We start from the raw sequence: 56,564 nt of genomic DNA, 5'->3' as shown, positions 1-56,564 counted from the left end.
ACTGCGCAACCACGGCCTGCTCACGGTCGGCGACTCGGTCGACGCGGCCGCCTGGTGGTTCATGTCCATGGAACGCTCCTGCCAGGTCCAGCTCACCGCGGAGGCCGCCGGGCGCCCCGTCCTCATCGAGCACCGGCAGGCCGTCGCCACCCGCGAACAACTCGGCGGCGACCTCGTGGCCTGGATCAACTACCAGCCCCTGTGGCAGGACATCAGCCGCAGCGAACCCGACCTGCTGAGCTGAGCGTCCCGCACGGGCGTGCGACGGGGTCAGCAGGATGGGCGGTCCTTTCCGCCCAGCGCGGACCGGCGGACCCGAGGTGCCCGAGGTAGGGCACAATTCGCGGTGTCCACAGGGGAGTTGCTCGGCCATAGCGCGCACTGTGCGTGACGGCCGTATTCCGGGTTCTCGGGTAGCGGGGAAGGCGGCGTCGGTCGTGGCGGTGCAGGAGGCGAGGCAGGGCACGGCGGACGGCGCGGGGGCCCACGGAGGTGGCTGTGCGTGCGGGGACTGCCCGCACGGGGCGCGCGAGGGGCACCGGCGCGCCCTCGCCGCCTTCCGGCAGGGCCGGGACGAGTTCGCCGCCGGGCGCGGGCTGCCCCCGGCCGTGGCCCACTCCGCCTCGGCGTCCCGGCAGTGGATCTCCGCCGAACTCGCCCAGCGCGCCGATGCGGTCGCCGAACGAGGCCGCGCCGAGGGCGACGCCTGGCTCGCCGGCCTGCGGGCCCGCACCGCCTTCCTGGCCTGGGGCGCCGTGGTGATCCTGCTGCTCGCCCAGGCCCTCACCGCGATCGGCGCGGGCTGGAGCAGCGCCCGCACCGCCGGACTGCTCGCCGCGGTCGCCGTCGCGGCCGCGCTGACCCTCGCCGGCTTCCTCCACCGGGCGCGCGGCGGGGCGCTCGCCCCGATGATCGGCGAGGACAACCGGATGTCCACCTCCCGCACGGTCGCCGCCTGCTGGGTGCTGTTCGTCGCCTACGCCGTCCTGCTGCTCGCGGGCCGCCTCGCCGCCGCCTCGAACCCCGCCGAACGCGACTCCCTCCTCGCCGGTCTCGACCTCGCGCGCGGCGCCGGTGTGGTGACCGTCCTCGCCGTGGTGTGCGGCATCGCCGTCCTGGTGCGCCGCGTGGTCGGCCTGCGCGTGGTCGGCCAGCGGCTCCAGAAGGTCCCGGCGCACCGCCCGCGCGCCGCCGACCTGCTCACCGACGACGCGGGCCGGGGTGCCTTCGCCGACATCCAGTACGTCGCCATCAGCGCCGTCGCCCTGGTCTTCGCCGCCGTCCGCCTCGGCCGCCGCCCGGACCAGCTCCCCGACCTGCCCTGGGGCCTGGCGGTGCTGGTGCTGATCTCGGCGGCCACCTACCTGGCGGGCAAGTACGCCGAGGGCGGCCGTCCGGTGGTGCTCTCCGTGGTCCGCGCCCGCGAGCCCGGCGACCTGGACGGGCCGATCCGCACCGGCGACGACATCGAGATCCGCGGCACCGGGTTCGTCCCGCCCGGCGCCCAGGGCGCCGACCGCCTCGCCCGCATGGTCGTCCGCATCGGCGCGGTCGACGTCCACGTGCCCCTCGTCCCTGTCGCCGGGGGCTTCAGCAACCCCACCGACAGCGTCCTCACCGTCCCGGTCCCGGTCGAGGTGGAGCCCGGCGCGGTGGAGGTGCAGGTGGTGACCGCGGCGGGGCTGGCCACCAACCGGTACCCCATCGAGGTGACGGACTGACCACCCGTACGCCGCACCGATATCCGGAAAATCGTCCGGAGAGGATTGAACCGGCCCTCTCCGTCATACGTATCGTCGGGGGAGAGGTCCGGGACGGCGGGCGAGAGGCGGCTGGCAGTGATGACTCACGGTATGCGGACGGACACGCGCGCCTCCCATTTCGACGGGGACCATGACTGGCGGGCCACCGCCACCCGTTACGCCCTCCTCCCGCTCCGTATCTTCCTCGGCGTCACCTTCGTCTACGCCGGTCTGGACAAGCTCACCGACAGCGCTTTCATGAAGGCCGCCGGCCCCGGTTCGCTCGGCGACACCATGCGCGGGGTCCGGGACTCCTCCGCCATCCCGGCCCTTGTCGACCTGGCCCTCAAGAGCCCGGTCGGCTTCGGCCACGCCATCGCCTTCGGCGAGCTGGCCGTGGGCATCGGCATCCTGATCGGCCTCCTCGGCCGGCTGGCCGCCCTCGGCGGTGCGCTGATCTCGCTGAGCCTCTGGCTGACCGTGAGCTGGGCCTCCAGCCCGTACTACTACGGCAACGACCTCGCCTACCTGATGGCGTGGCTGCCACTCGTCCTGGCGGGGACCCCCTACCTCTCCGTCGACGCCTCCCTGCGCGACCGCCGCCGACGCCGGTCCTACCGCTGACGGCCTTCGTCCGGAGCATGCCGGGCCCCGCTCTGCGGGACGGACCGGGCCGGGCGTTCGGCCGGCCCGTCCTCCGCGCCGTTCCTCGCGCGTACGGCGCGAGTGAGGGCGGTGGTCACGCCCGCCAGGAACAGGCCGCCGACGGCCAGGGGGATCGCCGTGAACCACGGGATCTCCCACAGCCCCCGCACGTCCCCCAGGTAGAGGGCGCCCGCGACGGTCAGGCAGACCCCGCCGACCAGCCGGCCGGGCTGGAACTCATGACGCAGCACGGCTGACCTCCACCTGCCCGATGCCCACATGCAGATCTATCCGCAGCACACCGGCCTCCTCGGTCCCCTTGGCCGGCGCCAGATTCGACGTCTCGTGCCGATCCGGCCGCACGTCCACGTCCTTGCTGTCGTCGCCGGGCAACCGGATGTCGCCCACCCCCACGTCGATGCTCAGCACCGCCGCCGCGTCCGCCGGGACGATCACACGCAGTCGGCCCGCTCCCAGTTCCGCCCTGGTGGTGACGGTCTGGTCCTTGGCCGGACGCACCTCCGCCAGGTCGAGGGTGGCGGAGCCGGACCCCAGTTCGTAGACCGGCCGGACGTCGGCGGTGGCCGCCGGCCGCCATGCCGTCTGCCGCCAGTGCGAGGTGACATCGCCGGGCAGCAGGGCGCTTCCGGCCAGCAGCAGCGCCGTCACCAGGGCCAGGAAGGCGGACCCGCCTCCCGTGCGCCCCAGGAAGGCGCTGACGGCTATGCCCAGTCCGAACACCACCAGCGCGCAGGCCAGACCGGTCTGCAGGCTGGTGGCCAGCGGGCGGGTCTCCCAGTCCCTGCTGCCGCCCAGACAGCCCGCCAGCAGGGCGAGCAGGAACACCCACCCGCTGATCCAGCGCGGTCCCCGGGGCCTGGTGCGCCTGTCGGCCGGTGTGCGCCCGGCGAGCGAGTGGGGCCAGGGGAGCTGCATGACGAACTCGATGGGCGGGGAGGGCGAGACGTGCTGCTCGTAGGCGTCACTCGGGCCCCAGAAGTAGCCGGTGCCGCCGACATGGGTGCCGTCCTTGACGATCGGATCCCGCCACCACGAGGGTCCGCTGTAGTAGACCGGCGGTGCCTGGGTCTCCGGCGGCGCGTCGGCCGCCGCCTGAGCGGCTATGGGGTGGCCCCTGGGCGACTTCGGCTCGTCGCTCGGGGACGGGGCCGGGTCGGTGGTGGAGCGGTGCCGCGACCAGTAACCGGCACCGGCCAGCAGCAGGGAGAGCACCACGGCGAAGGTCAGCACCCCGCCGTTGCGCAGGGTGGTCAGGATGACTCCGCAGCCGACCAGGGCGAACAGGACGGCGGCCAGGGCCTGTCCGTCTACCCGGCCGGTCAGCAGCCTGCGTACCTCGTTCTCCTCCTCGTCGTCGGACGGGACGAGGAGCCAGGCGAAGCCGTAGAAGACCAGACCGATGCCGCCGGTCGCGGCCAGCACGGCCAGGGTGATGCGGAAGACCACCGGGTCCATGTCCGTGTGCCGGCCGAGGCCCGCGCACACGCCCGCGATCATCTTGTGCCGGCGGTCGCGGCGCAAGCGGGCGGGCATCCCGGCGGTGCCGGGGCGGTGCCCCGCCGGGACGCCCGCTCCTCCCGCGTTCCCCGGGCCCCGGGACGCCGAGTCCGGCGCCACCGGGTCCCCAGGCCCCGGTCCGTTCGCTGCCGAGTCCTTCCCTCCCGTGTCCCTCACCGCTCCACCCCCCTCTCTGCGCGCCCCGCTCTCCGCAGGCGTCTCCCGTGTCCCCGTGGCGTCCGCCCGGTCCGGCCCCGACCGCTCCGCCGCGGCGGGCTCGGCATCCGTCGGCCCGGTGCCCGAGGCCGGGCACGGGCCGGTGCCGGGTCCCGGACCCGTCGCGGCAAGCTCGTGATCCGTCATGTGTCCATGGTGACGGGCCGGGAGCCGTGTGGGCAGTCGGGTCGACCCTGGTCGAACCCTGAAATCGCCCCCGACACGAGCGGGGGAGATGTTCGACGCCGGGCAGCGGACCCGGCCCGCCCCGCCCGACCCGGGGGAACCCCGGTGAAGATCAGGGGAGTCTCGGGGGAGGACCCTGATGCCCCGGTCCCGGCCCTCGTGTGACCATCGTTGCCATGCCGGAAGCCGCAGCACCCCCACTCGAGGACCCGCGGCCGCCGCGCAAGCTCTACCGCAGCGGTGACGGCCGCTGGCTGGGCGGAGTGGCGCGGGGGCTCGCCGGGCATCTCGGGCTGCCCGTGGTGTGGGTGCGGCTGGCCTTCGTCGGCCTGCTCATGGCGAACGGACTCGGCGCGCTGCTGTACGCCGCGTTCTGGTTCTTCGTCCCGCTCGGTGTCGGCGGGGTGGGCGGTCACAGGCCGGCCTCGCTGGTGGGCACCGAGACCTCGCCGGAGGGACGCCGCAGACTCGTCGCCCGCAAGCCGGACAAGGGGCAGATGCTCGCGCTGCTCCTCATGGTCATCGTGTCCATCGTCTTCCTGGGCAGCGTCAACCTCACCAACACGGCCAAGGCCTATCTCGTGCCGGTGGTGCTGGTCGCGGCCGGTGTCGCCCTGGTCTGGCGGCAGGCTGACAACGCCCGCCGGGCCCGCTGGGTCGAGGTCGGCGGCCGTCGGCGCACGCTCACCCTGCTCCGGGCGGCCGTGGGCGTGCTGCTGGTCACCGCCGGGGTCTCCGCGATCTTCGTGATGCAGGTGTCCGCCGCCCACCTGGGCGGGGTGCTGGAGGCGGCGCTCGCCGTGCTCGTCGGCATCACCCTGCTCGCCGGCCCCTATCTCGTGCGCGTGACGCAGGACCTGTCCGAGGAACGCCTGATGCGCATCCGCGCCCAGGAGCGGGCCGAGGTCGCCGCGCACGTCCACGACTCGGTACTGCACACCCTCACCCTGATACAGCGCAACGCGGACAACGCCGGGGAGGTGCGCCGTCTGGCCCGTGCGCAGGAGCGGGACCTGCGCACCTGGCTGTACAAGCCGGAGGGCACCGGCAAGGACGAGGCCGACGAGCCGGACACGGTCGCGGAGGCGGTGCGCCGCAACGCGGCCGAGGTGGAGGACAAGCACGGGGTCCCCATAGAGGTCGTGGTGGTGGGCGACTGCGCGCTGGACGACCGGACGGCCGCGCAGATGCAGGCCGCGCGCGAAGCGATGGTGAACGCCGCCAAGTACGGTGGCGAGGGCGGTGCCGTGCAGGTCTACGCGGAGGTCGAGGACCGTACGGTCTTCGTGTCCGTCCGCGACCGGGGTCCGGGCTTCGACCTCGACTCCATACCCGCCGACCGCATGGGGGTCAGGGAGTCGATCATCGGGCGCATGGAGCGCAACGGCGGCACGGCACGGCTGCGGCCGGTGCCGGACGGCGGCACGGAAGTCGAGCTGGAGATGGAGAGGGCGGAGAAGACGGCATGAGCGACGCGACCGAGGAGAACGGCACGGCGGGGGCGGCGGAGGCGGCCGATCCCGGACGCGGCACGGCAGGAGCGGCGGCGGACACCGGGGGCGGGATCGGGCGCCATGTACGCGTGGTGCTGGTGGACGACCACCGCATGTTCCGTACCGGCGTGCAGGCGGAGATCGGGCAGACCGCCCGGACCGGGGTCGAGGTGGTCGGTGAGGCGCCCGACGTCGACCAGGCGGTCGCGGTCATCACCAGGACCAGGCCCGAGGTGGTCCTGCTCGACGTCCATCTGCCCGGCGGGGGCGGGGTCGAGGTGCTCCGGCGCAGCGCTGCCCTGATGGCGGACCCCGAGCAGCCGGTGCGCTTCCTCGCCCTCTCCGTGTCCGACGCGGCGGAGGACGTGATCGGGGTGATCCGGGGCGGGGCGCGGGGTTATGTCACCAAGACCATCACCGGGTCCGACCTGATCGACTCGATCTTCCGGGTGCAGGAGGGCGACGCGGTCTTCTCGCCGCGGCTGGCCGGGTTCGTGCTGGACGCCTTCGCCTCCACCGACGCCCCACCGGTCGACGAGGACCTCGACCGTCTCACCCAGCGCGAGCGTGAGGTGCTGCGGCTGATCGCGCGCGGCTACGCCTACAAGGAGATCGGCAAGCAGCTCTTCATCTCGGTGAAGACGGTCGAGTCCCATGTCTCCGCGGTGCTGCGCAAACTCCAGCTCTCCAACCGGCACGAGCTGACCCGCTGGGCCACGGCCCGCCGGCTGGTCTGACGCGGCACCGGGCCCGGACCCCGGCCCGGTATCGCGCCGCGCCGCGCCCAGGGCGTCCCTAGGCCACCCGGGTGGCTCCCGCGAACGGCATCTGGTCGATCGATGCCACCCGGACCGGTGCCGACGGATTGGGCGCGTGGATCATGCGGCCGCCGCCCACGTAGATGCCCACGTGGCTGACACCGGAGTAGAAGAACACCAGGTCCCCGGGCCGGAGCTGGGAGCGGGAGACGCGACGGCCCGCGTTGATCTGGGCGTAGGTGGTGCGGGGGAGGGAGATGCCCGCCGAGCGGTAGGCGGCCTGGATCAGCCCCGAGCAGTCGAAGGCGTCGGGGCCGGTCGCGCCCCACACGTAGGGGCTGCCGAGCTTGCGGTAGGCGTATGCGACGGCGGCCGAGGCGCGTGAGGCGGACACGGGCACCCGAGCGGTCGTTCGGCCGCTGGACGCGGCGCCGGAGGCGGCCGGTGCGGGGGCCGAGCGGCCGCCTCCGGCGCGTACGGTGACCGCCGGGCCGCCGGTGGTGGCCTTCTGCCGCTCCGGCGGGGTGAGCCGGGCGAGCAACTGCCGGGCCTGCTTGAGCTTCGTGGTGACGACGTCCTTCTGCCGCTGGAGCTCCGCCTGCCTGGACCGCACGGACCGCGCCTCGACACGGGCCGCGCCGCGCAGCCGCTCGAGCTCCCGGAGCTGGGCGCGCACCCGGGACACCTGCTGGGCCCGGCGGTGGCCGGCGCGTTCGGCGAAGGCGGCGTCGTCCAGATAGCGGTCGGGGCTGCTGGAGAGGGCGAGCTGCCAGCTCGGGGCGATCGCGCCGTCGCGGTACTGCGCGGCCGCGAAGGCGCCCAGGGCGCCGCGGGCCGTGTTGAGGCGCTCCTGCCTGCGGGCGGTCTCGTCGCGCAGGGTGTTGAGCCGGTGCTGGGCGGCGCTCGCCTTCTCACGGGCGCCGTCGTACTTCTCGGTGGCGGTCTCCGCCTCTTGGTACAGCCGGTCCACCTGGGTCCTGACCTGGGCGGTGGTGAGTTGCGGCTCGGCGTGTCCCGTTCCGTCGAAGGCCGTCGCGGTGGCCGCTCCCGCCAGCGCGAGAGTGGCGGCCGTGCGGGCCGTGTTGCCGCCGAGTGAGCGCGCTCGGAGCTTTCGGTGCGCTGCCACCTGGACCGTCACGTCCTTCCATGCGACTCGTGCGGCCGAGAACCTCGGACCCCCGGTGGGGGAGCCGGTGTCCGCCGGCCGTCCGCACAGGGGAGACGGCGGCCGACGGACGGTCCTCGGCGGTGATGTCCGGCTGCCGCCCCTGGGCCGGGCGGCTGCAGGGAGCCGGTCACCTGGTGGAGGACGCTAGGCCGGTTGGTGACAGGTTGGTAACGCGTGTGCGGAACTGTCGTCGACGAGCCGGAAAACGACCGGCTCCGACCGGCCTGCCGGGGTGGCGGAGGGGTCCATCCGAAGCCGGATGATCAAAGAGCGGCAGACGGGGCCCGAGGGTGGCGGGAGGTGCTATGTCCGGTGAGCCCGCGGGCGGGTGAGACCGGCCGGAGCCGAGCGCCGGACGCGGGCCCCGGTACCGTGCCGACAGGATGTCGGGAACTAGGCTCGGTGCCCATGACCGTACTCATTCATGTCTTCGTCGCCCTGCACATCATCGGCATCGCCGCGCTGCTCGGCGGCTTCCTCACCCAGATGAAGGCGATGGGCCGGGGTACGGCCCGCTTCGTGCCCGCCATGCTGCACGGCGCGATCACCATGCTGGTCACCGGCGTGGTGCTGGTGGGTCTCAACGAGGCGGACGGCCACCACGTCGACAGCATCAAGATCGGCGTCAAGCTGGCGCTGCTGATCGTGATCCTCGGTCTGGTCTATGTGAAGCGTGACGAGGAGACGGTCGACAAGCGGATGTTCGGGCTGGTCGGTGCCCTGACCACGGCGAACATCTTCATCGCCGTGCTGTGGACGTGACGTCCGGCGTTCCCGTCTCCCCAGGGCGGCGGTGCCCGGCGCGTGCCGCCAGCACCGCGCCCGCGGCGGCCGCCAGCCACACCGCGACCGCCACCCAGACCAGCACCTTCCCCGGTCCGTCCAGCCAGGACACGTCCAGGGCGGCCGAGACGGCGAGCGCCGCCGCCGCCGTCATCCCCATCGAGAAGACCGTGGCCCAGCGCAGCAGCCCGTAGCGCGGCCGGGGGTGTGCCAGCTCGGCCAGGACCAGTACCGCGTAGCAGGCGAGGTCCAGGATCAGCAGGATCGCGGTGACCTGGTGCAGGACACCGCTGTCGTCCTTGTTCCACAGGTACAGCCGCGCGCTGTCGGCGGAGACCAGCCGGGCCCCGGCCAGTGCCGAGATGGACAGTGCGCCACCGGCGATCCAGTGGTCGCCCGGCCCGTGGAGGACCTCGCGGGAGTCGAAGCGGGGCAGGGTGAGGGCGTAGAGCAGCAGGCCCAGCCAGAAAAGCACCAGCGCGGCGTGCGCGAGCCAGGCCGTCGCCCCGGCCCCGGCCAGGGTGGCCGCCAGCACGGCGAGCGCCTGGGTGGCCACGCAGCACAGGAACACCGTCCCCGGCATGCGCCGCCCCCGGTTCCGCAGTACGGAGACCAGCAGCACCGGCCAGAGCAGCGCGGCCAGCGCCAGCAGAGCCGCAGCCAGGGGCTGGACGCCGAGCAGTGAGATCCGGGTGCCGAGCACGGCGGTGGCCGCCACCGCCGTGAGCGCGGCCGGGTCGCGGGTCTCCTCCGCCCAGCGGTCCCGCTGCCCCGCGAGCCGCACGGCGAAGGCCGCGGCGAGGATCAGCCAGGCGAGGCAGGCCAGGACCAGGAAGATCCGGGACAGCGCCTCGACGTCCGCCAGACGCAGGCCGATGGAGATCACGGCGGTCGCCATGACGGCGGTGCCCGCCGCCGGGGGGCGATCCGCCACCCACGTTCGCAAGCCTGAAATGTCCGGCATGTCAACGATGCTAGGGAGCGCCGCGCCCCCGGCAGGGAGGGCACGCGCGCGTGGGGCTCGAAAAGGGCACCGGCCGGCAGGAACCGGCACCCGCCCGGAACGGGAGATCGTCGCGCCGGGAATCCGGCGGTTTCCGCGGACCGGGACCGGTTGTCGGTGCGGCGCCCTAGACTCGTAGGGCGATGAGCAGCCTCTTTGACGACAACTTCCTGGCCAGCCTCCAGCCCCCGAGGGGGCCCGAGGAGGAGTCCGCGCCGCCCGAGGACGAGCACGCTCCGGAGCCGGTCCCCGACGACCTGTTCGGGGGGAAGTTCGACCTGCCCCCGGACCGGGACACCCACTACCGCGACGGCGCCCCGCGCCCGCCGGTGGACGCGGCGGCCCTGCTGGAGGGGCTGAACGAGAACCAGCGCGCGGCCGTCGTCCACGCCGGCTCCCCGCTGCTCATCGTCGCGGGTGCCGGTTCCGGCAAGACGCGGGTGCTCACCCACCGCATCGCCCACCTCCTCGCCGAGCGCCATGTGCACCCCGGCCAGATCCTCGCGATCACCTTCACCAACAAGGCCGCGGGCGAGATGAAGGAGCGCGTCGAGCAGCTCGTCGGCCCGCGTGCGGGCGCGATGTGGGTCATGACCTTCCACAGCGCCTGCGTCCGCATCCTGCGCCGCGAGTCGAAGAGGCTGGGCTTCACCTCGTCGTTCTCGATCTACGACGCGGCCGACAGCAAGCGCCTGATGGCCCTGGTCTGCCGCGATCTCGACCTCGACCCCAAGCGCTACCCGCCCAAGTCCTTCAGCGCCAAGATCAGCAACCTGAAGAACGAGCTGATCGACGAGGAGGACTTCGCCGCCCAGGCCACCGACGGCTTCGAGAAGACCCTCGCCCAGGCGTACGCGCTCTACCAGTCGCGGCTGCGCGAGGCCAACGCGCTCGACTTCGACGACCTGATCATGACCACGGTCAACCTGCTGCGCGCCTTCCCGGACGTGGCCGAGCACTACCACCGCCGCTTCCGGCACGTCATGGTCGACGAGTACCAGGACACCAACCACGCGCAGTACGCGCTGGTCCGCGAGCTGGTCGGTACCGGGGCCCGTGCCGCGGACGACGCCGACGTCCCGCCCGGCGAGTACGACGTCCCGCCGGCCGAGCTGTGCGTCGTGGGTGACGCGGACCAGTCGATCTACGCCTTCCGGGGCGCGACCATCCGCAACATCCTCCAGTTCGAGGAGGACTACCCGGACGCGACGACGATCCTGCTGGAGCAGAACTACCGCTCCACGCAGACCATCCTGTCCGCCGCCAACGCGGTCATCGAGCGCAACGAGTCCCGCCGCCCCAAGAACCTGTGGACCAACGCAGGCCAGGGCGCGGGCATCACCGGCTACGTCGCGGACACCGAGCACGACGAGGCCCAGTTCGTCGCCGACGAGATAGACCGCCTCACCGACGCGGGCGACGCCAAGGCCGGGGACGTCGCGGTGTTCTACCGCACCAACGCCCAGTCCCGTGTGTTCGAGGAGATCTTCATCCGGGTCGGCCTGCCGTACAAGGTCGTCGGCGGGGTGCGCTTCTACGAGCGCAAGGAGGTCCGGGACGTCCTGGCCTACCTGCGCGTCCTCGCCAACCCCGAGGACTCGGTGCCGATGCGCCGCATCCTCAACGTCCCCAAGCGGGGCATCGGGGAGCGCGCGGAGGCGATGATCGACGCCCTGGCCCAGCGCGAGAAGATCAGCTTCCCGCAGGCGCTGAAGCGGGTGGAGGAGGCGTACGGCATGGCCGCGCGCTCCACCAACGCGGTCCGGCGGTTCAACGCGCTCATGGACGACCTGCGCACCATCGTCGAGTCCGGCGCCGGACCGGCCACCGTGCTGGAGGCGGTCCTGGAGCGCACCGGCTATCTCGCCGAGCTGCAGGCGTCCACCGACCCGCAGGACGAGACCCGCATCGAGAACCTCCAGGAACTCGCGGCCGTGGCGCTGGAGTTCGAGCAGGAGCACGAGGGCGACGAGCAGGGCACGCTGGCCGAGTTCCTGGAGCGGGTCGCGCTCGTCGCGGACTCCGACCAGATCCCGGACGAGGAGGACGGTGACGGCGTCATCACGCTGATGACCCTGCACACCGCGAAGGGCCTGGAGTTCCCGGTCGTCTTCCTCACCGGCATGGAGGACGGTGTCTTCCCGCACATGCGCGCTCTCAACCAGACCAAGGAGCTGGAGGAGGAGCGGCGTCTGGCCTACGTCGGCATCACGCGCGCGCGGGAGCGGCTCTACCTGACCCGCGCCTCGCTGCGCAGCGCCTGGGGACAGCCGTCGTACAACCCGCCCTCCCGGTTCCTGGAGGAGATCCCGGCCACGCACCTGCAGTGGAAGCGGACCGGTGCCTCGGCCGCGCCCTCTTTCGGCAAGGCCGCCTCCTCGGTCGCGTCCGCGCTCTCCTCGTCCCGGTCCCGTTCGTCGGCGGCCGGCGCCTCCGGGTTCGCCACCCGCAGGGCCGGTGAGAAGCCGGTGGTGTCGCTGGCGATCGGCGACCGCGTCACCCACGACCAGTTCGGCCTCGGCACCGTGGTCGCGGTGGCCGGCAAGGGCGACAAGGCGCAGGCCACGATCGACTTCGGTGGCGGCAACGCCAAGCGGCTCCTGCTGCGCTACGCGCCGGTGGAGAAGCTCTAGTGCGGTGACCGGAAAGGTTCACCGGCTCGGCGGTGCGCAGGCCCTGACATGGCGCGAGCCCCGCCGCAAGGACGGGGCTCGCGCCATGTCAGGGCGGCGGGATCAGGTCGGGTCCAGGCCGTGGCTGCGCAGCCACGGCAGGGGGTCGATGGCGGCACCGCCCGCCGGGCGTACCTCGAAGTGGAGGTGCGGACCGGTCGAGTTGCCGGAGTTGCCGGAATAGGCGATCGGTTCGCCGGCCTTGACCGAGGTTCCGGAGGGTACGCGGTAACTGGAGAGGTGGCAGTACCAGGTCTCCGTGCCGTCCTTGGCCGTGAGGACCAGCATGTTGCCGTAGGCGCTGTTCCACTTGGTGGTGACGACACCGTCGGTCGCGGCCATCACGGTGGTGCCGTACGACACGGGGAAGTCGATGCCGGTGTGGACGGACATCCAGTTGACGCCCGCCTGCCCGAACTGGGCACTGAGCCCCCTCTGGAGCACCGGGAGCATGAACTTGGGGCGGAGTCTCTCCTTGAGGGCGGCCTCGGCGGCGGCCTTCTTCTTCTCCAGCGCCTGCTCCGCCTTGAGGTCGATGCGCTCCTGCGTCCGGCTCACCCGGTCGGTGAAGTCGTCGGCCCCGGCGGACAGGGTCCGCAACTGGGTGTCGAGCTTGCTGTTGGCGACGGAGGGCTCGACCGTGTGGGTGTCGGCGGCGGAGGCCGCGGCCTCCTGCGTCCCACCGGTCAGGTCACCGACCGAGGCGGCGGCGATACCGGCCACCCCCATCACACAGGCCGAGGGCACGGCGACGGTCAGCAGCGCGGAGCGCTTGGCGGGCGTACGGCGCCGGGAGCGGGCCGCGGCGCGTGAACCCGCGCGCGGGACCGGGGCGACCTCCTCCTGTTCGTCCAGGAGTGCGGGGGCGGCGGGGAGTTCACCGGTGCCGGGCAACTCGTCGTCGGCGTCCGGGTGTTCGCCGTGCGGGTGGTCCGGGTACTCGGCGTAGGCCGCGTCGTCCCCGTACGGGTCGTGGACCACCTGGTCGAAGGTGGCCGTCGCCTGCTGGTCGAACGGCTCCCCGGCCCGCTGGTGCTCGGGCATGCCGCCGGTGTTCCACCGGCTGGCGTCGAAGGCGCCGGTGTCGGAGGTCTGCGTGCCCCAGTCCCACTGCTGGGCGGGGTCCGGAGCGTGTTGCTGCCCGTACTGCGACCAGGCGCCGGTGTCCTCGGGGGTGCTCTGCGCGGGGACGGTCCAGGCGGTGGTGTCGTAGGCGCCCGTGTCGTACCCGGTGTGCTGCTGGGCCGCGTAGGGGTCGTGCGCGGGGTGGCCGCCGTCGCCGGTCTGCCAGTGCGTCGTGTCGTACGCGCCCGTGTCGTGCTGAGCGTTCTGGAATCCGCCGAGGTGCGGATCGGTGGCCCAGGCCGCCTCGGCCACCGGAAAACCGGTGGTGTCGTAACCGCCGTACGTGGTGAGGTCGTCGTACGGGACTTCCGGTGCGGCGTACGGCGCGTGGTGCGCGGGGGAGGCGTCGGAAGCCGGAGCCGGGGTCATGGTCCCCGACGGGTGACGGTCGTTCACCAACTTCTCTTTCGCCTCGACAACAGGGGCTGCCAGAGCAGTGCGGCGACTGTACCCGGCGGTATGCGGGCGCGACAATCTTCCGCTGGTTTCGTGTGGACGGGAAACGGGCATTCGGCCGTGTTTCGGGGTTTGCTGAACGCGAGTTTGGCTCTGTGTTCGAAAAGCGTTCGACAAGCTGTGACGCTACGTCATCCCTGAGCGAGCTGTGGCAGAGCTGTCAGCCACTTCGTGTACCAACTGTGGAAGTCGCGGTCCAATGGAGTGAAGCCGCCCCAGTCCGGGTCCAGCAGCCAGATCTCCCCGGCGTGCGGTCCGCCGAGGACGAGTCGGACGTACGTCCCGCAGCCCTCCTCGGCCAGCGTGAGAGTGCCCCGTGTCAGCGTGCCGGCGGCTGCGCCGAGGCGGCCGGGCGCGGGGCCGGTCAGCGGGAACGGGGAGGCCAGACGGCCGGGGAGCCGGTCCCGCGCCCACTCGTCGTCGACCGCCGAGTCGTCGTCGGCCTCGGGGCGCGGGGTGGCGAGCGGCAGCAGTCCGTGGGCCGGGCCGGCCGGGCCGTCGCCCACCTCGGCGACGAAGGAGCGGTACGCCGGGGGGAGCTCGATGCCGTGGGTGGTCTCGAAGGCGCGGATATCGTGCTCCGGCAGCGGCGGCCGCAGGGTGTAACGGTGGGTGTCCGCCCCGAAACGCTCCATGGCCCCCTCGCGCGCCGCGGCGTCCCCGAGGCACGCCCTCACGGCGGCCCGGTCCCAGCTCCTCATGGAACGAATCCAACCAGGTCGGGCGACCTGTTGTGGGGCGGGTCGCTCAGGCGACGGTGAGGCCGCCGCCCTCCTGGCAGCGCATGGCGGACTCGGAGTCGAGGGCTTCGCGGATGCCGGCGGCGACCGTGGGATGGACCGGAAGGGCGAGGTGGCCGATGCCGGTGACGCGGATGTTGTGGGACTCCAGGTCGGGGTGGTCCACACAGGCCGCCTCCAGGGGGGCCATGACGGAGTCCAGGTCGCTCCAGAAGCTCACGAAGCGGGTTCGGCAGCCCGGTGCCGGACGGGCCAGCTCCTCGATCACGGGCGAGTCGGGCCGCATCTGCCGGACGATCGGGTGCGCGTTGGCCAGCGGTATCGCCCGGGTCCCGGAGTGCGGGGTGCCCAGGGTGACCACGGTGCGCACCCGGATGTCACCGCCGAGGCACTGCGCGTAGTACCGGGCGATCAGCCCGCCCAGGCTGTGGCCCACGATGTCCACATGGGCGCTGCCGGTGCGCTCGCAGATCTCCTCCACATGCCGCCCCAGCAGCTCGGCCGCGGTGCGGATGTCGCAGGTCAGAGGGGAGTAGTTCAGCGACTCCACCCGCTGCCTGCCGTGCTGGGCGAGGCTGCGGCGGAGCAGGACGAACACCGAGCGGTTGTCGATGAAGCCGTGTACCAGCACGACCGGCGGCCCGGTCGGCACAGGGAGCCTCGCCGTGCCCGCCGGCACGGGAAGGGCGGCCCGGCGCCGCTCCTGGGTGAGACCGGTCGGATACAGCAGCACGTGACCGGCCAGGATCGCGGCCTCCAGCGCGGTGGCCTTCACCAGTGTCACGGACACGGAGGCCAGTCTGCCGGGCCAGAGACGCCGGCAGATCGGGAGGAAGAGTGGCAGTACCCCGGTGACCTTCATTGGCCGACCTCCTGTCGGCACGCGGGGGGCGGCTCTGTCCCCAGCGTGCCCTCATGTCCCACCATGTGATTTCCCCCTCGCCGGGTGCCGTGAAACAGTCCGCTGCGGGATGCTGGGGATAACGTTCGTTCACTTTCGACAGGTGGCGGAACGTGCCAGGTGTGCGGTACTTGTCGGTGCGGGACGGAAGCGGCCGCTTCCGCGGTCCCTCGAAGGTGGTCCCTTGATGGAGGCAGTGATGGGTGTGGCAGCCGGACCGATCCGCGTGGTGGTGGCCAAGCCGGGGCTCGACGGCCACGATCGCGGGGCCAAGGTCATCGCCCGCGCGCTGCGGGACGCGGGCATGGAGGTCATCTACACCGGCCTGCACCAGACGCCCGAGCAGATCGTCGCCACGGCGATCCAGGAGGACGCCGACGCGATCGGCCTGTCCATCCTCTCGGGCGCCCACAACACGCTCTTCGCGGCGGTCATCGACCTCCTGAAGGAGCGCGACGCCGCCGACATCCTGGTCTTCGGCGGCGGCATCATCCCCGAGGAGGACATCCCGCCGCTGCGGGAGACGGGCGTCGCCCAGATCTTCACGCCGGGTGCGACCACCACGACCATCGTGGAGTGGGTGCGGGAGAACGTGCGCCAGCCCGCCTCCTCCTCCTGAGCCCTCTCAGGCCCCGCCGTCCGGCGCCAGCTCGCGCACCATCGCCGCGCGCAGCCGCAGGGTGGTCGCCAGCCGCTGGAACGCCTCCGCCCAGTAGCCCCCGGCGCCGGGGGAGGCTTCCTCCCGCTCGTCCGGCACGGCAAGCAGGCTGTCCAGCCGGGCCGTCTCGGCGGGGTCGAGGCAGCGCTCGGCCAGGCCCATCACCCCGCTGAAACTCCACGGGTAACTGCCCGCCTCCCGCGCGATGTCGAGGGCGTCCACGACCGCGCGGCCCAGCGGTTCCGTCCACGGCAGCGCGCACACCCCGAGCAACTGGAACGCCTCGGAGAGGCCGTGCCCGGCTATGAACCCGGCCACCCACATGGCCCGTTCGTCAGCCTCCAGCGCGGCCAGCAGCTTGGCCCGGTCCGCCAGGGAGACCGCGCCGGGGCCGCCCGCCTCCGGCGCGGACGGCGAGCCCAGCAGTGCCCGCGCCCACCGCGCGTCCCGCTGCCGTACGGCCGCCCGGCACCAGGCGGCGTGCAGTTCACCCTGCCAGTCGTCCGTCACGGGCAGCGCGACGATCTGCTCCGGGGTACGGCCGCCGAGCCGGTCCGGCCAGGTGTCCAGCGGTGCCGACTCGACCAGCTGACCCAGCCACCAGGACCGTTCACCCCGGCCGGCCGGCGGCCGGACGGTCACGCCGTCGCGCTCCATCTCCGGGTCGCAGGCGGCCGGGGCCTCCACCACGATCGCGGCCGTGCTGCCGGTGTGGTCCAGGGCGACGCAGGTCGCGGCCCGCCGCGCCATCCGCGCGGCGAGCGCCGAGCCGGGCAGGGTGGACAGCAGCCCGGCCGCCGTCGCCCGGACGTTCCGGCTGCGGTCGCCGAGCGCCCGCTCCAGGAAGGGCTCGTCGTCGGCCGAGAGATGTGCGCGCAGCGAGTCCAGGAACATCAGCCGGTCCTCGGCCCGCTCCTGCGCCCAGGTCTCGGAGAGCAACTCCCGTGCGGCGGCGGGGGTGCGGGTACGAAGCTCGGTCAGCAGCGCGACCCGTTCCGCGAAGAGCCCCTCCTGCCAGAGCCGTCGTACGCCGTCCTCGTCCCCGGTGTCGGGCAGCGCCGAGGTGCCTCCGGCGGCCGAGCGCTGGGCGAACCGCCAGTCCGGGTTCAGCCGGGCCAGCCACAGGGCCCGCGCGCCCGCGAACTCCAGCGCCGCCGGGCGGAGGTCGGTACGGGCGCGGGCCGCGTCCAGCAGCGCGGGCACGGTCTGCGGGGGTGCCGCGTAGCCGCGCGCGTTGGCCTCCGCGAGCCACTGGGGGAGGAGTTCGGTGAGATCGGGGGTGCTGCCCCGGCGGCCGCCGCCTCCGCCGGGGCGGTCGGCCAGGAGAAGGGCGAGGCGCTGGGCCGCCGCGGACGGCAGGGCGGGGCGGGGGTCTGCGGGGGCGGGCTCCGGGCGGACGCCCGCCGGTCCGGGGCTGAGACCGGCCCGGCGCCGTACGGCCGCGACGGCGGCGGCGTCCAGCAGGGCGGCCGGAGCCTCGCGGCCGGCGGTGGCGACCGGGAGGGTGCGGCGGTCGGTGCCCAGCAGGGCGGTGGTGAGGAGGTCGTCCCAGGCGGGCGCCGTGGTCATGGGGTTCCCTTCCGGGCGGGTCGTGGACGTGGGCGGAGTGTTCAGCACAGGCTCACCGGCGCGGCCGTCCCTTCGGCCCACGCCGTCAGGGGCGTGAAGCCCCGGTGGCCGCACTCGCCGAAGACCGTGAGCGGAGCCCCGCCGGCCAGCGCGACCAGCCGCCACAGGCCCGGACGGGCCAGGAACGTCGGGGTCAGCGGCAGGGCGGTGTCCGAGCACGCGTCGGCCAGGTGCCAGGAGCCGGAGGTGTCCTCCGGCACGGGTACGACCGCGTCCAGGGTGACCGGGACGGAGTCCAGCCAGGGGTCTTCACGGAGGGCCTCGCCGTAGGAGGTGAGAGCCCTCGTGGTCGTGGTGCCGGATGGGCGGGAGGCCGCGGGCGCCGCCGGGGCGTACCGCTCGCCCAGGGTGGCCCGGATCCGGCCCGCGCCGGGGTGGTCGGACAGGTCCGCGTCCAGGGACAGGCCGACCGGCAGGGAGAGTTCGGGGGCCCGGCCCGCCGCACCGAAGGAGAGGAGCAGCCGGATGAGGCCCGAGTCCGCGCCGTGCAGCCAGATGCGGCGGGTCGTCAGCTTGGCGTCGGCCGTGTCGTACTGCGCGAGCACCTGCCAGTGGTCGCGCACCGGTGGCCCGTCCGCCGGGGCGGGCAGGCCGAGGCGGGTGCGCACGGTGGCCGCGAGGGCGTCCGGGAGCCGGTCGCGGTGCAGCCACCCCTGGTCGAGCAGATGGAGCAGTGCGCACTCCTCCAGCAGCCGGGCCGGCCAGCCGGTACCCGAAGCGGGTATCGCCCCCAGTTCCCGTACACGCGAGGCGAGTCCGGGTGCCTGGGCGTCGACCATCCGGGCGGCCGTCTCCTCCCACAGCCCGTATCCCGCGCGCTCGGCCGAGGCCAGTCCGTCGCGGAGCAGGTCGGCCAGGCGGCGCTCCAGCTCGGTCGCACCCGCGGTGACCCGCTGGTCCCGGCGCTCCGCGCGCTTGCGCGCGGCCTCCGGGTCGGCCGTCGCACCAGCCGCCGCCTGCGTCTTCCTGGCCTCGGTCCGTCCGCGCCGCCCCGTGAGCCACTGCGCGGCCCAGTCCGGCACCGCGTCCGACTCCGGCACCGCGCCCTCGTCCCCGGCCCAGAGCAGCAGCAGCCCCAGCGCGTGCTTGCACGGGAACTTACGGCTGGGGCAACTGCACTTGTACGCGGGCCCGGCGGGGTCCGACAGGTCCACCACCGTCTGGTACGGCTTGCTGCCGCTGCCCTTGCACAGTCCCCACACCGCCCCCTCCCGGCCGCTGCCCGCACCGGACCACGGCCCCGCCACACCCAGTTTGCTTCCCGCTTTGCGCGACGACGCGTCAGGCGCCAGTTCCAGCACCTGCTCCGCGGTCCGGCGCACCCCCTGCTGAGTCATGCCAACGACGTTAGAACGCCCCACTGACAATCGGTCATGTGTGCGCGTTCACCCAGGTCAGAGCGATTGTCAGTGGGGTGCTGCATGGTGGGTGCCAGTTGACCCGCGGCCGAGCTGGAGGGGGCCTCAGCCATGACTGTGTCCATGGAACCCACGAACGTCGAACCGAACCCGAGCCAGGCGCCGAAGGCGTTGCGACCGCACGCCGAAGACGCCTTCGCCGCCGAACTCGCCGCGCTCGCCGCGCAGGACGACCGGCCGCGCCCGGAGCGCTGGAAGCTGTCGCCGTGGGCGGTCGCGACGTATCTGCTCGGCGGCACGCTGGCGGACGGCACCGTGATCACACCCAAGTACGTGGGCCCGCGCCGGATCGTCGAGGTCGCCGTCACCACGCTGGCCACCGACCGCGCCCTGCTCCTGCTGGGTGTGCCCGGCACGGCCAAGACCTGGGTGTCGGAGCATCTCGCGGCCGCCGTCAGCGGCGACTCCACCCTGCTGGTGCAGGGCACCGCCGGTACCCCGGAGGAGGCCATCCGGTACGGCTGGAACTACGCCCGCCTGCTCGCCCACGGCCCCAGCCGGGACGCCCTGGTGCCCAGCCCCGTCATGCGGGCCATGTCCGAGGGCATGACGGCGCGGGTCGAGGAGCTGACCCGGATACCGGCCGACGTGCAGGACACGCTGATCACGATCCTGTCCGAGAAGACCCTGCCGATCCCGGAGCTGGGTGAGGAGGTGCAGGCCGTGCGCGGCTTCAACCTCATCGCCACGGCGAACGACCGCGACCGGGGCGTCAACGACCTCTCCAGCGCGCTGCGCCGCCGCTTCAACACCGTGGTGCTGCCGCTGCCGGAGAGCGCCGACGCCGAGGTCGACATCGTCAGCCGCCGCGTCGACCAGATGGGCCGCTCGCTCGACCTGCCCCGGGCACCCGAGGGGCTGGACGAGATCCGCCGGGTCGTCACCGTCTTCCGCGAACTGCGCGACGGCGTGACGAGTGACGGCCGCACCAAGCTCAAGTCGCCGAGCGGCACCCTGTCCACGGCGGAGGCCATCTCCGTCGTCACCAACGGCCTCGCCCTGGCCGCCCACTTCGGCGACGGCGTACTGCGCGCCGGGGACGTGGCCGCGGGCATCCTCGGTGCCGTGGTGCGCGACCCGGCCGCCGACCGGGTCGTCTGGCAGGAGTACCTGGAGACGGTCGTGCGCGAGCGCGACGGGTGGACGGACTTCTACCGGGCCTGCCGGGAGGTGAGCGCGTGAGCGGGGCCGCGACCCCGGCCGGGGCGTTCGAGGCGGGCCCGCTGCTGCTGGGCGTCCGACACCACGGGCCGGGCTCCGCGCGGGCGGTGCGGGCCGCGCTGGACGCCGCCGCGCCCGCCGTCGTCCTCATCGAGGGCCCGCCCGAGGCCGACCCGCTGGTCCCGCTGGCCGCCGACCCCGGTCTGCGTCCGCCGGTCGCGCTGCTCGCCCACGCCGTGGACGAGCCCGGCCGCTCGGCGTTCTGGCCGATGGCGGAGTTCAGCCCGGAGTGGGTGGCGATCCGATGGGCCGTCGAGCGCGGTGTCCCGGCCCGCTTCATCGACCTGCCCGCGACCCACTCGCTGGCCTGGGAGGAGGACACGGGCGATCTCGGAGAGGAGGCCGAGCACGCCCGAGTGGACCCGCTCGCCGCCCTGGCCGGGGCCGCCGGGTACGACGACCCCGAGCGCTGGTGGGAGGACGCCGTCGAGCACCGGGGTCCGGGCCGGAGCGAGCCGTTCGCGCCGTTCGCCGCGCTGGAGGACGCCATGGGCGCCCTGCGGGAGCGGTTCGGCGACGGGGGCCGGCCGCGCGACCTCGTCCGTGAGGCGTACATGCGGCTCCAGATCCGTGCCGCCCGCAAGGAGTTCGGTGACGAGGTGGCCGTGGTCTGCGGCGCCTGGCACGTGCCCGCCCTCCGGGCGAAGGCCACGGTCACCGCCGACCGGGCGCTCCTCAAGGGCCTGCCCAAGCTCAGGGCCGACCTGACCTGGGTGCCCTGGACGCACCGCCGGCTGGCCCGGTCCAGCGGTTACGGCGCCGGCATCGACTCGCCGGGCTGGTACGCGCACCTGTTCGGCGCGCCGGACCGGCCGGTGGAGCGGTGGCTCACCAAGGTCGCCGGGCTGCTGCGCGAGGAGGACCGGATCGTGTCCTCCGCCCACGTCATCGAGGCGGTCCGGCTGGCCGAAACCCTCGCGGTGATGCGTGGCCGCCCCCTGGCGGGCCTCACCGAGACCACGGACGCCGTGCGCGCGGTGCTGTGCGAGGGCTCGGACGTGCCCCTGTCCCTGGTGTACGACCGGCTCGTGGTCGGGGACGTGCTGGGCGAGGTCCCGGAGTCCGCGCCCGCCGTGCCGTTGCAGCGGGACCTCGCCCGTGAGCAGCGCCGGCTGCGGCTCAGGCCGGAGGCGCTGGAGCGCGAGCTGGAGCTGGACCTGCGCAGGGACACCGACGCCGCGCGCGGCAGGCTCCTGCACCGGCTGCGGCTGCTCGGCGTCGGCTGGGGCGAGCCCGCCCGCTCGCGCGGGAGCACGGGCACCTTCCGGGAGACCTGGCGGCTGCGCTGGGAGCCGGAGCTGTCGGTGCGGATCGCCGAGGCAGGGGTGTGGGGCACCACCGTGCTGGGCGCGGCCACCGCCAAGGCCGAGGCGGACGCGGTCGGCGCGCGGGCACTGGCCGACGTGACCGCGCTGGCCGAGCAGTGCCTGCTGGCCGGGCTGCCGGACGCGCTGCCCGTGGTGATGCGGGTGCTCGCCGACCGTGCCGCTCTGGACGCCGACGTGAGCCACCTGGCCCAGGCGCTCCCCGCCCTGGTCCGCTCGCTGCGTTACGGCGACGTGCGCGGCACCGACACCGGTGCGCTGGCCGATGTCGCCGCAGCCCTCGCCGAGCGTGTCTTCATCGGACTCCCGCCCGCCTGCACCACCCTGGACGACGACGCCGCCCAGGAGATGCGGGGCCACGTCGACGCCGTGCACGGCGCGGTGGGGCTGCTCGCCGAGACGCTCACCGGACACGACGACCTCCGGCCCCGCTGGCGGGCGGTACTGGGCACGCTGTCCCGGCGGGACACCGTGCCCGGGCTGCTCCGGGGCCGGGCGGTGCGGCTGCTGCTGGACGACGGGGAGCTGGAGGCCGAGGACGTGGCGCGGCTGATGGGTCTGGCCCTGTCACCGGGGACTCCGCCCGGTGACGCGGCCGCGTGGGTCGAGGGGTTCGTCGGCGGAGGCGGGGGAGGGCTGCTGCTGGTGCACGACGAGCGGCTCCTCGGCCTGGTCGACGCCTGGCTGACCTCCGTACCCGCCGACGCGTTCACCGACGTGCTGCCGCTGCTGCGCCGCACCTTCTCGGCGTACGAGCCCGGTGTGCGCAGGACGCTCGGCGAGCTGGTCCGGCGTGGGCCGGGCGGCGCTGCCGGGGCCGCGGGCCACCCGGCGACCTCGTCCGGCTTCGCGCCGGAACCCGATGCCGGACGCGCGGACGCCGTGCTGCCGGTGCTGCACCTGCTGCTGGGCCTCACGCCCGAGCAGCGGCGATCGAAGGACGACGACCTCGCGGGGGTGGGGGCATGACCGGAACGACGACCACGCGTGACGGCGACGCCGAGCGGCTGCGCCGGTGGCGGCTTGTGCTCGGGGGGGAGCAGGCGGACGGCACCGGGGTGGCGCTGTCCGGCCGGGACGCGGCCATGGACGGCACCCTCACCGCGCTGTACGGCCGCGGCGACAAGGCGGGCAGGAACCCGGCCGGGCGGGAGCGCTCGGCGGGACTGGGCGGTTCGGCGCCCTCCGTGGCGCGCTGGCTCGGGGACATCCGTACCTACTTCCCCTCCTCCGTCGTCCAGGTCATGCAGCGCGACGCCATCGATCGGCTCGGGCTGGCCGCGCTGCTGCTGGAGCCGGAGATGCTGGAGGCGGTCGAGGCGGACGTCCACCTGGTCGGCACCCTGCTCTCGCTGAACAAGGCGATGCCGGAGACCACCAAGGAGACGGCGCGGGCGGTGGTGCGCAAGGTGGTCGAGGACCTGGAGAAGCGGCTGGCGACCCGCACCCGCGCCACCCTGACCGGCGCCCTGGACCGCAGCGCGCGCGTCAGCCGGCCCCGCCACCACGACATCGACTGGAACCGCACGATCGCGGCCAACCTCAAGCACTACCTGCCGGAGTACCGGACGATCGTGCCGGAGCGGCTCATCGGGTACGGGCGGGCCGCGCAGTCGGTGAAGAAGGAGGTGATCCTCTGCATCGACCAGTCCGGCTCGATGGCCGCGTCCGTGGTCTACGCGTCGGTGTTCGGGGCGGTGCTCGCCTCGATGCGGTCGATCAGCACGCGCATGGTCGTCTTCGACACCTCCGTCGTCGACCTCACCGACCAGCTCGACGATCCGGTGGACGTCCTCTTCGGCACCCAGCTCGGCGGCGGCACCGACATCAACCGGGCGCTCGCCTACTGCCAGTCGAAGATCACCCGGCCCGCCGAGACGGTGGTCGTGCTGATCAGCGACCTGTACGAAGGCGGCATCCGGGACGAGATGCTGAAGCGGGTCGCGGCGATGAAGGCGTCCGGCGTGCAGTTCGTGACCCTGCTCGCCCTCTCCGACGAAGGGGCGCCCGCCTACGACCGGGAGCACGCCGCCGCGCTGGCCGCGCTCGGCGCCCCGGCGTTCGCCTGCACCCCGGACCTCTTCCCGGAGGTGATGGCCGCCGCGATCGAGAAGCGCCCGCTGCCCATACCGGACACCGCATGACAAGCTGGATGAGGTGAACGGTCGAACAAGTGCACCCCATGAGGCACGGCGTGTCAGGGAAAACGGCATCATGTGACAGGTATCACCGCTCAGGTGTGACCCGCGATTTAGAGGCCCCCGGCAAGCAGGGATAACCTGCGAGACGGACATGCCGCGCGCTCGGACACCGTGTGCGCACCCCTTGTGACAAGCGGACGTCACGTTGCCCTTCGCGGCACGCCCACGCATCCAACGACCGCGAGATCACTGATAGGGACGGAAGCGCGTGGACCTGTTCGAGTACCAGGCGAGGGACCTCTTCGCCAAGCACGATGTACCGGTGCTGGCCGGTGAAGTCATCGACACGCCTGAGGCGGCGCGCGAGATCACCGAGCGTCTGGGCGGCAAGTCCGTCGTCAAGGCGCAGGTGAAGGTCGGTGGTCGTGGCAAGGCCGGCGGCGTCAAGCTCGCCGCCACCCCGGACGAGGCCGTCGCCCGCGCGACGGACATCCTCGGCATGGACATCAAGGGCCACACGGTCCACAAGGTGATGATCGCCGAGACCGCTCCGGAGATCGTGGAGGAGTACTACGTCTCCTTCCTCCTCGACCGTGCCAACCGCACCTTCCTCTCCATCGCCTCCGTCGAGGGCGGCATGGAGATCGAGGAGGTGGCGGCCACCCGCCCCGAGGCCGTCGCCAAGACGCCGATCGACGCCATCGACGGCGTGGACGAGGCCAAGGCCCGCGAGATCGTCGAGGCCGCCAAGTTCCCGGCCGAGGTCGCGGACAAGGTCGTCAACGTCCTCATCAAGCTGTGGGACACCTTCATCAAGTCGGACGCCCTCCTCGTCGAGGTCAACCCGCTGGCGAAGGTCGCCTCCGGCGACGTCCTCGCGCTGGACGGCAAGGTGTCGCTCGACGAGAACGCCGAGTTCCGTCACCCCGAGTACGAAGAGCTGCACGACAAGGAAGCGGCCAACCCGCTCGAGGCCGCCGCCAAGGCGAAGGGCCTCAACTACGTCAAGCTCGACGGCCAGGTCGGCATCATCGGCAACGGCGCGGGTCTCGTCATGAGCACCCTGGACGTCGTCGCGTACGCCGGTGAGAAGCACGGCGGCGTGAAGCCCGCCAACTTCCTGGACATCGGCGGCGGCGCCTCCGCCCAGGTCATGGCGAACGGCCTGGAGATCATCCTGGGCGACCCGGACGTCAAGTCCGTGTTCGTCAACGTCTTCGGCGGCATCACCGCCTGCGACGAGGTCGCCAACGGCATCGTCCAGGCGCTGAAGCTCCTCGAGGAGCGCGGCGAGAAGGTCGAGAAGCCGCTCGTCGTCCGCCTCGACGGCAACAACGCCGAGCTGGGCCGCAAGATCCTCACCGACGCCGACCACCCGCTGGTCCAGCGCGTCGACACCATGGACGGCGCGGCCGACAAGGCCGCCGAGCTGGCCCACGCCGCAAAGTAAGCACTCAGGACGAGGACACCAACACACCATGGCTATCTGGCTCAACAAGGACAGCAAGGTCATCGTCCAGGGCATGACCGGCGCCACCGGCATGAAGCACACCAAGCTCATGCTGGGTGACGGCACCGAGGTCGTGGGCGGCGTCAACCCGCGCAAGGCGGGTCAGACCGTGGACTTCGACGGCACCGAGGTACCCGTCTTCGGGACCGTCAAGGAGGCCATCGAGAAGACCGGCGCCAACGTCTCCGTCATCTTCGTGCCGGAGAAGTTCACCAAGGACGCCGTCGTCGAGGCGATCGACGCCGAGATCCCGCTGGCCGTCGTGATCACCGAGGGCATCGCCGTGCACGACACGGCCGCCTTCTGGGCGTACGCCGGCAAGAAGGGCAACAAGACCCGGATCATCGGCCCGAACTGCCCCGGCATCATCACGCCGGGCCAGTCCAACGTCGGCATCATCCCGGGCGACATCACCAAGCCGGGCCGCATCGGCCTGGTCTCGAAGTCCGGCACGCTGACGTACCAGATGATGTACGAGCTGCGTGACCTGGGCTTCTCGACCGCTGTCGGCATCGGTGGCGACCCGATCATCGGCACCACGCACATCGACGCCCTGGCCGCGTTCCAGGACGACCCCGACACCGACCTGATCGTGATGATCGGTGAGATCGGTGGCGACGCCGAGGAGCGCGCGGCCGCGTTCATCAAGGACAACGTGACCAAGCCGGTCGTCGGCTACGTCGCGGGCTTCACCGCGCCCGAGGGCAAGACGATGGGCCACGCCGGCGCGATCGTCTCCGGTTCCTCCGGCACCGCCCAGGCGAAGAAGGAGGCCCTCGAGGCCGCGGGCGTCAAGGTCGGCAAGACCCCGACCGAGACGGCCAAGCTGGCGCGGGAGATCCTGAGCGCCTGACGCCCGGCCCCTTCGGGCAGCACACCGGCGGGCCCGTCCCCTTCTCGGGGGCGGGCCCGCCGCTGTCCGCCGGGCGCCCGGCTCAGCCGGGTGAGGGTGTCAGCCGTTGCGGGCCGTTGCCGGACTCCCCGCGCAGCTTGGCGCGCAGGGTCAGTTCGGTGTGCGAGAGCGGGCCGAGGGCGGGGGCCGCGGGAACACCCCGTACGGCCTGGGCGGGGGCGATGGGTGCCTCGTAGTGGGTGGGTGCCGTGCGCAGGGTGAGGCCGGTCGCGCCGATGATGGCGACGGTGAAGGCGATGGCGGCGCGGGTCCAGAAGACGTTCCGGCGCTCGCCCGTGGTGCGGACGGTGGTCGGGGCGCCGGCGCGCAGCCGTTCCGTGGAGGCGAGCTCCGTCAGCCGCCGGTGCAGGGCCGTCGGGTCGGCCAGCTCCGGTACCTGGGCGGCGACGGCCTCACGGGCGCGGGTCAGCCGGCCCGCCGCGGCCGGGGTGCTCGCCTCGGTCTCGGCCGCCGTCTCGGGCAGGTCGAGGCCCACGCCGTCGTACAGCACGAGGGTGCGGCGGTAGGAGGGCGGGAGCCTGAGCAGCGCGTTCAGCAGGGCGCGGGCGTCCGGATCGGCGGGCGGGGGCTCGGGGGTGCGGTAGCGGGGGCGGAAGCCGTGCCAGGGGGAGAGGGCGTACTCGTACGCCGTCGCCCGGACCCAGCCGCCCGGGTCGCGGTCGCGGGCCACCTCGGGCCAGCGCTGCCAGGCCGCCTGGAAAGCCCGCTCCACCGCCTCGCGGGCCAACTCCCGCCGCCCGGTCAGCAGATAGGTCTGACGGACCAGGGCGGGGGCGCAGAACGCGTAGAGCGCGTCGAACGCCTGATCAGGGGTCAGGGAGAGTGTGGTGCTCTGCGTCACGGCTCACCCCTCTGTGTGAAAAGGCACATAAACATATATTGGGCGACACTTCGGAGGTTCGCCTGTTACACCGGTAAAGCGCGTGTCGTTGGGAGCATGGCGGGCGTGATGCCGCTGACACTCCGTCGCATGTCGTCGTCCCTGCGGTCCCGGATGCGCGACCGTTCACCCGGCCTCGGGCCCGCGCTGGCGGGCGGTGCGCTCGCGGCCGGTCTCGGGCTCGGCGCCTGCGCGGCGCTGGTGATGGTGCTGTGGGTCAGTTCGCCGTATCCGGACAGCGGGCCGGGTGGCGCGCTGCATGTGGCGGCCGGACTGTGGCTGCTGGCGCACGGGGTCGAACTGGTCCGCGCCGAGACGCTGTCCGGGGCGCCCCAGCCGGTCGGGCTGACCCCGCTGCTGCTGCTCGCGCTGCCGGTGTGGCTGGTGTACCGGGCGGCGCGGGACGCCACGGACGCGTCCGACGAGCCCGACGGCCCGCCGCCGGTGCCCGCGCGTACGGCGTGGACGGGGGTCGTGCTCGGCTACCTCGGCGTGGGCGCGGCGGCCGCGCTGTACGCGGCCGGGGGTGAACCCCGTCCGGAGTGGCCCTGGGTGACGGCCTGTCTGCCGCTGCTGGTCGGCGGCGCCGCGGGGGTCGGCGTCTGGGAGGGCTGCGGGCGCCCGCACCCGCCGGTGTCCTCCCGGCTGCCGCACTGGGTACGGGTGGACGCGCTCGGTGCGGCGGCCCGCGCGGCCGGAGCGGCCACGGCCGTGCTCACCGGGGGCGGGGCACTGCTGCTCGGCGCGTCCCTGGTCTGGCACGGGGACACCGCCCGGCTGGCGTTCCCCCAGCTCACCGAGGGGTGGACCGGACGGCTCACGGTGCTGCTGCTCGCCGTCACGCTGGTCCCCAACGCGGCGCTCTGGTCGGCTTCCTACGCGCTCGGCCCCGGATTCGCGCTCGGCACCGGGCACATGGTCCATCCGCTGGCCTCGGACCCGGCCCCGCTGCTGCCCCCGTTCCCGCTGCTCGCGGCCGTGCCCGACGCGGGCCCCGGCACCCCGCTGAACTGGGCCGTCGCCCTGGTGCCCCTGGCCGCCGGGATGACGGCCGGCTGGTTCGTGGCGGCGGCCGCGGTGCGCCGGGGGCGCCCCTGGCTGCACTGGTCGGCGGGGCGGAGCGTCGGCGTCCTGGCCCTGGCCGCCCTGCTCTGCGCGCTCACCCTCGCCCTCCTCGCGGAACTCTCCGGCGGCCCGCTGGGCACCTCGACCCTCTCCCGCTTCGGTCCCCTGGGCTTGCTGACCGGTCCGGCGGCCGGCCTGTGGCTCCTCCTGCCGGGCACCCCGGTGACCCTCACGGCGAGGGCCTGGCGCCTGCGCGGACTGCGCCGCAGCGGCGTTCTGCCGGCCCGCCGCGGCAGGAGGCGCACCTGGCCGACGGCAGCCAAGGCGCTCCGTACCGCGGAGGCGTCGCCGCCGCTCCCCGGCCCCGTCCCGGAGCCGAAGCAGGAGGAGCTCTACGACTTCCTGGAATCGGACGCCCCGGAACCGGCCCCCGCACCCCGGACCACGGACCGGACCGGACCCGAGGACCGCAGTGAACCCGCGGACCGGACAGACCCGGAGGGCCGGACCGGCCCCGAGGCTCCGGCAGCGCCCGGAACCCCGGCGTCACCCGAGTGTGAGGAGGCCCCGGGCCCGGTGGCGGCACCCCGCACCCCCGAGCCGGCCGAAGCCCTGCCCCGGGTACCGGAAGCCGAACCGGACCCGGCCGAGCCGAACCCCTCGGCCTGACGTGCCGTCGCTCAGGGGCCCACGGAGGAGCAGAGGCGGGGCCGCCGCGCCGGACCTCCACCGGGCCCGTCGCCCCGGCGCCCTGTGCGGGCCGCCGGGCCCCCGGGCCCGGTGGAGGTCCTTCCACGCCGGCCACCGGCGAAGACGCCGCGTGTGCGATCCGCGCCCCGGGGACCGTCGAGGGCGGGGCCGACTCCCAGGACCCCGCTCCCGAGCGGATTCCTAGGAGTCGGCCGACCCCAGCACCCCCCGCAGATGCTCGGGCAGGAGCTGATCGCACGACTGCTTCGACTCCTGGGTGAGCGCGTCGTTCACGCACGTGTAGTAGTCGCGGTACACGAGCTGGACGGTGAGGACCGCAGCGACCAGGACGAGGGCGAGACCGGCGGTGATCATGCCGGTGACGGCCGCGGTGACCTGGGGGCGGACGCCGGTCGGCCGGGGTTCGTCCGGAGAAGGGGTGCGGGGCTCGGCGCGCAGGGAGCTGCCGCCCCAGTAGAGGGCGAGGGCGCCGAGCAGGAGAGCGACGTAGGGCCAGCCGAGGAGGACGAAGAAGACCGCCCACATGCCGGACAGCAGGGCGTAGCGGGCGCGGCGCTGCACGGGGTCCGTCGGGTCCCACCGCTGCTTGCCCGTGCCACCGCCCTGGCCCTCCGGACCCGCGCCGGGACGCTCGCCGAAGCCGCCGGGGGCGCGGCCGGGCTGGCGGTCGCTCCACTGGCTGCCCCAGCGCGATTCTCCGGAACCGCCGTGGCCCTCGGGGTGGCGCGGGCGCCACGGCTGGTCGGGGCGGTCCTCGGGCGGGGGCGCGTACGGGTTGTCGTCCTTGCGGTCACCGCCCCGGCCGTCGTCGCCGCCGCTGGAGGGTGCCTGGGGCGGCGGGGCCGGCCGCTCCCGCAGCAGGACAACGCCACGCTCGCCCTCCTGGCCGGTCGGCGGCGGGAACGTGAGGAGTCGCGGGCTGCGATCGGGCATCAAAGGAGCGTCTTCCCCTAGGTGATTCGGAGTCCGGCATGAGCTGTCGTCCCGTGAACGCGCCGCACCACGGCCGCGTTCCCGAGCCGGCTCGTCCAGAACGCTACCTTCCGGCCACGCCCCCGTCCCGTGGGGGCCGTCCCGAGTGCCGGTATCGTTGCTGGCGGCCGGCCGCTTCGTAGACTTCCCCGTATGGCGGGACGTGAAGCATTCGTAGAAGCCTACAAACGCCGGCCGGACACACCGCCGTCCCGAGAAAGGGCTCATCGTGGCCGCCACCCCCGCCGGTCCAGCGGCCCGGCGACTCGTCGTGCTGGTCTCCGGTTCCGGCACCAACCTCCAGGCCCTGCTGGACGAGATCGAACGCGTCGGAGCCGAGACGTACGGCGCGCGGATCGTCGCCGTGGGGGCCGACCGCGACGGCATCGAGGGGCTGGCCCGCGCCGAGCGTGCCGGGCTGCCGACCTTCGTGTGCCGGGTGAAGGACCACCCGAGCCGGGAGGAGTGGGACGCGGCGCTCGCCGAGGCGGTCGCCGTCCATGAGCCCGACCTCGTGGTCTCCGCCGGCTTCATGAAGATCGTGGGCAAGGAGTTCCTGGCCCGGTTCGGCGGCCGGTTCGTCAACACCCACCCGGCGCTGCTGCCGAGCTTTCCGGGGGCCCACGGCGTACGCGACGCGCTCGCGTACGGCGCCAAGGTCACCGGCTGCACCGTCCACTTCGTCGACGACGGCGTCGACACCGGGCCGATCATCGCGCAGGGCGTGGTGGAGATCCGGGACGAGGACGACGAGAGCGCGCTGCACGAGCGCATCAAGGACGTCGAGCGAAGGCTGCTCGTCGAGGTCGTGGGGCGGCTCGCCCGCAACGGCCATCGCATAGAGGGACGAAAGGTAGTTATCCCGTGACCGCCACCGCCGAGAGCACCAAGCGGCCCATTCGCCGGGCGCTCGTCAGCGTCTACGACAAGACCGGCCTGGAAGACCTCGCGCGCGGCCTGCACGAGGCCGGGGTGGAGCTGGTCTCCACCGGGTCCACCGCGGCCCGTATCGCCGCCGCCGGCGTCCCCGTGACCAAGGTCGAGGAGCTGACCGGCTTCCCCGAGTGCCTGGACGGCCGGGTCAAGACCCTGCACCCCAAGGTACACGCCGGAATCCTCGCCGACCTGCGCCTGGACAGCCACCGCGAGCAGCTCGCCGAGCTGGGCGTCACGCCGTTCGACCTCGTCGTGGTCAACCTGTACCCGTTCCGGGAGACCGTCGCCTCCGGCGCCTCGCCCGACGAGTGCGTGGAGCAGATCGACATCGGCGGCCCCTCCATGGTCCGCGCGGCCGCCAAGAACCATCCCTCGGTCGCCGTCGTCACGAGCCCCGAGCGGTACGCCGACGTGGCAGCCGCGGCCCAGGAGGGCGGCTTCGACCTCGCCGCCCGCAAGCGGCTGGCCGCCGAGGCGTTCCGGCACACCGCCGCCTACGACGTGGCCGTGGCCGACTGGTTCGCCGGCGAGTACGCCCCGGTCGACGACTCCCCGTTCCCCGACTTCCTCGGCGGTACCTGGGACCGCGCACACACCCTGCGCTACGGCGAGAACCCGCACCAGCCGGCCGCGCTGTACGTGGAGCCGGGCGCCGAGGGGCTCGCGCAGGCCGAGCAGTTGCACGGCAAGGAGATGTCGTACAACAACTACACCGACACCGACGCCGCCCGCCGTGCCGCGTACGACCACGACGAGCCGTGCGTGGCGATCATCAAGCACGCGAACCCGTGCGGCATCGCCGTCGGCGCCGACGTGGCCGAGGCACACCGCAAGGCGCACGCCTGCGACCCGCTGTCGGCGTTCGGCGGGGTCATCGCGGTGAACCGGCCGGTCAGCAAGGAGATGGCCGAGCAGGTCGCGGAGATCTTCACCGAGGTCATCGTGGCGCCCGGCTACGAGGAGGGCGCGCTGGAGGCGCTCGCCCGGAAGAAGAACATCCGGGTGCTCAGGGCGCCGCAGGGTCCCGCCGCCACCGTCGAGATCAAGCCGGTCGACGGCGGGGTGCTGGTCCAGGAGGCCGACCGGCTCCAGGCCGACGGCGACGACCCTGCCAACTGGACGCTGGCCAGTGGTGACGCGCTCTCCCCGGCCGAGCTGGCCGAGCTGGCGTTCGCCTGGCGGGCGTGCCGTGCGGTGAAGTCCAACGCGATCCTGCTCGCCAAGGACGGCGCCTCGGTCGGCGTCGGCATGGGCCAGGTCAACCGAGTCGACTCCTGCAAGCTGGCCGTCGAGCGGGCGGGCGAGGAGCGGGCGCGGGGTGCCTTCGCGGCCTCCGACGCGTTCTTCCCCTTCCCGGATGGGCCGCAGATCCTGATCGACGCCGGGGTGCGCGCCATCGTGCAGCCGGGCGGCTCGATCCGCGACGAGCAGGTCGTCGAGGCCGCCAAGGAGGCGGGCGTGACCATGTACTTCACGGGCACGCGGCACTTCTTCCACTGAGCACGCGGCAACACGAAGGCGGCCGCCCGCTCCCCCCGCGGAAGGGGAGCGGGCGGCCGCCCGTCGCAGCGCCTACTTGGTGCGGACGACGACCGAGCCGCAGACCTTGTCGGAGAAGGTCTGGCGCTTGGAGTCCCACGCCGGCCACAGGTAGCCCAGGTAGCAGGGCAGACCGTCGATGATGTGGGCGAGCTGGCGGACGAACGCCATGCCGCCGCCGAGCGGCCGGCCGGTCTCCTCCTTCAGCGTGCGGGTGCCGACGACCTTCTTGCCGACCGTCTGGCCGGTCCTGCCCTCCTGGATCACCTGCCAGACGAACAGACCGATCATGACCAGGTAGCCGAGGACCATCAGTATCGCGACGCCGTTCTTCGCGGCCACGATCACCAGGATGTACGGCACCAGGTACAGCAGCGAGTCGATGAGGCGGCTCAGGACTCGCTGGCCCCAGTTCGCGTACCGCGGCTGCTCGTAGCCGTAGCCCGGCTGCTGCGGGTAGCCGTAACCGGCCTGCTGCGGGACCGGGGGCGCCTGCGGGTAGCCGTAACCGGGCTGCGGGGGCATGCCCTGCGGCGGCACGCCCTGCGGCGCCTGCGGGTAACCGGGCTGCTGCGGCTGCCCGTACCCCTGCTGGGGGTCCTGCGGCTGACCGTACGGGTTCTGGGGCGAGCCGAAACTCATGGCTGGATTCCTCCGTTGGTACTGCGGGAACGACGCGGACAGCACGGAGGAACGTCAGGATCTGAGCGGTTTGCCCCCCACTGGACCGCGATGTATGCGCCGTTCATGGTTGTGGACCCGTCACGCGTTGTCCAGCCGCGTTCGCCAGGTGTTGTGCAAGTGCAACATCAACGATCAACGGCGGACATCCGGGACGCGGCGGTGGCGGAATCCACGGGGACCGGATTGGAACCGGGGGGCGGTCATCCGCGAGGATGTACGCATGACCGCCCAGATTCTCGATGGCAAGGCCACCGCAGCCGCGATCAAGTCCGATCTGACCGCCCGCGTGGCGGCGCTGAAGGAGAAGGGAATCACGCCCGGCCTCGGCACCGTCCTGGTCGGTGAGGACCCCGGCAGCCAGAAGTACGTCGCGGGCAAGCACCGCGACTGCGCCCAGGTCGGCATCGCCTCCATCCAGCGCGAGCTCCCCGCGACGGCCACGCAGGAGGAGATCGAGGCGGTGGTCCGCGAGCTGAACGAGGACCCCGACTGCACCGGCTACATCGTCCAGCTCCCGCTGCCCAAGGGCATCGACGAGAACCGCATCCTGGAGCTGATGGACCCGGAGAAGGACGCCGACGGCCTCCACCCGATGAACCTCGGCCGCCTGGTCCTCAACGAGCCCGCCCCGCTGCCCTGCACCCCCAACGGCGTGCTCACCCTGCTGCGTCAGTACGGCGTGGAGACCAAGGGCGCCGAGGTCGTCGTCGTCGGCCGCGGTGTGACCATCGGGCGCTCGATGCCGCTGCTGCTCACCCGGCGCAGCGAGAACGCCACCGTCACCCAGTGCCACACCGGCACCCGTGACCTCTCCTACCACCTGAAGCGGGCCGACATCGTCGTCTCGGCCGCCGGTGCCCCGCACCTGATCCGCGCCGAGGACATCAAGCCGGGCGCGGCCGTGCTGGACGTCGGTGTCTCCCGCAACGCCGAGGGCAAGATCGTCGGCGATGTCCACCCGGACGTCGCCGAGGTCGCCGGGTGGATCTCCCCGAACCCGGGCGGGGTCGGCCCGATGACCCGGGCCCAGCTCCTGGTCAACGTGGTGGAGGCGGCGGAGCGGCGTGCCGGCTGACGAAACCGGGGAGCCGCGGGTGCGGGACTCGATCAGCGCTCCCGACGCGCAGGGGCGGACCAGGCGCTTCACCCGCCGCTTCCCGCTGTTCACCAAGGACACCGCGCGCCCCGAGGGCGGCGGCCGGGCCGCGGGCAGCGACGCCCCGGCACCCGCCCGGCAGTGGCCGGTGCTGGTCGTGCTCTCCGTCGTGGCGCTCGGTCTGCTGCTGGTCGCCCTCGACGTGACCCGCGCGGGGCTCCTGCTGGTCGGCGCGGCCCTGCTGGCGGGTGCCGTGATGCGCTGGACGCTCCCCGGCGTCGGCATGCTCGCCGTCCGCTCCCGCTTCACGGACATCGCGACCTACGGGGTACTCGGCCTCGTCATCGTCCTGCTGGCCCTGATGGCCCAGCCCAACCCCCGGCTGCAGATCCCGTTCCTGAAGGACATCCTGCACTTCACCGTGTCCAACTAGCGCTGCGGGCAAGGCCGGCGGCTCGCCCCCACCCCCGATCAGGGGCGAGCCGCCGTGACTTCACCCTGACGGGCGGGGCGGGGGCCGGGCAACGTTCCGCCGTGCGCTGTGGCACGGAGGTGACCGTTCCGCCACGGTGTCCGCGCCCTGCCACACCTTCGCAATGGGCTTTCCGGTAAGGGAAGTCCGCCGGAAACGATCCGATGGACCCCCTCTCGCGGGCTACCGTGGAGCAGGGGTGGCGGTGTGACGCGGGGAGGCGTCGCGGGGTCCGCCGGGGGAGGGACGAGGGGGGAGCGGGTCATGGCTCGCTGGAAAGCGCTGCCGGACGAACTCGACCCGCAGATAGGGGAGTTCATCCTTCAGTCGCGGCGGCTGGTGGACCGGTGTGGCCTGGGCTTCGCCGCGCTGGCCGACCGTACCGGGTACAGCAGGACGTCCTGGGAGCGGTATCTGAACGGGCGGCTGCTCGCGCCCAGGAGCGCCGTCGCCGCTCTCGCCGAGGTCACCGGTACCAGCCCGGTCGACCTCACCGCGATGTGGGACCTGGCCGAACGCGCCTGGAGCCGGGCCGAGTCGCGGCACGAGCGCACGACGGAACGGAGCCGTGCCGCCCGGGCCCACGCGGAGCCGGGTGACTCCGGCGGGTGTACGGGGACGGCGACGGCCGACGCCCCGCCGGTGCCCCCGCCTGCTGCCGGGCCGCCCGCGGGCGGGCGTCGCGTCCTGCTCTTCCTCGCGGGCGCCGTGGGCGTACTCGTCGTCCTCGGCACCGTCTTCCTGTTCACCGGCCGGGGCGACGGCGCGGACGCAGCGCAAGCCGCCGGGTCCTCCCCCTCTGTGCCGGCCACGAGCGCCACCGGTCTGCCGCCGGGAGTCAAGTGCGTGGGGACCGGCTGCACCGGCAAGGACGCCGAGACGATGGGCTGCGGCGGAGACCTGGTGACCACCGCCCGGACGGCGACCGTCGGCGCCGCCACCCTCGAAGTCCGCTACAGCAGGACGTGCGGCGCCGCCTGGGGCCGGATCACGGGCACCGCGCCGGGCGACCGGGTGCGCGTCACGGCGGACGGCGAGAGCCGCCGGGGAGTCGCCGCGGCCGGGGAGACGTACACGTACACACCGATGGTCGCCGTCGGCCGCGCGGGCGAGGCCGAGGCGTGCGTGACCCTGACGTCGGGACGCACCGGGTGCACCGGATGGGCGGAGTTCTCGACCCCGCCCGCATAGGACGCCGGAACAGGGGCACCCGGACAAGTACCCCCCCACGGGAGTCCGGCGAGCCGGTACCCCCACCGGCGGCCGCCTTCGTCTCCTCTCCCGGACGGGCGGCCGCTGCCGTGTGCGGCGGCGGGCCCGCGGAGCCGGGCTGTGGGGCGGGCCACAGGGCCCCGGACATCCGGCGTGCCGGATGCGCGATAGCCTGACCGCTGATCTCTCTTGACGCCAAGAGATCGATCATCCGCACGGGGCAGGGACGCCCCACCGCCAGCCAAACGGAGAACGCCATGACCCGCACTCCCGTGAACGTCACCGTCACCGGCGCGGCCGGCCAGATCGGTTACGCCCTCCTCTTCCGCATCGCCTCCGGGCAGCTCCTCGGCGCGGACGTGCCGGTCAACCTCCGCCTCCTGGAGATCACCCCCGCGCTCAAGGCCGCCGAGGGCACGGCCATGGAGCTGGACGACTGCGCGTTCCCGCTGCTGAACGGCATCACCATCACCGACGACCCGAACGTCGCCTTCGACGGCACCAACGTCGCCCTGCTGGTCGGCGCCCGCCCGCGCACCAAGGGCATGGAGCGCGGTGACCTCCTGGAGGCCAACGGCGGCATCTTCAAGCCGCAGGGCAAGGCCATCAACGACAACGCCGCGGACGACATCAAGGTCCTGGTCGTCGGCAACCCGGCCAACACCAACGCGCTCATCGCGCAGGCCGCCGCCCCGGACGTACCGGCCGAGCGCTTCACCGCGATGACCCGCCTCGACCACAACCGCGCGCTGACCCAGCTCGCGAAGAAGACGGGCACCCCGGTCTCCGAGATCAAGCGCCTGACCATCTGGGGCAACCACTCCGCGACCCAGTACCCGGACATCTTCCACGCCACGGTCGCGGGCAAGAACGCCGCCGAGGTCGTGAACGACGAGCAGTGGCTTGCCGACGACTTCATCCCGACGGTCGCCAAGCGCGGTGCCGCGATCATCGAGGCCCGCGGTGCCTCGTCGGCCGCCTCCGCCGCCAACGCCGCCATCGACCACGTGTACACCTGGGTCAACGGCACCGCCGAGGGCGACTGGACCTCCATGGGTATCCCGTCGGACGGCTCCTACGGCGTCCCGGAGGGCCTGATCTCGTCCTTCCCCGTCACCACCAAGGACGGCAAGTACGAGATCGTCCAGGGCCTGGACATCAACGAGTTCTCCCGCGCCCGCATCGACGCCTCGGTGCAGGAGCTGGCGGAGGAGCGCGACGCGGTCCGCGGTCTCGGCCTCATCTGAGCCCCGCACGCACCGGGTGACGGGCCCCTCCGGTCTTCCGGACGGGGCCCGTTCCCGTGTCCCGGCTAGTCCAGGCCGCGCTTGCCGGGCGCCCAGAACGGCTTGGTCAGCACCGAGTGCCGGTCCCAGCCCGCGTCCCGCAGCACATGCCGTACCGCCTGCACGGTGCGGGCCTCGCCCGCGACGTACGCGATTCCGCCCGGCGCCGGTGCCAGGCGGCCCACCGCCTCCGGCAGCGGGACGGTGCCGCGCAGCACCCAGTCCAGCCGCCCGGCGTGGGCCAGCGGGAGCCGGTCGTCCGCCGTGGCGGTCTCCACGCAGCCCGAGACCCGCGTCCCGCCGGGCAGCGCGGCGAGCATCGCGCCGAAGGCGACGGACGCCGTCTCGTCCCCGACGAAGACGTGGTGCGCGGCGTCGGGGCGCAGCGTGAACGAACCCTCCGGCTTGCCGAGCCGCACCTCGTCGCCCGCCGCCGCCCCGCGCGCCCAGCGGGCACCGGGGCCGTCGCCCCCGTGGTCCAGCACGCACAACTCCACGCAGCCGGAGGGCTCGTACCGCCACACCGAGTAGGTGCGCCGGGTGAGCGCGGAGCCCACCAGCACCCGGACCTGCTGACCGGGGAGCACGTCGAGCCCGGCCAGCGCGTCGCCCTCGATCCGCAGGCGCCGCATCCGCGCGGTGAACCGCTCCACGGTGGTCACGGTGCCCCGGAGCATCAGCAGGTCGAGGACGGGATTCAGCAGCGCGGGCATGCACGGCTCCTAGAAGTGGACAACTCGGTCTGAAGAGAACGGAGTTGATTACCGGTGGGGGGAGGGCGATGCTACGCGCTCCCGGAGGAGTGGCAGACCGGAGGGTACGGTTCCGGCCGCCGTGCCCCGCGAGCACCGGAGCGGTCGCCACCGCCGAGTCCTCGGAGGCCGTGCGCGGCGCGGGACCTCGCCGCCGAGGAGCCCGGCGCGGGCGGGGAGAACGGTCCCGGATTCGGTTTCCTGACCACCCGTCACCCCTCTATGCTCAGCCGTCGTCGCCCGCCTTCTCGCGGGGGAGGGACTTCCATGCATCGGGGGATGGCATGAGCAGTGCTCACGTGCCGCCGCAGGCGGAGCGGACTCAGGCCGAGCGGGCACCGGCCCATCCGCCGCCCGTCGCGCCCCACACCAGCGAGGCCACCCGGCTGCTGTGTGCGGGTGCCTATCTGGACTCCGGCTACCGCGACCGCGTGATCGAGGAGCTCCACCTCAACGAGCAGCGGATCGTCGCCCCCTCGCTCGGCTTCGACGCGGCGCGGGTGCTCGCGCACGCGCTGCGGGCCCGGCGGCAGGAACTCGCCTGGGCCGGGGCCGTCACCGGGCTGTGGCTGGTGGGCATGCTGCTCAGCGGCGGGCTGCTCGCGCTGTTCCTGTGGCCCAGCGTCTGGCTCGCCCTCGCCCCCTGGCTGCGCGGCCGCGCGGCCGCCCCTCCGCTGTACCGGCTGGTCCTCGCCTTCCTGGCCCGGTGGTGGGGGCGGGCATGGTTCGCCGCGCTGTTCGTGCTGACCGTCGTCACCGCGTTCGGCGGCGGGCCTTCTCCCGAACCGTCCTACGATCCGTACGGATACGGGGAGTACGGCGGGTACGGCGGCTCCGAGGACCTCTCCGATTCGCTCACCCCGGCCGTGGAGGCCTGGCAGGCGTGGTCCACCCTCGTCGTGCTCGCGCTCATCGCGCTGTGCGTGCACGCCCAGCGCACCCGGTTCAGCCGGGCGCTGGCCGGCGAGCTGTCCCCGCAGCGCTTCCCGGACGCCGCCGCCGACCCCGCCGAGCAGGCGCCGAGCCCGCGTCTTGAGCGGCTCGGGCGGCGCATCCGGCTGGAGCAGCACGCCCCGCTGGTCATGTACCACCAGGCCCGGCCCTTCTGCGGGGCCGGAGACGCCTACGACACATGGGTGCTGGCCGTGGAGCTGAAGCCGGACGGGACGGCCGAGGAGCGGCAGCCGCTCAGCAACCGGGCGATCCTGGAGAAGATCCGTCCCCGCCTGGAGCAGCTCCGCGTCCCGGCCGAGTACGCGGGGCCCGGTGTCCGGGACCGGCTGCGCTGGCTGGAGATCGACGAGTGCGTGTTCCTCCCGGTGGAGGGGCTGAGGAAGCGGGAGCAGGCCCCGTACACCGCCGAGGCGTTCGAGCAGCACCGGGCGCGGGCGGTGGAGGAAGGGGCCGAGAAGCGGCGGCACTTCCTGCGGGTGCGGGTCGGCGGCTGGGAGGAGGAGCTGGTCGTCACCGTGTACGTCCGCCTCCACACCCAGGGCGGCATGCTGATGCTGGAGATCGCCCCGCACGTGCTGACGCCGGTCCGTGAGGACTTCAAGGACGCCGACCGCGCCGCCCACCGGTTCCGGCACAACAACTCCCTCGGCAAGGCCGCCACCGCGCTCGTCCTGGTGCCGGGCTCGGCCGGGCGGGCACTCGCCCAGCTCGGGCGGGGGCTGGTGCTCGGCTGGCGCCTGCTGACCGGGGGTTACGCGGGCGCGCTGCCCGACGGCCCCGCGCTCTCGGTGCGCGAGCTGGCGTCCACGCCCGCGGGTTCGCTCTTCCAGGAGATGGACGTGGTCCGGTATCTGCGCGGGGTGCAGGACAGGGTCGCCGACGGGGTGCGGTCCGCGCTCGCCGAATCCGGTTACCAGACCGGCGAGTTCGTCCAGAAGGTCGTCAACATCCGCAACGGTGACGTCCACATCGGCCGCGTCGAGGGCAGCACCTTCGCCGTCGGCAGCCACGCCAGAGCCACGGGCGCGCCCGCGCCCGGGAAGGGAACCGGGACATGACCGGTCAGGAGCCGAACGTCCGCATCGGAGACGTGTCGGGGAGCACCTTCGCCATCGGCAGCCACGCCCACGCCGAGAGCCACCAGCACGGTACGGGCACCCCCGCCGACCAGCAACTCCTTGAAGCGGTGCGTGAGTTGCGCGCCGACCTCGCGCGGGTACGGGCCACCGAGCAGACCGCCGCGCTGGGCGAGGCGCTCGCCGACACCGAGGCGGAACTCACCCGCACCGGCCAGGCGAGTCCCACCCGCCGCGAGCGCCTGCGTGAACTTCTGGCCGACTCCCAGGCCCTCCTGGGCGTCCTCGCCTCGGCAGGCACGGTCGCCGGCCTGCTCGGACTCTGACCGCGACACCACGAGGGGGCCGCGATGAGCGGGGGACAGCAGCACTGGAACGAGGACACCCAACGCTGGGAGGCGGGCCCCGGCACCGACACGCCCCCGACCCCGCCCCCACCGTCCGGCCCCGATCACGCCCCGACCGCGGCCTGGCCCCCGGCCGGTCCCAGGATGCCCGCCGCGCCACCGGCCCCGAAGTGGCCCCCGGCCGCCCCCGCGGAGGCCACCGGCGGCCCGGCCGCCCCATGGCCACCGGCGGACCGTCGCACGCCCCCCGCGCCGGCCGGCTCCCCGTCCTCCGCCGACCCGCCTCCCACCGAGCCCCCGGCCGAGTCCCCGGCCGAGCCGCCGGCGTCCACCGGCCCCTCCGCGCCCGCGGGGCCGCCGGCCGGTGCCCGGCCCCCGGCCGAGTCCCCGGCCTCCGCCGGCCCCTGTGCAGGTCCGCCGACCGGGACCGGCCCCTCGGCCCCCACCTGGCCGCCCGCGGGCCGGCGCACGCCTCCTCCCTCGTCCTGGCCCCCGGCCGAGACTTCCGCGCACGCCGAACCCCCGACCGTCTCGTGGCCCCCGGCCGAGCCGGCCGCCGTATGGCCGCCCGCCGAGTCCCCGGCCCCGACCGCCACCTGGCCCCCCACCGCCGCGACCGCGGCCTCTCCCGCCGCGGACCCCGCGCCGCCCCGCGGCGGTCCCAGCCGCCGTGTGCTCTGGTCCGTCCTCGTCGGGGCGGCGGCAGCCGGGATCGCGGTGAGCCTCGTGCTGGCCCTGGTCGTCCGTGAGAACGGCGACGACCGGAGCAGGCGGGGCCAGGCGCACACCTCCTCCGCTCCCGTCACCCGCGGCCCGAGCCCGGTATCCAGTTCCCCCGCGCCCAGCCCGTCCGCCGCAACGCCCCCCGCCGGATACGAGCTGCACGACGACGGTGAGGGGTTCCGGGTGGCGGTGCCCGAGGGGTGGGCGCGGGCCACCGTGCCGTCCGAGTACGGGATGGCCGTCGTGAACTACCGCAGCCCCGACCGGGAGCGGAGGCTCCAGGTGTACGAGGTGTCGGAGGCGAGCCCGCAGGCGTCCTTCGACCTGTACCTCTCGGACCGGACCGCCAAGCCGCGCGGGTTCGAGAAGCTGGCGCTGGCCGACCTGGACGAGGGGGACTTCACCGGGTCCCGGCTGGAGTACCTCGCGGACACCATCCGGGGCGAGCCCGAGGTCGGGACCTGGCACGTCTACGACGAGCGGTTCGTCGCCGCCGACGGCAGGATCTACGCGCTCGCCGCGTACGGCCCGGACGCCGACGGCCGGGACGACGAGCTGGAACTCCTCACCACCGCGCTCGCCTGGTTCTGCCCGCCCGGCATGGACTGCGACCCGGCCGGGAACGCGGCGCTGAACTGATCGAATCGGCCCGGTTCGCGGAGTGTGCACCAGGGCCGTGACCGATGCCACCCCAGTATGCCCCATTTATTGCCTTTTCTCCCGTAAACTTCGTGACCCGACGCACTTTCGGCCATCGAATGCGCATGCGCTTCACAGGCCGAGGGCATGCGGTCATGCGCCCCGATGTGGCGGCTCTGTCACGCAGGGCGCCTGAACAGGAAGGGAAGGCAAAACCGATCATGGCGGACAGAACGGAACGACCGGCCGAGGCCACCATTCACGCCGGAGGTGAGTGGCTGGAAGCAGACTCCGGGGAGACCCGGGAGATCCTCGACCCCGCGGACGGCAGGCCCTTCGCCGTCGTCGCGGAGGGTGGCACGAAGGACGTGGACCGCGCGGTGGCCGCCGCACGCCGCGCGTTCGACGAGGGCCCCTGGCCGCACACCCCGGTCGCCGAGCGTGCCGCCCTGCTGCGCCGCGTGGCGGACCTCCTGGTCCGCGACCGCGAGGAACTGGGCCTGCTGGAGAGCAGGGACGCGGGCAAGACCGTCGAGGAGGGCCGCGTCGACATCGACTGCGTCGCCGACGCCTTCCGCTACTTCGCGGACCTGGTCGCCGCCGAGGCGCCCGGCCGGGTGGTCGACGCGGGCTCACCCGACATCCACAGCGTCGTCGTGCACGAGCCGGTCGGTGTCTGCTCGCTGATCACCCCGTGGAACTATCCGCTGCTCCAGGCGAGCTGGAAGATCGCCCCGGCGCTCGCCGCGGGCAACACCTTCGTGATCAAGCCCAGCGAGATCACCCCGATGACCACCATCGCGCTCATCGGGCTGCTGGTGGAGGCCGGACTCCCCGAGGGCGTCGCCGGCCTGGTCACCGGCCCCGGCCACACCGTCGGCGCCCGCCTCTCGGAGCACCCCGACGTCGACCTCGTCTCCTTCACCGGCGGCCTGGTCAGCGGCGTCAAGGTCGCCCAGGCCGCCGCGCCGAGCGTGAAGAAGGTCGCCCTGGAACTCGGCGGGAAGAACCCCAACGTGGTCTTCGCCGACGCCTGCGCCACCGAGGAGGGCTTCGACACCGCCGTCGACCAGGCCCTCAACGCCGCGTTCATCCACAGCGGCCAGGTCTGCTCGGCCGGCGGGCGCCTCATCGTCGAGGAGTCCGTCCGGGACCGCTTCGTCGCCGAACTCGCCGTCCGCGCGCGGAAGATCAAGCTCGGCCGGGGCACCGCGTCCGGTGTCGAGTGCGGACCGCTCGTCTCCGAGCAGCAGCGCGCCAAGACCGAGGACTTCGTCGCCTCGGCGCTCGCCGAGGGCGCCACCCTGGTCTGCGGCGGCAAGCGCCCCGAGCCCACCGCCGACCGTCCCGAGTCCGGCTACTTCTACGAGCCGACCGTCCTCGACCACTGCCACCGCGAGATGCGCGTCGTGCGGGAGGAGGTCTTCGGACCCGTCCTCACCGTCGAGACCTTCCGCACCGAGGACGAGGCGGTCACCCTCGCCAACGACACCGAGTACGGTCTCGCGGGCGCCGTCTGGACCGCCGACGCCGGCCGCGCCCGGCGCGTGGCCGCCCGGCTGCGGCACGGCACCGTGTGGATCAACGACTTCCACCCCTACCTGCCGCAGGCGGAGTGGGGCGGTTTCGGCAAGAGCGGCACCGGCCGCGAGCTGGGCCCCGCCGGCCTCGCCGAGTACCGCGAGGCCAAGCACGTGTACCAGAACCTCGCCCCGAGCCCCGTGCGCTGGTTCGCCGGCTGAGCCCCCTTCCGACCTTCGCAGGACCTCCCCGTCCCCAGGAGTCACACCCCATGCCCGAACACACCCACGAGTACGACTACGTCGTCGTCGGCGGCGGCACGGCGGGCTCCGTCATCGCCTCCCGCCTGACCGAGAACCCGGACGTCACCGTCGCCGTCATCGAGGGCGGCCCGAGCGACGTCGACCGCGACGACGTGCTCACGCTGCGCCGCTGGATGGGCCTGCTCGGCGGCGACCTCGACTACGACTACCCGACCACCGAGCAGCCGCGCGGCAACTCCCACATCCGGCACAGCCGGGCCCGCGTGCTCGGCGGCTGCTCCTCGCACAACACCCTGATCTCGTTCAAGCCCCTGCCCTCCGACTGGGACGAGTGGGAGCAGGCCGGGGCGACCGGCTGGGGCGCCGTCCCGATGGAGGCGTACTTCGCCCGGCTGAAGAACAACATCGTCTCGGTGGACGAGAAGGACCGGAACGCCATCGCGCGGGACTTCGTGGACGCCGCGCAGTCCGCGCTCGGCGTGCCGCGTGTGGAGGGCTTCAACAGGAAGCCGTTCACCGACGGCGTCGGCTTCTTCGACCTCGCCTACCACCCCGAGAACAACAAGCGCTCCTCCGCCTCCGTCGCCTATCTGCACCCGGTGATGGACGAGCGCCCGAACCTTCACCTGTTCCTGGAGACCTGGGCGTACAAGCTGGAGCTGGACGGCACTCGTGCCGAGGGCGTCCACGTGCGCACCAAGGACGGGCAGGAGCTGCTGGTCAAGGCGCGCAACGAGGTGGTCCTCTGCGCGGGCGCCGTCGACACCCCGCGCCTGCTGATGCACTCGGGCATCGGCCCGCGCGCCGACCTGGAGGCCCTCGGCATCCCGGTCGTGCTGGACCTGCCCGGCGTCGGCGAGAACCTGCTCGACCACCCGGAGTCGGTCATCGTCTGGGAGACCCACGGACCCATCCCGGAGAACTCCGCGATGGACTCCGACGCGGGCCTGTTCGTCCGCCGCGACCCCGAACACGCGGGCCCGGACCTGATGTTCCACTTCTACCAGATCCCGTTCACGGACAATCCGGAGCGTCTCGGCTACGAGCGGCCCGAGTTCGGCGTCTCGATGACCCCGAACATCCCCAAGCCCAGGAGCCGCGGCCGGCTCTACCTGACCAGCGCCGATCCCGAGGTCAAGCCCGCGCTGGACTTCCGGTACTTCACCGACGAGGACGACTACGACGCCAGGACGCTGGTCGACGGCATCCGCATCGCCCGCGAGGTGGCCAAGTCGGAGCCGCTGGCCCACTGGCTCAAGCGCGAGGTCTGCCCCGGACCCGAGGTCCAGGGCGACGAGGAGCTGAGCGAGTACGCGCGCAAGGTCGCGCACACCGTGTACCACCCGGCCGGCACCTGCAGGATGGGCGCCGCCGATGACGAACTCGCCGTCGTGGACCCCGAACTGCGTGTCCGGGGTCTGGACGGCATCCGCATCGCCGACGCGTCCGTCTTCCCGACGATGACCGCGGTGAACCCGATGATCGGAGTGCTCATGGTCGGGGAGAAGGCCGTCGAACTGATAGGTGGTGACGCGCGATGACGCTCACCGTTCCCACCCGCAAGCCGCCCACCGAGGAGTCCCGCGCGCCGGTCTTCGCCGTCGACGGCCTGTGGAAGGTGTTCGGCCCCAAGCCCGAGCGCGTCCCCGCCGACCCGGAGCTGGCCGCGCTGAGCCCCGCCGAACTGCGCGCCGAGACCGGCTGCACGGCCGCCGTGCGGGACGTCTCCTTCGAGGTCCGCAAGGGCGAGGTCTTCGTCGTCATGGGCCTCTCCGGCTCCGGCAAGTCCACCCTGGTGCGCTGTCTGACCCGGCTGATCGAACCCACCGCCGGCACCATCGCCATCGACGGCGAGGACGTACGCGCCATGGACCGCGGCCGGCTGCGCGAACTGCGCCGGCACCGGGCCGCGATGGTCTTCCAGCACTTCGGCCTGCTGCCGCACCGCACGGTCCTCGACAACGTCGCCTACGGCCTGGAGATCCAGGGCATGGGCCGCGCCGAGCGCCGCGAGAAGGCCGCCGAGGTCGTCGCCAAGGTCGGGCTCGCGGGCATGGAGAAGCGCCGCCCGGGCCAGCTCTCCGGCGGTCAGCGCCAGCGCGTCGGGCTCGCCCGCGCCCTCGCCGTCGACCCCGAGGTGCTGCTCTTCGACGAGCCGTTCAGCGCGCTCGACCCGCTGATCCGGCGCGACATGCAGGACGAGGTCGCCCGCCTGCACAGCGAAGAGGGCCGCACCATGGTCTTCATCACCCACGACCTCACCGAGGCCCTCAAACTGGGCGACCGCATCGCCCTGATGCGCGACGGCCGCGTGGTCCAGCTCGGCACCCCCGAGGAGATCGTCAACTCCCCGGCCGACGACTACGTCCGCGAGTTCGTCCGCGACGTGCCGCGCGAGCAGGTCGTCACCTGCCGCTCCGCCATGCGCCCGGCCTCCCTGGAGGAGGCGGGAAGCGGCCCGGCCGTCAGCCCCGAGGCCCCGGTGGCCGAGGCCATCGAGGCCGTCGCCCGCGCGGGTGAACCGGCGCGCGTGATGGACGACGGCACCTGCATGGGCGTCGTCGACTCCGACGCGCTGCTCAACGTGGTGGCGGGCACCCGGGCCGCCGCCCCCGCCGAGCGGGAGGCCGAGGCCCCCCTCGTGTCCGCCGCCCCCGACCCCGAGGCGGCCCGATGACCACGCTCTCCGTGCCCGGCGCCCGGCGCGCCCTGCCCGGCCTGCTGAAGTCCCGCCCGGCGGCCAAGCTGATCACGCTCGCCGTCGCCGCCGTGATCCTCGTTCCCCTGATCGACAGCCGGTGGGGCAGCGGACACTGGCCCCACGCGCTGACCGTCAGCCTCACCGGCCCGCTCGGCGACGCCAGCGACTGGGTGATGAACAACCGGGACAGCCACCCGCTGTTCCTGTACTTCTTCGGCCACATCAGCAACGCGATCGTGCTCGGCGTGCGCGGTGTCTACCTGGCCCTGCTCGCCATGGGCTGGGCCGGCGTCACCGTGCTCGGCGCCTTGGTCGCCTGGCGGGTGGCCGGGGTGAAGCTGGCCACCGGGACGGCCGCGGCGTTCCTCGCCTGCGGTGCGCTCGGCATGTGGCTGCCCACCATGCAGACGCTCGCGCTCATGGTGGCCGCGGTGCTGGCGTCCGTCGCCGTCGGCGTCGTGCTCGGGCTCGCCGCCGGGCTCTCCGACCGGATGGACCGCGCGCTGCGCCCGGTGCTGGACACCATGCAGGTGCTCCCCGCCTTCGCCTACCTGCTGCCCGTGGTGCTGGTCTTCGGCATCGGCGTCCCCGCCGCCGTCCTCGCCACCGTGGTCTACGCGGCCCCGCCGATGGCGCGGCTCACCGCGCTCGGCCTGCGCGGCGCCGACCCCGAGGTGCTGGAAGCGGTGCACTCGCTCGGCGCCACCCCGCGCCAGCGGCTGCTGACCGCCCGTATCCCGCTGGCCCGCAAGGAGCTCCTGCTCGGCCTCAACCAGACGATCATGATGGCCCTGTCCATGGCCGTCATCGCCTCCGTCATCGGCGCCGGCGGCCTCGGTGACCGCGTCTACCAGGCGCTCGCCTCCGTCGACGTCGGCGCCGCCCTCGCCGCGGGCATCCCGATCGTGCTGCTCGCCATCGTGCTGGACCGGGTGACCGGCGCCGCCGGCCGCGCCGGCGACCACAGCGGCGAGTCCCGCCGCACGATGTGGCTCCTCGCGCTCGCCGCCACCGCCGTCGCGGCGGTCGCCGCCCGGCTGCTCGGCGGCACCGAGTGGCCCGCGGCCGCCACCCTGAACATCGCGGAGCCGGTCAACCACGCCGTCAACTGGATGACCGCGCACCTCTACTCCGGCGTCCCCGTGATCGGTGGTACCGCCGACTGGGCCGGGCACTTCACCACCTGGATGCTGGACCCGCTGCGCGACGGCCTGCGCGCACTGCCCTGGTGGTCGGTGCTGCTGCTCGTCGCCGCGCTGGCCTGGCTGATCGGGACCTGGCGCACCGCGCTGACCGCCACCCTCGCCATGGCCGCGATCGGCGTGCTCGGCGTCTGGGACTCCTCCCTCGACACGCTCTCCCAGGTCCTGGCCGCCGTCGCCGTCACCCTGGTCCTCGGCATCGCCACCGGCATCGCGGCCGCCCGCAGCGACCGGGTGGACCGGCTGCTGCGCCCGGTGCTGGACGTGTTCCAGACCATGCCGCAGTTCGTGTACCTGATCCCCGTCGTCGCCCTGTTCGGCGTCGGCCGCGCCCCGGCCGTCGTCGCCGCCGTGGTGTACGCCCTCCCGGCCGTCGTCCGGATCACCGCGCAGGGCCTGCGCCAGGTCGACCCGGCCGCGCTGGAGTCGGCCCGCTCGCTGGGCGCCACCGGCCGTCAGCAGCTCTGGCAGGTCCAGCTCCCGCTGGCCCGGCGCTCGCTGCTGCTGGCCGTGAACCAGGGCGTCGTCCTGGTCCTCGCCGTCGTCATCATCGGCGGTCTGGTCGGCGCGGGCGCCCTCGGCTACGACGTCGCCTTCGGCCTCGCCCAGGGCGACCTCGCCACCGGCCTGGTCGCCGGTGCCGCGATCGTCTGCCTCGGCCTGATGCTCGACCGGGTCACCCAGCCCACCGGCCGCCGCGCGAAGAAGGGAGCGTGACATGCGACTCCGTACGACCCTCTCGGTGAGCGTCGCCGCCGCGTCCGCGCTCGCCCTGCTCACCGGCTGCGGCGCGGCCGACATGACCAAGCAGGCCAGCCCGTTCGCCAACGCGGGCGGCGCCAAGAGCATGACCCTGTCCGTGCAGTCCTGGGTGGGCGCGCAGTCCAACGTGGCGGTCGCCAAGTACCTGCTCGAGCACAAGATGGGCTACCGCGTCGACACCGTCCAGGTCGACGAGATCCCCGCCTGGGACGCGCTCAGCCAGGGCCGCGTCGACGCGCTGCTGGAGGACTGGAGCCACCCCGAGCAGGAGAAGCGGTACGTCCAGGAGAAGAAGACCGTCTCCGCCGCGGGCGGGCTCGGTGTCACCGGGCACATCGGCTGGTTCGTGCCGACCTACTTCGCCAAGCAGCACCCCGACATCACGAACTGGAAGAACCTCGACAAGTACGCGGCCCAGTTCCGTACCGCCGAGTCCGGCGGCAAGGGCCAGCTCATGGACGGCTCCCCGGCCTACGTCACCCATGACAAGGCACTGGTGAAGAACCTGAAGCTGAACTACCAGGTCGTCTTCGCCGGGTCCGAGGCCGCGCAGATCACCCAGATCAAGCAGTTCGCCAAGGAGAAGAAGCCCTTCCTGACCTACTGGTACACCCCCCAGTGGCTGTTCAAGAAGGTGCCGATGACAGAGGTGCAGCTCCCGCCGTACAAGGAGGGCTGCGACACCGACGCCGCGAAGATCACCTGCGCGTACCCGAAGACCCCGCTGCGCAAGTTCCTCAACGCCGACTTCGCCCGCTCCGGCGGCAAGGGCGCGGAGTTCCTGAAGAAGTTCCAGTGGACGACGGAGGACCAGAACGAGGTCTCCCTCATGATCGCCGAGCAGAAGCTCAGCCCGGAGGAGGCCGCGAAGAGGTGGGTCGACGCCCACCCGGAGACGTGGAAGCGCTGGCTTCCGTGAGCCGGCACCGGACGGCGGACGGCGGCGCGTGCCCAATCGGCGGCGCCGCCGTCCGCGGTTGCGGGCACGGCTACTCGTACTGCCCCGGCGTGTAGTGCCCCGGCACCATCCGCGTCGTCACCGCGAACCGGTTCCAGGCGTTGATCACCGTGATCGCGGCGATCAGCTGCGCCAGCTCGGCCTCCTCGAACTGCCCGGCGGCCCGCTCGTACACCTCGTCCGGCACGAAGCCGTCGGTGAGGACGGTGACGGCCTCGGTCAGCTCCAGCGCCGCCAGCTCCTTCCCGGTGTAGAAGTGCCGTGACTCGTCCCACGCGCCGAGCTGCACGATCCGCTCCACGCTCTCCCCGGCCGCGAGCGCGTCCTTGGTGTGCATGTCCAGGCAGTACGCGCAGTGGTTGAGCTGCGAGGCGCGGATCTTCACCAGCTCCAGCAGCGTGGGGTCGACGCCCTTCCTGGCGGCCGCGTCCAGGCGGACCATCGCCCTGTAGACGTCGGGCACGTGCTCGGTCCAGGACAGGCGTGCGGGGCGCTCGGGGGCGTACCCGGTGGTGTTCTCCGTGGTCTCCATACGGGCCAGCCTAGGAGCGAAGCAGCCCAGGAGTATGGTCCATTCCCATGGCGGATTCATGGGCCAATCTGGGGATCGACCTCCACCTCGAACCGGCCGGCGGCAGCGGGCTGCGCCGGGGTCTCACCGACGCGCTGCGCGACGCCGTACGCACCGGCCGGCTCGCCCCCGGCACCCGGCTGCCCTCCTCCCGCACCCTGGCGGCGGATCTCGGGATCGCCCGCAACACCGTCGCCGAGGCGTACGCCGACCTGGTCGCCGAGGGCTGGCTCACCGCCCGCCAGGGCTCCGGCACCCGCGTCGCCGAGCGGGCCGTGCCCGTGGCCGGAGCGGCGGGCACGCCCGTGAGGCGCCGCACGCCCGGCCGCCCCGCGCACAGCCTGGTCCCCGGCACCCCCGACCTCGCCGCCTTCCCCCGCACCGAGTGGCTGAGGGCCGCCCGCCGCGCCCTGACCCGCGCCCCCAACGACGCGCTGGGCTACGGCGATCCGCGCGGCCGACCCGAACTGCGTACCGCCGTCGCCGGATACCTCGCCCGCGTCCGGGGTGTGCGCACCGACCCCGGCACCGTGCTGATCACCGCGGGCTTCTCCCACGCCCTGCGCCTCCTCGGCACCGTGCTGCACGGCCGGGGCGCCCGCACGGTCGCCGTCGAGTCCTACGGCCTCCACGTGCACCGCGACCTGCTCGCCGGAGCGGGCCTGACGACCACCGCGCTGCCGTACGACCGACTCGGCACCGACACCCGGCCCCTGGGCACCGAGGGCGCCGTACTCCTCACCCCGGCCCATCAGTTCCCCATGGGCACCCCGCTGCACCCCGACCGGCGCGCCGCCGTCGTCGACTGGGCCCGGCGGACCGGCGGGCTGATCCTGGAGGACGACTACGACGGCGAGTTCCGCTACGACCGCCAGCCCGTCGGCGCGCTCCAGGGCCTCGACCCCGGCCACGTGATCCACCTGGGCACCGCCAGCAAGTCCCTCGCCCCCGGACTCCGCCTGGGCTGGATGGTGGTCCCCCCGGCCCTCCTGGCGGAGCTGACGAAGGCCAAGGGCCACAGTGACACCGTCGGCGTGCTCGACCAGCTCACGCTGGCCGAGTTCATCGCCTCGGGCGCGTACGACCGCCACGTCCGCGCCGCCCGGCAGCGCTACCGGCGCCGCCGGGACCAACTGGCAGCCGCCGTCGCCGACCGGGCGCCGGAGGTCACGGTCACCGGGATCGCGGCCGGGCTGCACGCGGTGCTGCGGTTGCCGCCCGGCACCGAGCAGGCCGTCGTGCGGGCCGCCCACTGGCAGGGACTCGCGCTGCACGGCCTCGCCTTCTACCGGCACCGGCTGGCCCGCGCCGAACCGCAGGAGGCGCTCGTCGTCGGCTACGGCACCCCTCCCGACAGCACCTGGCCGACCGTCCTGGAAGCCCTGTGCCGGGCACTGCCGTGACCCCTTCGCGAGTGCGGTGCGGTATGCGGCCGGCGCCCCGCCCGGGTCAGCCCACGGACGCGGTGCCCGCGCCTTCCCGGGCAGCGGCCGGCCCGTCGTCCCCGGGCTCCGTCCCCGGCGCCTCCCCGAACCGCGCCAACGCCAGCGCCCCCGCCACCGCCACGGCGAACCCCAGCACCGCGAGCGGACCGAGCCCCGCCCGCGTGCGGTCGCCCAGCCAGAGCACGCCCACCGCAGCCGGGCCCAGGGTCTCGCCGAGGACCATCCCGGCCGTGGCCGTGGTGACCGAGCCGCGCTGCAGCGCCGAGGTCAGGAGCCAGAAGGCGGCACCGCCGCCGAGGAGCAGGGCGTAGAGGGACGGATCGGTCGACAGGGCGTACGGGTGGAGGGAGCCGACCAGGCGGACCGCCACCTCCACCACCCCGAAGCCGCACCCCGCGCCGAGCCCGAGGAGCAGCGCGCGCGGCCGTCCCGTGAGCCGCCCGCCCGCCGCGCCGAGCAGCAGCACCCCCGCCGCCGTCGCGAGCAGCGCGTACGGCAGCCAGGCCGGGCCTTGGCGGCCGCCCTCCGCGCCCGAGGCCAGCCCGAGCAGCGCGAGCCCCGCGCACACCACGCCGATCGCCGTCCACTCCCGCCCGCTCAGGCGCACCCGCAGCAGCCGCGCCGCCACCACCGCCGTCACCGCGAGGCTCGCGGCCAGCGCGGCGCCCACGGCGTAGATCGGCACCGAGCGCAGCGCGAGGATCTGGAACACGAAGCCGAGCCCGTCCAGCGCGAGGCCCACCGCGTACCGCCACTGCCGCACCGCCCTCAGCAGCAGCGCCGCCTCCCCGCCGCCCTGTCCGGTGGCCGCCCGCGCGGCCACCGCCTGAAACACCGTGGCCGTACCGAAGCAGACCGCCGCGCCGAGCGCGCACACCATTCCAAAAAACACAAAGCGACTGTAGGGGAACACGAATACGTGGGGGCGCCCTGCCGGAAACTCACACCGGTCTCTAGGCTGACTGCCGAACGCACCACCGACGGGGGAGAAGAGAACATGGCCGACACCCGCGCGCAACTGCGCTCCACCACGGTCGTCCTGGGAGGCATGGGGCTGCTCGCCGCCGCCCTCACCGCATGCTCCTCGTCCGACCCGGACAAGCGCTGCGTGGACCGCGACAGCTACAACGTGGCCAAGGGCTACCACGTCGTCTCCGACAAGAACTGCAAGTCGGGTTCCGGCGGCGGCGCCTACTACTACGGCGGCAAGAAGAAGGGCTCCTGGGTCCGCAGCGGCTCCTTCACCGCGCCCCGCAAGTCCGGCGGCGGCTCCGGCCGTTCGGGCGACAACGACGGCCACAGCGTGCACCGGGGCGGCTTCGGCAGCGGCCACGGCAGCTCCGGCGGCTGACCGGGCCGGGCCGCGCGCATGGAACGCCGTACGATCACGCCCCGCCCCGACTGGCAGCGCACCGTCGAGGAGCAGGGGATCGTCTACCCGCTCACCCGCCATCCCGACGGATCCCTGCGTCCCTACTGGGACGAGAGCGCCCACTACGTCTTCACGCTGCCCGAGGTGGAGGCGCTGGAGGAGACCGTCGAGGAACTGCACACCATGTGCCTGGCCGCCGCCGGGCACATGGTGGAGCACGGCCGACTCGCCGACCTCGGCATCACCGACCCGCGGGTCGCCGCCGCCGTCACCGAGTCCTGGCACCGGCGCGCCGAACTCCCCTCCCTCTACGGCAGGTTCGACCTGCACTACGACGGCACCGGCCCGGCGAGGATGCTGGAGTACAACGCGGACACCCCGACCTCGTTGGTGGAGGCCGCGTCCGCGCAGTGGTTCTGGATGGAGGAGCGCTTCCCCGGCGCCGACCAGTGGAACTCGCTGCACGAACGCCTGGTCGGCGCCTGGCGCAAGCAGGCGGGGCTCCTCCCGCCGGGCGTCCCGCTGCACTTCGCGCACTCCTCGGCCGACGAACTGGGCGAGGACCTGATGACGGTCGCCTACCTCAAGGAGACCGCCGAGCAGGCCGGGCTCGACACCGACTGGCTCTCCATGGAGGAGATCGGCTGGGACACCCTCTCCGGCCGCTTCGTGGACAACCGGCTGAAGTTCATCCGCGCGATCTTCAAGCTGTACCCGTGGGAATGGCTCACCACCGACGAGTTCGCCGGGCACGTGCTGGACACCCTGGACAACGGCGGCGGCACCGGCAGCACCCTGTGGATCGAGCCCGCCTGGAAGATGCTGCTCAGCAACAAGGCCCTGCTGGCGGTTCTCTGGGAGCTGTACCCCGGCCACCCCAATCTCCTGCCGGCCTACCTGGACGGCCCCCGCGAGCTGGCCGCCACCACCGGCTACGCCGCCAAGCCGCTGCTCGGCCGCGAGGGGGAGGGCGTCACCCTGCACCCGCCGGGCAGCCCGGCCCCGCCGGTGCCCGAGGAGACCTGCTGCTACCAGGCCCTCGCCCCGCTCCCCGTCTTCGACGGCAACCACGTCGTCCTGGGCGCGTGGGTCGTCGGCGACGAGGCGGCCGGACTCGGCATCCGCGAGTCCTCGGGGCTGATCACCGACTCCTACGCCCGCTTCCTGCCGCACGTGATCCTCTGAGGGGTGTCCCGCCGGCCGGGCCGGACACCCCCGGTCCCGTCCGCCCCTCGGACCGGCCCGCGCCCGTCTCCGCCGGCCGGTAGGCTGGTCGTGGGCCGTGACTGGCGCGCTGGGATGGGACGGACCATCGGGGAGCGGCCCGGGAGTCAGCGCCGTGCGCCTGGGCCGAACCGAACACGACGACACACCGACGCCCTGTCCGGAGGCCCCCTATGCCCGAGAACCCCACCGCCACCCCGTCCGGCTCCGCCGAGACCACCGCCTACCGCGCCGCGCTCGACGTCATCCGCGCGGTCGAGCCCCGCGTGGCCGACGCGATCGGCCAGGAGGTCCAGGACCAGCGCGAGATGCTCAAGCTGATCGCCTCCGAGAACTACGCCTCCCCGGCGACGCTGCTGGCGATGGGCAACTGGTTCAGCGACAAGTACGCCGAGGGCACCGTCGGCCGCCGCTTCTACGCCGGCTGCCGCAACGTCGACACCGTCGAGTCCCTGGCCGCCGAGCACGCCCGCGAGCTCTTCGGCGCCCGGCACGCCTACGTCCAGCCGCACTCCGGCATCGACGCCAACCTGGTCGCCTTCTGGGCCGTCCTCGCCGACCGCGTGGAGGTGCCGTTCCTGGAGAGGACCGGCGCCCGCCAGATCAACGAGCTGTCCGAGGCCGACTGGGCCGAGCTGCGCCAGGCCTTCGGCAACCAGCGCATGCTCGGCATGTCCCTGGACGCGGGCGGCCACCTCACCCACGGCTTCCGGCCCAACATCAGCGGCAAGATGTTCGACCAGCGCTCCTACGGCACCGACCCGGCCACCGGCCTGATCGACTACGAGGCCCTGCGCGCCCAGGCCCGCGAGTTCCGCCCGCTGATCCTGGTCGCCGGGTACTCCGCCTACCCGCGCCTGGTGAACTTCCGGATCATGCGGGAGATCGCGGACGAGGTCGGCGCGACCCTCATGGTGGACATGGCGCACTTCGCCGGTCTGGTCGCGGGCAAGGTGCTCACCGGCGACTTCGACCCCGTACCGCACGCCCAGATCGTCACCACCACCACCCACAAGTCGCTGCGCGGCCCGCGCGGCGGCATGGTCCTGTGCGACGACTCCCTCAAGGACCAGGTCGACCGGGGCTGCCCGATGGTGCTGGGCGGCCCGCTCCCGCACGTCATGGCCGCCAAGGCGGTCGCCCTGGCCGAGGCGCGCCGGCCCTCCTTCCGGGACTACGCCCAGCGCGTCGTCGACAACTCCCGCGCGCTCGCCGAGGGCCTGACGAAGCGCGGCGCCACCCTGGTCACCGGCGGCACCGACAACCACCTCAACCTGATCGACGTCGCCGCCTCCTACGGCCTCACCGGCCGCCAGGCCGAGGCCGCCCTGCTGGACTCCGGCGTCGTCACCAACCGCAACGCCATCCCCGCCGACCCCAACGGCGCCTGGTACACCTCCGGCATCCGCGTCGGCACCCCCGCCCTCACCACCCGCGGCCTCGGCACGGCCGAGATGGACGAGGTGGCCGGCCTGATCGACCGGGTCCTCACCGCCACGGAGCCCGGCACCACCAAGTCCGGCGCCCCGTCGAAGGCCCAGCACGTCCTGGACCGGAAGACGGCGGACGAGATCGCGCAGCGGGCGACGGACCTGGTGGCGGCCTTCCCGCTGTACCCGGAGATCGACCTGACCTGATCAGCAGGGCCGAGGCGCACCCGCCTCACGGGCGCGGGGAACCGCGCGACAGGCCACGACGTCGCCGCAGCCCCCGCGCCCCCGCGCCCACCCCCCAACTGAGGGCTGTCCCACGATCCCCAGCGGGCTCGCGGATTGCGGGACGGCCCTCAGGCACAGGACTCACCGCCACCTCTGCGAGAATGGGCACCATGGCCCCCGCTGAAAAGAAGCCTCGCGTCCTCTCCGGAATCCAGCCCACCGCAGGCTCGTTCCACCTCGGCAACTACCTCGGTGCCGTCCGCCAGTGGGTGGCCCTCCAGGAGACGCACGACGCGTTCTACATGGTCGTCGACCTGCACGCGATCACGCTCCCGCAGGACCCGAAGGACCTCCGCGCCAACACCCGCCTCGCCGCGGCCCAGCTCCTCGCGGCCGGTCTGGACCCCGACCGCTGCACCCTCTTCGTGCAGAGCCACGTCCCCGAGCACGCCCAGCTCGCCTGGGTCATGAACTGCCTCACCGGCTTCGGCGAGGCGTCCCGCATGACCCAGTTCAAGGACAAGGCCGCCAAGCAGGGCGCCGACCGGGCCAGCGTCGGCCTCTTCACGTACCCGATCCTCCAGGTCGCGGACATCCTGCTGTACCACGCCGACGAGGTGCCGGTCGGGGAGGACCAGCGCCAGCACGTCGAGCTGACCCGCGACCTCGCCGACCGCTTCAACGGCCGCTTCGGCGAGACCTTCGTGAGCCCCAAGCCGTACATCCTCAAGGAGACGGCGAAGATCTACGACCTCCAGGACCCGGCGGTCAAGATGAGCAAGTCGGCGGCCTCGCCCAAGGGCGTCGTCAGCCTGCTGGACGACCCGAAGGCGACCGCGAAGAAGGTGAAGAGCGCGGTCACCGACACCGACACGGTGATCCGCTTCGACCGGGAGAACAAGCCCGGCGTGAGCAACCTCCTCACCATCCACTCCACCCTCACCGGCACGCCGGTCGCGGACCTGGAGCGGCAGTACGAGGGCAAGATGTACGGCGCCCTCAAGACCGACCTCGCCGAGATCATGGTCGCCTTCGTCACCCCCTTCCGGGAGCGCACGCAGCAGTACCTGGAGGACACCGAGACGCTGGACGCGATCCTCGCCAAGGGCGCCGAGAAGGCCCGCGCGGTGGCCGCCGAGACCCTGGCGCTGGCGTACGACCGGGTCGGCTTCCTGCCGGCGAAGCACTGACCGCGGGCGTGCGGGGGGGGCCCGCCCCCCCCCCCCGCCCCCCCCCCCCCCGGGCCCCGGGGGGGCGAGCGCCGCCCCACACATACCGTTGGCCAGCCCCGCGGGCACCCCGGGGCGGGAAGGGGAAAGCCG

Annotated in this window: 47 protein-coding genes, 1 pseudogene and 1 riboswitch (1 of these 49 running past the window's edge); of the genes and pseudogenes, 33 read left to right on the top strand and 15 right to left on the bottom strand. The window is 73.3% G+C overall.

The window, feature by feature from the left end; translation table 11 throughout:
- The 3 genes from ACWCV3_RS03375 to ACWCV3_RS03365 all read left to right on the top strand — a co-directional run.
- Positions 1–244, top strand: the end of a protein-coding gene (locus tag ACWCV3_RS03375) for a class II aldolase/adducin family protein (RefSeq protein WP_451217690.1). 551 nt of this gene lie to the left of the window's left edge; 244 of the gene's 795 nt are visible here — the last part of the coding sequence; its start codon lies beyond the left edge, outside the window; the stop codon is at positions 242–244.
- A 193-nt stretch (positions 245–437) separates the two neighbouring features.
- Positions 438–1,721: a hypothetical protein gene (locus tag ACWCV3_RS03370; RefSeq protein ID WP_451217688.1), complete on the top strand. Its 1,284-nt coding sequence runs from the start codon at positions 438–440 to the stop codon at positions 1,719–1,721.
- Between the two features lie 132 nt (positions 1,722–1,853).
- Complete coding sequence (locus ACWCV3_RS03365) at positions 1,854–2,366, top strand: DoxX family protein (protein ID WP_451217685.1); 513 nt, start codon at positions 1,854–1,856, stop codon at positions 2,364–2,366.
- Here the strand turns inward: ACWCV3_RS03365 and ACWCV3_RS03360 are convergent.
- Both ACWCV3_RS03360 and ACWCV3_RS03355 read right to left on the bottom strand, forming a co-directional pair.
- Positions 2,357–2,638, bottom strand: a complete 282-nt coding sequence (locus ACWCV3_RS03360) for a hypothetical protein (RefSeq protein WP_451217683.1) — start codon at positions 2,636–2,638, stop codon at positions 2,357–2,359. The two genes, ACWCV3_RS03365 and ACWCV3_RS03360, sit on opposite strands and share 10 nt — an antisense overlap.
- Entirely contained in the window at positions 2,625–4,268 is a 1,644-nt protein-coding gene (locus tag ACWCV3_RS03355) for a PspC domain-containing protein (RefSeq protein ID WP_451217681.1), read from the bottom strand. The genes ACWCV3_RS03360 and ACWCV3_RS03355 overlap by 14 nt, the downstream gene beginning before the upstream one ends.
- A 215-nt stretch (positions 4,269–4,483) precedes the next feature.
- On the opposite strand from ACWCV3_RS03355, the gene ACWCV3_RS03350 reads away from it, so the two are divergent.
- Both ACWCV3_RS03350 and ACWCV3_RS03345 read left to right on the top strand, forming a co-directional pair.
- Entirely contained in the window at positions 4,484–5,776 is a 1,293-nt protein-coding gene (locus tag ACWCV3_RS03350) for an ATP-binding protein (protein ID WP_451217678.1), read from the top strand.
- Positions 5,773–6,537, top strand: a complete 765-nt coding sequence (locus ACWCV3_RS03345; RefSeq protein ID WP_451217675.1) for a LuxR C-terminal-related transcriptional regulator — start codon at positions 5,773–5,775, stop codon at positions 6,535–6,537. The genes ACWCV3_RS03350 and ACWCV3_RS03345 overlap by 4 nt, the downstream gene beginning before the upstream one ends.
- Before the next feature lie 58 nt (positions 6,538–6,595).
- Here ACWCV3_RS03345 and ACWCV3_RS03340 read toward each other — a convergent pair whose 3' ends face one another.
- On the bottom strand, positions 6,596–7,684 hold the full coding sequence (locus tag ACWCV3_RS03340; protein ID WP_451217672.1) for an NlpC/P60 family protein: 1,089 nt from the start codon (positions 7,682–7,684) through the stop codon (positions 6,596–6,598).
- A 450-nt stretch (positions 7,685–8,134) separates the two neighbouring features.
- Here ACWCV3_RS03340 and ACWCV3_RS03335 point away from each other — a divergent pair, with 450 nt between their 5' ends.
- A complete protein-coding gene (locus ACWCV3_RS03335; RefSeq protein WP_451217669.1) occupies positions 8,135–8,488 on the top strand; it encodes a hypothetical protein in 354 nt (117 codons plus the stop codon).
- Here ACWCV3_RS03335 and ACWCV3_RS03330 read toward each other — a convergent pair.
- The gene (locus tag ACWCV3_RS03330; protein WP_451217666.1) at positions 8,466–9,473 is read right to left on the bottom strand and encodes an SLAC1 family transporter; all 1,008 of its coding nucleotides are present in this window, start codon (positions 9,471–9,473) and stop codon (positions 8,466–8,468) included. The genes ACWCV3_RS03335 and ACWCV3_RS03330 overlap by 23 nt on opposite strands.
- Positions 9,474–9,655: 182 nt before the next feature.
- Here ACWCV3_RS03330 and pcrA point away from each other — a divergent pair, with 182 nt between their 5' ends.
- Positions 9,656–12,145: a DNA helicase PcrA gene (gene pcrA, locus ACWCV3_RS03325; RefSeq protein ID WP_451217663.1), complete on the top strand. Its 2,490-nt coding sequence runs from the start codon at positions 9,656–9,658 to the stop codon at positions 12,143–12,145.
- A gap of 102 nt (positions 12,146–12,247) precedes the next feature.
- Here the strand turns inward: pcrA and ACWCV3_RS03320 are convergent, their stop codons facing one another.
- The 3 genes from ACWCV3_RS03320 to ACWCV3_RS03310 all read right to left on the bottom strand — a co-directional run bounded on the left by ACWCV3_RS03320 (position 12,248) and on the right by ACWCV3_RS03310 (position 15,367).
- Positions 12,248–13,705 (bottom strand): M23 family metallopeptidase, encoded by a 1,458-nt coding sequence (locus tag ACWCV3_RS03320; RefSeq protein ID WP_451217660.1) that lies wholly within the window; start codon positions 13,703–13,705, stop codon positions 12,248–12,250.
- A gap of 191 nt (positions 13,706–13,896) precedes the next feature.
- Positions 13,897–14,466, bottom strand: coding sequence for an SMI1/KNR4 family protein (locus tag ACWCV3_RS03315; RefSeq protein ID WP_451217657.1), 570 nt, complete (start codon positions 14,464–14,466; stop codon positions 13,897–13,899).
- A gap of 46 nt (positions 14,467–14,512) precedes the next feature.
- Positions 14,513–15,367 carry an esterase/lipase family protein gene (locus ACWCV3_RS03310; protein WP_451217654.1) on the bottom strand — a complete coding sequence of 285 codons (855 nt, stop codon included), beginning with the start codon at positions 15,365–15,367 and terminating at the stop codon, positions 14,513–14,515.
- A 238-nt stretch (positions 15,368–15,605) separates the two neighbouring features.
- Here ACWCV3_RS03310 and ACWCV3_RS03305 point away from each other — a divergent pair, with 238 nt between their 5' ends.
- Positions 15,606–16,025, top strand: a complete 420-nt coding sequence (locus tag ACWCV3_RS03305) for a cobalamin B12-binding domain-containing protein (protein WP_451218222.1) — start codon at positions 15,606–15,608, stop codon at positions 16,023–16,025.
- Between the two features lie 6 nt (positions 16,026–16,031).
- Here ACWCV3_RS03305 and ACWCV3_RS03300 read toward each other — a convergent pair whose 3' ends face one another.
- Positions 16,032–17,633 carry a DUF5691 domain-containing protein gene (locus ACWCV3_RS03300; RefSeq protein WP_451217651.1) on the bottom strand — a complete coding sequence of 534 codons (1,602 nt, stop codon included), beginning with the start codon at positions 17,631–17,633 and terminating at the stop codon, positions 16,032–16,034.
- 41 nt (positions 17,634–17,674) lie between these two features.
- A complete protein-coding gene (locus tag ACWCV3_RS03295) occupies positions 17,675–19,030 on the bottom strand; it encodes an SWIM zinc finger family protein (RefSeq protein ID WP_451217648.1) in 1,356 nt (451 codons plus the stop codon).
- A gap of 132 nt (positions 19,031–19,162) precedes the next feature.
- Between ACWCV3_RS03295 and ACWCV3_RS03290 the strand changes: the two genes are divergently transcribed.
- From ACWCV3_RS03290 to sucD, 5 genes are all read left to right on the top strand, one after another.
- The gene (locus ACWCV3_RS03290; protein ID WP_451217645.1) at positions 19,163–20,293 is read left to right on the top strand and encodes an ATP-binding protein; all 1,131 of its coding nucleotides are present in this window, start codon (positions 19,163–19,165) and stop codon (positions 20,291–20,293) included.
- On the top strand, positions 20,290–22,626 hold the full coding sequence (locus tag ACWCV3_RS03285) for a DUF5682 family protein (RefSeq protein WP_451217642.1): 2,337 nt from the start codon (positions 20,290–20,292) through the stop codon (positions 22,624–22,626). The genes ACWCV3_RS03290 and ACWCV3_RS03285 overlap by 4 nt, the downstream gene beginning before the upstream one ends.
- Positions 22,623–23,801: a VWA domain-containing protein gene (locus ACWCV3_RS03280; RefSeq protein ID WP_451217639.1), complete on the top strand. Its 1,179-nt coding sequence runs from the start codon at positions 22,623–22,625 to the stop codon at positions 23,799–23,801. Before ACWCV3_RS03285 ends, ACWCV3_RS03280 begins: the two co-directional genes overlap by 4 nt.
- Before the next feature lie 265 nt (positions 23,802–24,066).
- Positions 24,067–25,248, top strand: a complete 1,182-nt coding sequence (gene sucC / locus ACWCV3_RS03275) for an ADP-forming succinate--CoA ligase subunit beta (protein ID WP_451217636.1) — start codon at positions 24,067–24,069, stop codon at positions 25,246–25,248.
- A 28-nt stretch (positions 25,249–25,276) separates the two neighbouring features.
- Entirely contained in the window at positions 25,277–26,161 is an 885-nt protein-coding gene (gene sucD, locus ACWCV3_RS03270; RefSeq protein WP_030811903.1) for a succinate--CoA ligase subunit alpha, read from the top strand.
- An 82-nt stretch (positions 26,162–26,243) separates the two neighbouring features.
- Here sucD and ACWCV3_RS03265 read toward each other — a convergent pair.
- Positions 26,244–27,038: pseudogene (locus ACWCV3_RS03265) on the bottom strand (RNA polymerase sigma factor); the annotation flags it as partial.
- A 120-nt stretch (positions 27,039–27,158) separates the two neighbouring features.
- Between ACWCV3_RS03265 and ACWCV3_RS03260 the strand changes: the two are divergent.
- Complete coding sequence (locus tag ACWCV3_RS03260) at positions 27,159–28,835, top strand: cell division protein PerM (protein ID WP_451217633.1); 1,677 nt, start codon at positions 27,159–27,161, stop codon at positions 28,833–28,835.
- Between the two features lie 222 nt (positions 28,836–29,057).
- On the opposite strand, the gene ACWCV3_RS03255 is transcribed toward ACWCV3_RS03260, so the two are convergent.
- Positions 29,058–29,810 carry a hypothetical protein gene (locus ACWCV3_RS03255; protein WP_451217630.1) on the bottom strand — a complete coding sequence of 251 codons (753 nt, stop codon included), beginning with the start codon at positions 29,808–29,810 and terminating at the stop codon, positions 29,058–29,060.
- A gap of 268 nt (positions 29,811–30,078) precedes the next feature.
- On the opposite strand from ACWCV3_RS03255, the gene purN reads away from it, so the two are divergent.
- Entirely contained in the window at positions 30,079–30,717 is a 639-nt protein-coding gene (gene purN, locus ACWCV3_RS03250; RefSeq protein ID WP_451217627.1) for a phosphoribosylglycinamide formyltransferase, read from the top strand.
- Entirely contained in the window at positions 30,714–32,285 is a 1,572-nt protein-coding gene (purH, locus tag ACWCV3_RS03245) for a bifunctional phosphoribosylaminoimidazolecarboxamide formyltransferase/IMP cyclohydrolase (protein WP_451217624.1), read from the top strand. The genes purN and purH overlap by 4 nt, the downstream gene beginning before the upstream one ends.
- A gap of 72 nt (positions 32,286–32,357) precedes the next feature.
- Here the strand turns inward: purH and ACWCV3_RS03240 are convergent, their stop codons facing one another.
- Positions 32,358–32,966 (bottom strand): RDD family protein, encoded by a 609-nt coding sequence (locus ACWCV3_RS03240; RefSeq protein ID WP_451217621.1) that lies wholly within the window; start codon positions 32,964–32,966, stop codon positions 32,358–32,360.
- 262 nt (positions 32,967–33,228) lie between these two features.
- Between ACWCV3_RS03240 and ACWCV3_RS03235 the strand changes: the two genes are divergently transcribed.
- From ACWCV3_RS03235 to ACWCV3_RS03220, 4 genes are all read left to right on the top strand, one after another.
- The gene (locus ACWCV3_RS03235; RefSeq protein WP_451217618.1) at positions 33,229–34,083 is read left to right on the top strand and encodes a bifunctional methylenetetrahydrofolate dehydrogenase/methenyltetrahydrofolate cyclohydrolase; all 855 of its coding nucleotides are present in this window, start codon (positions 33,229–33,231) and stop codon (positions 34,081–34,083) included.
- A complete protein-coding gene (locus ACWCV3_RS03230) occupies positions 34,073–34,537 on the top strand; it encodes a DUF3017 domain-containing protein (protein ID WP_451217616.1) in 465 nt (154 codons plus the stop codon). The genes ACWCV3_RS03235 and ACWCV3_RS03230 overlap by 11 nt, the downstream gene beginning before the upstream one ends.
- A gap of 303 nt (positions 34,538–34,840) precedes the next feature.
- Entirely contained in the window at positions 34,841–35,767 is a 927-nt protein-coding gene (locus ACWCV3_RS03225) for an XRE family transcriptional regulator (RefSeq protein ID WP_451217613.1), read from the top strand.
- Positions 35,768–36,045: 278 nt separating this feature from the next.
- Entirely contained in the window at positions 36,046–37,035 is a 990-nt protein-coding gene (locus ACWCV3_RS03220; protein ID WP_135783754.1) for a malate dehydrogenase, read from the top strand.
- A gap of 65 nt (positions 37,036–37,100) precedes the next feature.
- On the opposite strand, the gene ACWCV3_RS03215 is transcribed toward ACWCV3_RS03220, so the two are convergent.
- Entirely contained in the window at positions 37,101–37,787 is a 687-nt protein-coding gene (locus ACWCV3_RS03215; protein WP_451217610.1) for a siderophore-interacting protein, read from the bottom strand.
- Between the two features lie 323 nt (positions 37,788–38,110).
- Between ACWCV3_RS03215 and ACWCV3_RS03210 the strand changes: the two genes are divergently transcribed.
- From ACWCV3_RS03210 to ACWCV3_RS03175, 8 genes are all read left to right on the top strand, one after another.
- Positions 38,111–39,838 (top strand): hypothetical protein, encoded by a 1,728-nt coding sequence (locus ACWCV3_RS03210; RefSeq protein ID WP_451217607.1) that lies wholly within the window; start codon positions 38,111–38,113, stop codon positions 39,836–39,838.
- Positions 39,835–40,182 (top strand): hypothetical protein, encoded by a 348-nt coding sequence (locus tag ACWCV3_RS03205; protein ID WP_451217605.1) that lies wholly within the window; start codon positions 39,835–39,837, stop codon positions 40,180–40,182. Before ACWCV3_RS03210 ends, ACWCV3_RS03205 begins: the two co-directional genes overlap by 4 nt.
- 24 nt (positions 40,183–40,206) lie before the next feature.
- Positions 40,207–41,565 (top strand): hypothetical protein, encoded by a 1,359-nt coding sequence (locus ACWCV3_RS03200; protein ID WP_451217602.1) that lies wholly within the window; start codon positions 40,207–40,209, stop codon positions 41,563–41,565.
- 221 nt (positions 41,566–41,786) lie between these two features.
- A complete protein-coding gene (locus tag ACWCV3_RS03195) occupies positions 41,787–43,307 on the top strand; it encodes an aldehyde dehydrogenase family protein (RefSeq protein WP_451217599.1) in 1,521 nt (506 codons plus the stop codon).
- A gap of 50 nt (positions 43,308–43,357) precedes the next feature.
- A complete protein-coding gene (locus tag ACWCV3_RS03190; RefSeq protein ID WP_451217596.1) occupies positions 43,358–44,890 on the top strand; it encodes a GMC family oxidoreductase in 1,533 nt (510 codons plus the stop codon).
- Positions 44,887–46,026, top strand: a complete 1,140-nt coding sequence (locus tag ACWCV3_RS03185) for a quaternary amine ABC transporter ATP-binding protein (protein ID WP_451217593.1) — start codon at positions 44,887–44,889, stop codon at positions 46,024–46,026. The genes ACWCV3_RS03190 and ACWCV3_RS03185 overlap by 4 nt, the downstream gene beginning before the upstream one ends.
- Positions 46,023–47,969, top strand: a complete 1,947-nt coding sequence (locus ACWCV3_RS03180) for an ABC transporter permease (RefSeq protein ID WP_451217590.1) — start codon at positions 46,023–46,025, stop codon at positions 47,967–47,969. The genes ACWCV3_RS03185 and ACWCV3_RS03180 overlap by 4 nt, the downstream gene beginning before the upstream one ends.
- A gap of 1 nt (position 47,970) precedes the next feature.
- Positions 47,971–48,933, top strand: coding sequence for an ABC transporter substrate-binding protein (locus tag ACWCV3_RS03175; protein WP_451217587.1), 963 nt, complete (start codon positions 47,971–47,973; stop codon positions 48,931–48,933).
- A gap of 70 nt (positions 48,934–49,003) precedes the next feature.
- Here the strand turns inward: ACWCV3_RS03175 and ACWCV3_RS03170 are convergent, their stop codons facing one another.
- Positions 49,004–49,504 carry a carboxymuconolactone decarboxylase family protein gene (locus tag ACWCV3_RS03170; protein WP_451217584.1) on the bottom strand — a complete coding sequence of 167 codons (501 nt, stop codon included), beginning with the start codon at positions 49,502–49,504 and terminating at the stop codon, positions 49,004–49,006.
- Positions 49,505–49,551: 47 nt separating this feature from the next.
- Here ACWCV3_RS03170 and pdxR point away from each other — a divergent pair, with 47 nt between their 5' ends.
- Positions 49,552–50,946, top strand: a complete 1,395-nt coding sequence (gene pdxR, locus ACWCV3_RS03165) for a MocR-like pyridoxine biosynthesis transcription factor PdxR (protein ID WP_451217581.1) — start codon at positions 49,552–49,554, stop codon at positions 50,944–50,946.
- 46 nt (positions 50,947–50,992) lie between these two features.
- On the opposite strand, the gene ACWCV3_RS03160 is transcribed toward pdxR, so the two are convergent.
- Entirely contained in the window at positions 50,993–51,868 is an 876-nt protein-coding gene (locus tag ACWCV3_RS03160; RefSeq protein ID WP_451218219.1) for a DMT family transporter, read from the bottom strand.
- A gap of 117 nt (positions 51,869–51,985) precedes the next feature.
- Between ACWCV3_RS03160 and ACWCV3_RS03155 the strand changes: the two genes are divergently transcribed.
- The 4 genes from ACWCV3_RS03155 to trpS all read left to right on the top strand — a co-directional run bounded on the left by ACWCV3_RS03155 (position 51,986) and on the right by trpS (position 56,432).
- Positions 51,986–52,339 (top strand): hypothetical protein, encoded by a 354-nt coding sequence (locus ACWCV3_RS03155; RefSeq protein WP_451217578.1) that lies wholly within the window; start codon positions 51,986–51,988, stop codon positions 52,337–52,339.
- An 18-nt stretch (positions 52,340–52,357) separates the two neighbouring features.
- Entirely contained in the window at positions 52,358–53,545 is a 1,188-nt protein-coding gene (locus ACWCV3_RS03150; RefSeq protein WP_451217575.1) for a glutathionylspermidine synthase family protein, read from the top strand.
- Between the two features lie 87 nt (positions 53,546–53,632).
- Positions 53,633–53,718, top strand: a riboswitch (ZMP/ZTP riboswitch).
- Between the two features lie 39 nt (positions 53,719–53,757).
- Positions 53,758–55,221 (top strand): glycine hydroxymethyltransferase, encoded by a 1,464-nt coding sequence (locus ACWCV3_RS03145; RefSeq protein ID WP_451217572.1) that lies wholly within the window; start codon positions 53,758–53,760, stop codon positions 55,219–55,221.
- A 191-nt stretch (positions 55,222–55,412) separates the two neighbouring features.
- Positions 55,413–56,432 (top strand): tryptophan--tRNA ligase, encoded by a 1,020-nt coding sequence (gene trpS / locus ACWCV3_RS03140; protein WP_451217569.1) that lies wholly within the window; start codon positions 55,413–55,415, stop codon positions 56,430–56,432.
- The last annotated feature ends 132 nt before the right edge of the window (positions 56,433–56,564 follow it).

The organism is Streptomyces sp. NPDC001781, from assembly GCF_053596035.1.
Note: the sequence above shows the minus strand (reverse complement) of the source record. Positions and strands in the feature narration are given on the sequence as shown.

Excerpts from the sequence above, each read along its gene's own strand:
- ACWCV3_RS03225 (WP_451217613.1), top strand. The coding sequence starts at position 34,841 with ATGGCTCGCTGGAAAGCGCTGCCGGACGAACTCGACCCGCAGATAGGG.
- pdxR (WP_451217581.1), top strand. The coding sequence starts at position 49,552 with ATGGCGGATTCATGGGCCAATCTGGGGATCGACCTCCACCTCGAACCG.
- ACWCV3_RS03345 (WP_451217675.1), top strand. The coding sequence starts at position 5,773 with ATGAGCGACGCGACCGAGGAGAACGGCACGGCGGGGGCGGCGGAGGCG.
- trpS (WP_451217569.1), top strand. The coding sequence starts at position 55,413 with ATGGCCCCCGCTGAAAAGAAGCCTCGCGTCCTCTCCGGAATCCAGCCC.
- ACWCV3_RS03155 (WP_451217578.1), top strand. The coding sequence starts at position 51,986 with ATGGCCGACACCCGCGCGCAACTGCGCTCCACCACGGTCGTCCTGGGA.
- ACWCV3_RS03295 (WP_451217648.1), bottom strand. The coding sequence starts at position 19,030 with ATGACTCAGCAGGGGGTGCGCCGGACCGCGGAGCAGGTGCTGGAACTG.
- ACWCV3_RS03150 (WP_451217575.1), top strand. The coding sequence starts at position 52,358 with ATGGAACGCCGTACGATCACGCCCCGCCCCGACTGGCAGCGCACCGTC.
- ACWCV3_RS03175 (WP_451217587.1), top strand. The coding sequence starts at position 47,971 with ATGCGACTCCGTACGACCCTCTCGGTGAGCGTCGCCGCCGCGTCCGCG.
- ACWCV3_RS03260 (WP_451217633.1), top strand. The coding sequence starts at position 27,159 with ATGGCGGGCGTGATGCCGCTGACACTCCGTCGCATGTCGTCGTCCCTG.
- ACWCV3_RS03350 (WP_451217678.1), top strand. The coding sequence starts at position 4,484 with ATGCCGGAAGCCGCAGCACCCCCACTCGAGGACCCGCGGCCGCCGCGC.
- ACWCV3_RS03235 (WP_451217618.1), top strand. The coding sequence starts at position 33,229 with ATGACCGCCCAGATTCTCGATGGCAAGGCCACCGCAGCCGCGATCAAG.
- pcrA (WP_451217663.1), top strand. The coding sequence starts at position 9,656 with ATGAGCAGCCTCTTTGACGACAACTTCCTGGCCAGCCTCCAGCCCCCG.
- ACWCV3_RS03335 (WP_451217669.1), top strand. The coding sequence starts at position 8,135 with ATGACCGTACTCATTCATGTCTTCGTCGCCCTGCACATCATCGGCATC.
- ACWCV3_RS03185 (WP_451217593.1), top strand. The coding sequence starts at position 44,887 with ATGACGCTCACCGTTCCCACCCGCAAGCCGCCCACCGAGGAGTCCCGC.
- ACWCV3_RS03300 (WP_451217651.1), bottom strand. The coding sequence starts at position 17,633 with ATGACCACGGCGCCCGCCTGGGACGACCTCCTCACCACCGCCCTGCTG.
- ACWCV3_RS03280 (WP_451217639.1), top strand. The coding sequence starts at position 22,623 with ATGACCGGAACGACGACCACGCGTGACGGCGACGCCGAGCGGCTGCGC.
- ACWCV3_RS03200 (WP_451217602.1), top strand. The coding sequence starts at position 40,207 with ATGAGCGGGGGACAGCAGCACTGGAACGAGGACACCCAACGCTGGGAG.
- ACWCV3_RS03195 (WP_451217599.1), top strand. The coding sequence starts at position 41,787 with ATGGCGGACAGAACGGAACGACCGGCCGAGGCCACCATTCACGCCGGA.
- ACWCV3_RS03290 (WP_451217645.1), top strand. The coding sequence starts at position 19,163 with ATGACTGTGTCCATGGAACCCACGAACGTCGAACCGAACCCGAGCCAG.
- ACWCV3_RS03355 (WP_451217681.1), bottom strand. The coding sequence starts at position 4,268 with ATGACGGATCACGAGCTTGCCGCGACGGGTCCGGGACCCGGCACCGGC.
- ACWCV3_RS03190 (WP_451217596.1), top strand. The coding sequence starts at position 43,358 with ATGCCCGAACACACCCACGAGTACGACTACGTCGTCGTCGGCGGCGGC.
- ACWCV3_RS03310 (WP_451217654.1), bottom strand. The coding sequence starts at position 15,367 with ATGAAGGTCACCGGGGTACTGCCACTCTTCCTCCCGATCTGCCGGCGT.
- ACWCV3_RS03365 (WP_451217685.1), top strand. The coding sequence starts at position 1,854 with ATGCGGACGGACACGCGCGCCTCCCATTTCGACGGGGACCATGACTGG.
- ACWCV3_RS03215 (WP_451217610.1), bottom strand. The coding sequence starts at position 37,787 with ATGCCCGCGCTGCTGAATCCCGTCCTCGACCTGCTGATGCTCCGGGGC.
- ACWCV3_RS03305 (WP_451218222.1), top strand. The coding sequence starts at position 15,606 with ATGGGTGTGGCAGCCGGACCGATCCGCGTGGTGGTGGCCAAGCCGGGG.
- ACWCV3_RS03210 (WP_451217607.1), top strand. The coding sequence starts at position 38,111 with ATGAGCAGTGCTCACGTGCCGCCGCAGGCGGAGCGGACTCAGGCCGAG.
- ACWCV3_RS03170 (WP_451217584.1), bottom strand. The coding sequence starts at position 49,504 with ATGGAGACCACGGAGAACACCACCGGGTACGCCCCCGAGCGCCCCGCA.
- ACWCV3_RS03180 (WP_451217590.1), top strand. The coding sequence starts at position 46,023 with ATGACCACGCTCTCCGTGCCCGGCGCCCGGCGCGCCCTGCCCGGCCTG.
- ACWCV3_RS03145 (WP_451217572.1), top strand. The coding sequence starts at position 53,758 with ATGCCCGAGAACCCCACCGCCACCCCGTCCGGCTCCGCCGAGACCACC.
- sucD (WP_030811903.1), top strand. The coding sequence starts at position 25,277 with ATGGCTATCTGGCTCAACAAGGACAGCAAGGTCATCGTCCAGGGCATG.
- ACWCV3_RS03315 (WP_451217657.1), bottom strand. The coding sequence starts at position 14,466 with ATGAGGAGCTGGGACCGGGCCGCCGTGAGGGCGTGCCTCGGGGACGCC.
- ACWCV3_RS03205 (WP_451217605.1), top strand. The coding sequence starts at position 39,835 with ATGACCGGTCAGGAGCCGAACGTCCGCATCGGAGACGTGTCGGGGAGC.
- ACWCV3_RS03330 (WP_451217666.1), bottom strand. The coding sequence starts at position 9,473 with ATGCCGGACATTTCAGGCTTGCGAACGTGGGTGGCGGATCGCCCCCCG.
- ACWCV3_RS03160 (WP_451218219.1), bottom strand. The coding sequence starts at position 51,868 with ATGGTGTGCGCGCTCGGCGCGGCGGTCTGCTTCGGTACGGCCACGGTG.
- ACWCV3_RS03220 (WP_135783754.1), top strand. The coding sequence starts at position 36,046 with ATGACCCGCACTCCCGTGAACGTCACCGTCACCGGCGCGGCCGGCCAG.
- ACWCV3_RS03255 (WP_451217630.1), bottom strand. The coding sequence starts at position 29,810 with ATGCCCGATCGCAGCCCGCGACTCCTCACGTTCCCGCCGCCGACCGGC.
- ACWCV3_RS03240 (WP_451217621.1), bottom strand. The coding sequence starts at position 32,966 with ATGAGTTTCGGCTCGCCCCAGAACCCGTACGGTCAGCCGCAGGACCCC.